This is a genomic window from Streptomyces sp. NPDC008121, from assembly GCF_042957155.1.
In the GTDB taxonomy this organism is placed as follows: Bacteria; Actinomycetota; Actinomycetes; order Streptomycetales; family Streptomycetaceae; genus Streptomyces.
The window spans coordinates 682,192-738,535 of sequence record NZ_JBIBHT010000003.1 but is presented as its reverse complement, the minus strand read 5'-3'; the positions used below and the strand labels follow the sequence as shown (position 1 = coordinate 738,535).

General features: G+C 72.2%; 52 protein-coding genes (2 of these 52 running past the window's edge). 31 read left to right on the top strand and 21 right to left on the bottom strand.

Going from position 1 to position 56,344, the window contains the following annotated elements; all coding sequences use genetic code 11:
- Positions 1-1,295, bottom strand: the 5' portion of a protein-coding gene (locus ACFZBD_RS13370) for a M14 family zinc carboxypeptidase (RefSeq protein WP_391139473.1). 43 nt of this gene lie to the left of the window's left edge; 1,295 of the gene's 1,338 nt are visible here — the first part of the coding sequence; it begins with the start codon at positions 1,293-1,295; its stop codon lies beyond the left edge, outside the window.
- Between the two features lie 174 nt (positions 1,296-1,469).
- On the opposite strand from ACFZBD_RS13370, the gene ACFZBD_RS13365 reads away from it, so the two are divergent.
- Entirely contained in the window at positions 1,470-2,777 is a 1,308-nt protein-coding gene (locus ACFZBD_RS13365; protein WP_391139681.1) for a protein kinase, read from the top strand.
- Between the two features lie 72 nt (positions 2,778-2,849).
- Here the strand turns inward: ACFZBD_RS13365 and ACFZBD_RS13360 are convergent, their stop codons facing one another.
- Entirely contained in the window at positions 2,850-4,559 is a 1,710-nt protein-coding gene (locus ACFZBD_RS13360; protein ID WP_391139472.1) for a carbohydrate binding domain-containing protein, read from the bottom strand.
- 405 nt (positions 4,560-4,964) lie between these two features.
- Here ACFZBD_RS13360 and ACFZBD_RS13355 point away from each other — a divergent pair, with 405 nt between their 5' ends.
- The 14 genes from ACFZBD_RS13355 to ACFZBD_RS13290 all read left to right on the top strand — a co-directional run bounded on the left by ACFZBD_RS13355 (position 4,965) and on the right by ACFZBD_RS13290 (position 16,465).
- A complete protein-coding gene (locus tag ACFZBD_RS13355) occupies positions 4,965-5,903 on the top strand; it encodes a hypothetical protein (protein WP_391139471.1) in 939 nt (312 codons plus the stop codon).
- A 154-nt stretch (positions 5,904-6,057) separates the two neighbouring features.
- Positions 6,058-6,765, top strand: a complete 708-nt coding sequence (gene cpaB, locus ACFZBD_RS13350) for a Flp pilus assembly protein CpaB (protein ID WP_391139470.1) — start codon at positions 6,058-6,060, stop codon at positions 6,763-6,765.
- A gap of 7 nt (positions 6,766-6,772) precedes the next feature.
- A complete protein-coding gene (locus ACFZBD_RS13345; protein ID WP_391139469.1) occupies positions 6,773-8,062 on the top strand; it encodes an AAA family ATPase in 1,290 nt (429 codons plus the stop codon).
- A 3-nt stretch (positions 8,063-8,065) separates the two neighbouring features.
- Positions 8,066-8,443, top strand: a complete 378-nt coding sequence (locus tag ACFZBD_RS13340; protein WP_391139468.1) for a TadE/TadG family type IV pilus assembly protein — start codon at positions 8,066-8,068, stop codon at positions 8,441-8,443.
- Positions 8,440-8,952, top strand: a complete 513-nt coding sequence (locus ACFZBD_RS13335) for a TadE/TadG family type IV pilus assembly protein (protein WP_391139467.1) — start codon at positions 8,440-8,442, stop codon at positions 8,950-8,952. Before ACFZBD_RS13340 ends, ACFZBD_RS13335 begins: the two co-directional genes overlap by 4 nt.
- Positions 8,949-10,289, top strand: a complete 1,341-nt coding sequence (locus tag ACFZBD_RS13330; RefSeq protein ID WP_391139466.1) for an ATPase, T2SS/T4P/T4SS family — start codon at positions 8,949-8,951, stop codon at positions 10,287-10,289. Before ACFZBD_RS13335 ends, ACFZBD_RS13330 begins: the two co-directional genes overlap by 4 nt.
- Before the next feature lie 15 nt (positions 10,290-10,304).
- The gene (locus tag ACFZBD_RS13325; RefSeq protein ID WP_391139465.1) at positions 10,305-11,243 is read left to right on the top strand and encodes a type II secretion system F family protein; all 939 of its coding nucleotides are present in this window, start codon (positions 10,305-10,307) and stop codon (positions 11,241-11,243) included.
- Between the two features lie 18 nt (positions 11,244-11,261).
- Positions 11,262-12,149 carry a DUF5936 domain-containing protein gene (locus ACFZBD_RS13320; protein ID WP_391139464.1) on the top strand — a complete coding sequence of 296 codons (888 nt, stop codon included), beginning with the start codon at positions 11,262-11,264 and terminating at the stop codon, positions 12,147-12,149.
- Between the two features lie 5 nt (positions 12,150-12,154).
- Positions 12,155-13,525, top strand: a complete 1,371-nt coding sequence (locus tag ACFZBD_RS13315) for a histidine kinase (RefSeq protein WP_391139463.1) — start codon at positions 12,155-12,157, stop codon at positions 13,523-13,525.
- The gene (locus tag ACFZBD_RS13310; protein WP_391139462.1) at positions 13,522-14,232 is read left to right on the top strand and encodes a response regulator; all 711 of its coding nucleotides are present in this window, start codon (positions 13,522-13,524) and stop codon (positions 14,230-14,232) included. Before ACFZBD_RS13315 ends, ACFZBD_RS13310 begins: the two co-directional genes overlap by 4 nt.
- 108 nt (positions 14,233-14,340) lie before the next feature.
- Positions 14,341-14,568, top strand: a complete 228-nt coding sequence (locus tag ACFZBD_RS13305; protein ID WP_391139461.1) for a Flp family type IVb pilin — start codon at positions 14,341-14,343, stop codon at positions 14,566-14,568.
- Entirely contained in the window at positions 14,565-15,242 is a 678-nt protein-coding gene (locus tag ACFZBD_RS13300; RefSeq protein ID WP_391139460.1) for a pilus assembly protein TadG-related protein, read from the top strand. The genes ACFZBD_RS13305 and ACFZBD_RS13300 overlap by 4 nt, the downstream gene beginning before the upstream one ends.
- A gap of 21 nt (positions 15,243-15,263) precedes the next feature.
- Entirely contained in the window at positions 15,264-15,842 is a 579-nt protein-coding gene (locus tag ACFZBD_RS13295; protein WP_391139459.1) for a hypothetical protein, read from the top strand.
- Between the two features lie 14 nt (positions 15,843-15,856).
- Entirely contained in the window at positions 15,857-16,465 is a 609-nt protein-coding gene (locus ACFZBD_RS13290) for an OmpA family protein (protein WP_391139458.1), read from the top strand.
- A 23-nt stretch (positions 16,466-16,488) separates the two neighbouring features.
- Here the strand turns inward: ACFZBD_RS13290 and ACFZBD_RS13285 are convergent, their stop codons facing one another.
- Positions 16,489-17,412, bottom strand: a complete 924-nt coding sequence (locus ACFZBD_RS13285; RefSeq protein WP_391139457.1) for a hypothetical protein — start codon at positions 17,410-17,412, stop codon at positions 16,489-16,491.
- 184 nt (positions 17,413-17,596) lie between these two features.
- On the opposite strand from ACFZBD_RS13285, the gene ACFZBD_RS13280 reads away from it, so the two are divergent.
- Positions 17,597-17,992, top strand: a complete 396-nt coding sequence (locus ACFZBD_RS13280) for a hypothetical protein (protein ID WP_391139456.1) — start codon at positions 17,597-17,599, stop codon at positions 17,990-17,992.
- A 59-nt stretch (positions 17,993-18,051) separates the two neighbouring features.
- A complete protein-coding gene (locus ACFZBD_RS13275; RefSeq protein ID WP_391139455.1) occupies positions 18,052-19,188 on the top strand; it encodes a hypothetical protein in 1,137 nt (378 codons plus the stop codon).
- Here the strand turns inward: ACFZBD_RS13275 and ACFZBD_RS13270 are convergent.
- Positions 19,160-19,552: a DUF192 domain-containing protein gene (locus tag ACFZBD_RS13270; RefSeq protein ID WP_391139454.1), complete on the bottom strand. Its 393-nt coding sequence runs from the start codon at positions 19,550-19,552 to the stop codon at positions 19,160-19,162. The two genes, ACFZBD_RS13275 and ACFZBD_RS13270, sit on opposite strands and share 29 nt — an antisense overlap.
- Positions 19,553-19,593: 41 nt before the next feature.
- Here ACFZBD_RS13270 and ACFZBD_RS13265 point away from each other — a divergent pair, with 41 nt between their 5' ends.
- Together ACFZBD_RS13265 and ACFZBD_RS13260 are read left to right on the top strand one after the other, a co-directional pair.
- On the top strand, positions 19,594-20,370 hold the full coding sequence (locus tag ACFZBD_RS13265) for a prepilin peptidase (RefSeq protein WP_391139453.1): 777 nt from the start codon (positions 19,594-19,596) through the stop codon (positions 20,368-20,370).
- Positions 20,371-20,395: 25 nt separating this feature from the next.
- Positions 20,396-21,955, top strand: coding sequence for a DUF2079 domain-containing protein (locus ACFZBD_RS13260; RefSeq protein ID WP_391139452.1), 1,560 nt, complete (start codon positions 20,396-20,398; stop codon positions 21,953-21,955).
- Between the two features lie 44 nt (positions 21,956-21,999).
- On the opposite strand, the gene ACFZBD_RS13255 is transcribed toward ACFZBD_RS13260, so the two are convergent.
- Entirely contained in the window at positions 22,000-23,169 is a 1,170-nt protein-coding gene (locus tag ACFZBD_RS13255) for a DNA glycosylase AlkZ-like family protein (protein ID WP_391139451.1), read from the bottom strand.
- 448 nt (positions 23,170-23,617) lie between these two features.
- Positions 23,618-24,703 (bottom strand): L-glyceraldehyde 3-phosphate reductase, encoded by a 1,086-nt coding sequence (gene mgrA / locus ACFZBD_RS13250; protein ID WP_391139450.1) that lies wholly within the window; start codon positions 24,701-24,703, stop codon positions 23,618-23,620.
- 62 nt (positions 24,704-24,765) lie between these two features.
- Here mgrA and ACFZBD_RS13245 point away from each other — a divergent pair, with 62 nt between their 5' ends.
- The 5 genes from ACFZBD_RS13245 (at position 24,766) to ACFZBD_RS13225 (ending at position 30,558) form a co-directional block, all read left to right on the top strand.
- Positions 24,766-25,527, top strand: a complete 762-nt coding sequence (locus ACFZBD_RS13245) for an isoprenyl transferase (protein WP_391139449.1) — start codon at positions 24,766-24,768, stop codon at positions 25,525-25,527.
- Positions 25,528-25,834: 307 nt separating this feature from the next.
- Positions 25,835-27,157: a PhoH family protein gene (locus tag ACFZBD_RS13240; protein WP_391139448.1), complete on the top strand. Its 1,323-nt coding sequence runs from the start codon at positions 25,835-25,837 to the stop codon at positions 27,155-27,157.
- Between the two features lie 374 nt (positions 27,158-27,531).
- Positions 27,532-28,221 carry a transglycosylase SLT domain-containing protein gene (locus tag ACFZBD_RS13235; RefSeq protein ID WP_391139447.1) on the top strand — a complete coding sequence of 230 codons (690 nt, stop codon included), beginning with the start codon at positions 27,532-27,534 and terminating at the stop codon, positions 28,219-28,221.
- Between the two features lie 124 nt (positions 28,222-28,345).
- Complete coding sequence (locus tag ACFZBD_RS13230; RefSeq protein WP_391139446.1) at positions 28,346-29,863, top strand: AI-2E family transporter; 1,518 nt, start codon at positions 28,346-28,348, stop codon at positions 29,861-29,863.
- Positions 29,860-30,558 (top strand): hypothetical protein, encoded by a 699-nt coding sequence (locus ACFZBD_RS13225; RefSeq protein ID WP_391139445.1) that lies wholly within the window; start codon positions 29,860-29,862, stop codon positions 30,556-30,558. Before ACFZBD_RS13230 ends, ACFZBD_RS13225 begins: the two co-directional genes overlap by 4 nt.
- Before the next feature lie 142 nt (positions 30,559-30,700).
- On the opposite strand, the gene ACFZBD_RS13220 is transcribed toward ACFZBD_RS13225, so the two are convergent.
- Together ACFZBD_RS13220 and ACFZBD_RS13215 are read right to left on the bottom strand one after the other, a co-directional pair.
- Positions 30,701-31,234, bottom strand: a complete 534-nt coding sequence (locus ACFZBD_RS13220) for an alkyl hydroperoxide reductase (RefSeq protein ID WP_365714361.1) — start codon at positions 31,232-31,234, stop codon at positions 30,701-30,703.
- A 16-nt stretch (positions 31,235-31,250) separates the two neighbouring features.
- Positions 31,251-31,805, bottom strand: coding sequence for a peroxiredoxin (locus ACFZBD_RS13215; RefSeq protein WP_365714362.1), 555 nt, complete (start codon positions 31,803-31,805; stop codon positions 31,251-31,253).
- Positions 31,806-31,939: 134 nt separating this feature from the next.
- On the opposite strand from ACFZBD_RS13215, the gene ACFZBD_RS13210 reads away from it, so the two are divergent.
- On the top strand, positions 31,940-32,902 hold the full coding sequence (locus ACFZBD_RS13210; RefSeq protein WP_391139444.1) for a LysR substrate-binding domain-containing protein: 963 nt from the start codon (positions 31,940-31,942) through the stop codon (positions 32,900-32,902).
- 158 nt (positions 32,903-33,060) lie between these two features.
- On the opposite strand, the gene ACFZBD_RS13205 is transcribed toward ACFZBD_RS13210, so the two are convergent.
- Genes ACFZBD_RS13205 through ACFZBD_RS13195 form a run of 3 tightly spaced genes read right to left on the bottom strand, consistent with a single transcriptional unit; the run spans position 33,061 to position 36,622 of the window.
- Positions 33,061-35,412 (bottom strand): FtsX-like permease family protein, encoded by a 2,352-nt coding sequence (locus ACFZBD_RS13205; RefSeq protein WP_391139443.1) that lies wholly within the window; start codon positions 35,410-35,412, stop codon positions 33,061-33,063.
- Positions 35,409-36,101: an ATP-binding cassette domain-containing protein gene (locus tag ACFZBD_RS13200; RefSeq protein ID WP_391139442.1), complete on the bottom strand. Its 693-nt coding sequence runs from the start codon at positions 36,099-36,101 to the stop codon at positions 35,409-35,411. Before ACFZBD_RS13200 ends, ACFZBD_RS13205 begins: the two co-directional genes overlap by 4 nt.
- Complete coding sequence (locus ACFZBD_RS13195) at positions 36,098-36,622, bottom strand: helix-turn-helix transcriptional regulator (protein ID WP_391139441.1); 525 nt, start codon at positions 36,620-36,622, stop codon at positions 36,098-36,100. Before ACFZBD_RS13195 ends, ACFZBD_RS13200 begins: the two co-directional genes overlap by 4 nt.
- A 258-nt stretch (positions 36,623-36,880) precedes the next feature.
- Here ACFZBD_RS13195 and ACFZBD_RS13190 point away from each other — a divergent pair, with 258 nt between their 5' ends.
- Positions 36,881-39,070, top strand: a complete 2,190-nt coding sequence (locus ACFZBD_RS13190) for a transglycosylase domain-containing protein (RefSeq protein ID WP_391139440.1) — start codon at positions 36,881-36,883, stop codon at positions 39,068-39,070.
- A gap of 161 nt (positions 39,071-39,231) precedes the next feature.
- On the opposite strand, the gene ACFZBD_RS13185 is transcribed toward ACFZBD_RS13190, so the two are convergent.
- The 3 genes from ACFZBD_RS13185 to ACFZBD_RS13175 form a co-directional block, all read right to left on the bottom strand.
- On the bottom strand, positions 39,232-41,082 hold the full coding sequence (locus ACFZBD_RS13185) for a SpoIIE family protein phosphatase (RefSeq protein ID WP_391139439.1): 1,851 nt from the start codon (positions 41,080-41,082) through the stop codon (positions 39,232-39,234).
- Between the two features lie 290 nt (positions 41,083-41,372).
- Positions 41,373-42,038 (bottom strand): DUF402 domain-containing protein, encoded by a 666-nt coding sequence (locus tag ACFZBD_RS13180; protein WP_391139438.1) that lies wholly within the window; start codon positions 42,036-42,038, stop codon positions 41,373-41,375.
- A 95-nt stretch (positions 42,039-42,133) separates the two neighbouring features.
- Positions 42,134-43,543: an aspartate ammonia-lyase gene (locus ACFZBD_RS13175; protein ID WP_391139437.1), complete on the bottom strand. Its 1,410-nt coding sequence runs from the start codon at positions 43,541-43,543 to the stop codon at positions 42,134-42,136.
- Positions 43,544-43,649: 106 nt separating this feature from the next.
- Between ACFZBD_RS13175 and ACFZBD_RS13170 the strand changes: the two genes are divergently transcribed.
- On the top strand, positions 43,650-45,203 hold the full coding sequence (locus tag ACFZBD_RS13170) for a ricin-type beta-trefoil lectin domain protein (RefSeq protein WP_391139436.1): 1,554 nt from the start codon (positions 43,650-43,652) through the stop codon (positions 45,201-45,203).
- Positions 45,204-45,294: 91 nt separating this feature from the next.
- Here ACFZBD_RS13170 and ACFZBD_RS13165 read toward each other — a convergent pair whose 3' ends face one another.
- Complete coding sequence (locus ACFZBD_RS13165; protein WP_391139435.1) at positions 45,295-45,933, bottom strand: lipoprotein; 639 nt, start codon at positions 45,931-45,933, stop codon at positions 45,295-45,297.
- 90 nt (positions 45,934-46,023) lie between these two features.
- Positions 46,024-47,691: a FumA C-terminus/TtdB family hydratase beta subunit gene (locus ACFZBD_RS13160; RefSeq protein ID WP_391139434.1), complete on the bottom strand. Its 1,668-nt coding sequence runs from the start codon at positions 47,689-47,691 to the stop codon at positions 46,024-46,026.
- 266 nt (positions 47,692-47,957) lie between these two features.
- Between ACFZBD_RS13160 and ACFZBD_RS13155 the strand changes: the two genes are divergently transcribed.
- The 3 genes from ACFZBD_RS13155 (at position 47,958) to ACFZBD_RS13145 (ending at position 51,152) form a co-directional block, all read left to right on the top strand.
- Entirely contained in the window at positions 47,958-49,679 is a 1,722-nt protein-coding gene (locus ACFZBD_RS13155; protein ID WP_391139433.1) for a hypothetical protein, read from the top strand.
- Between the two features lie 166 nt (positions 49,680-49,845).
- On the top strand, positions 49,846-50,535 hold the full coding sequence (locus tag ACFZBD_RS13150) for a DUF1707 domain-containing protein (protein ID WP_391139432.1): 690 nt from the start codon (positions 49,846-49,848) through the stop codon (positions 50,533-50,535).
- A gap of 248 nt (positions 50,536-50,783) precedes the next feature.
- Positions 50,784-51,152, top strand: a complete 369-nt coding sequence (locus ACFZBD_RS13145) for a WhiB family transcriptional regulator (RefSeq protein WP_391139431.1) — start codon at positions 50,784-50,786, stop codon at positions 51,150-51,152.
- Between the two features lie 142 nt (positions 51,153-51,294).
- Here ACFZBD_RS13145 and glpX read toward each other — a convergent pair whose 3' ends face one another.
- On the bottom strand, positions 51,295-52,326 hold the full coding sequence (glpX, locus tag ACFZBD_RS13140) for a class II fructose-bisphosphatase (RefSeq protein ID WP_391139430.1): 1,032 nt from the start codon (positions 52,324-52,326) through the stop codon (positions 51,295-51,297).
- A 123-nt stretch (positions 52,327-52,449) separates the two neighbouring features.
- Between glpX and ACFZBD_RS13135 the strand changes: the two genes are divergently transcribed.
- Positions 52,450-52,992: a DUF4245 family protein gene (locus ACFZBD_RS13135; protein WP_391139429.1), complete on the top strand. Its 543-nt coding sequence runs from the start codon at positions 52,450-52,452 to the stop codon at positions 52,990-52,992.
- A 139-nt stretch (positions 52,993-53,131) separates the two neighbouring features.
- Here the strand turns inward: ACFZBD_RS13135 and ACFZBD_RS13130 are convergent, their stop codons facing one another.
- From ACFZBD_RS13130 to ACFZBD_RS13115, 4 genes are all read right to left on the bottom strand, one after another.
- Complete coding sequence (locus ACFZBD_RS13130; protein ID WP_391139428.1) at positions 53,132-53,722, bottom strand: malonic semialdehyde reductase; 591 nt, start codon at positions 53,720-53,722, stop codon at positions 53,132-53,134.
- A 142-nt stretch (positions 53,723-53,864) separates the two neighbouring features.
- Positions 53,865-54,092, bottom strand: a complete 228-nt coding sequence (locus ACFZBD_RS13125; protein ID WP_391139427.1) for an exodeoxyribonuclease VII small subunit — start codon at positions 54,090-54,092, stop codon at positions 53,865-53,867.
- Positions 54,093-54,126: 34 nt separating this feature from the next.
- A complete protein-coding gene (gene xseA / locus ACFZBD_RS13120; RefSeq protein WP_391139426.1) occupies positions 54,127-55,491 on the bottom strand; it encodes an exodeoxyribonuclease VII large subunit in 1,365 nt (454 codons plus the stop codon).
- Between the two features lie 200 nt (positions 55,492-55,691).
- Positions 55,692-56,344: the 3' portion of an amino acid permease gene (locus ACFZBD_RS13115; RefSeq protein WP_391139680.1), read on the bottom strand. 703 nt of this gene lie beyond the right edge of the window; 653 of the gene's 1,356 nt are visible here — the last part of the coding sequence; its start codon lies off the right edge, out of view; it ends in the stop codon at positions 55,692-55,694.

Below are 56,344 nucleotides of genomic sequence, written 5' to 3'. Positions count from 1 at the left end.
ATGCAGTCGGAGTTCTCCAGGAGCTGCAGGACTGCGTCCCGGTTGCGGCTCGTCTCGCGCTCGATCACCTCGTCGGGCGGGTAGAAACCGCCGTTCCAGGAGGAGGCCGGGTACATCTCGAAGGTGTACCCGAAGATCTTCTGCGACCCCCACAGATAGTCGTCGATCGACCCGTCCGTGATGTAGAGGTCGCTCGACTGCTCCGCGGTGTAGCCGTTGCTGGCGGCCATCTTCTGTCCGACGGCGGCGAAGGCGTTCCGGTCGTCCTGGGTCATCCCCGGGGCGGTGTCGGCGTTGGTCCAGCCGAACGGCCAGAGCACCAGCTCGCTGTACGTGTGGAAGTCGATGCCGGCCTTGATCTGCTGCTTCCCGCCCACCACGCGGGAGCGGACGAAGTCGGCGACGACCTTCACCTCGGGGGCCGACTCGGGGGCGGTGCCCCGGTAGGTCTCGGAGCTCTTGGAGCCCGATGAGCCGCCACAGCAGCCCCACTTGTAGTCCCAGTTGCGGTTCAGGTCGGTGCCGACGTAGCTGGAGCCGCTGTTGGGCTGCCGGTTCTTGCGCCAGCTGCGGTAGGAGCCGGAGGCGATGTCGTACTCGCCGCCGTCCGGGTTGAGGTCCGGCACGATCCAGATCTCGCGGCCGTTGACCGCGTTGGTGATCCGGGAGTCCGTGCCGTAGCCGGCGCCGAGCTCGCGCAGGAGGTAGAGCGCCATCTCGACGGTCAGGTGCTCGCGGGCGTGCTGGTGGTGGGTGAAGAGGACCTCGGGTTCGGCCTCGTCCGTGCCCACGTTGTCGCTGATCTTGACGGCGATGATGTCCCGGCCCTGGTACGTCTTGCCGATGACCCGCTTGTTCATGATGCCCGGGTACTGGGCCAGGCGCTGGTCGATCTCCGCGTTCATCTCGGCGTAGTTGTGGTACTTCGAGTCGGCGGAGGGGAAGTCCAGCGGCCGGACGCCGAGCCCCTCGATGGACCGGTCGGGCGGTCCGGGCAGGGGCGTCACCCGGTAGCCGAGGGCCTTGACCTTCCTCAGCTGCTCGGCGGTGGCGCTGACCACGACCGAGCGGGCGTCGACCTCGTCCACCGAGACTCCGGTGGCGGCGAGGGCGGTCCTGGCGACGGGGGTGGCGGGTCCGGTGACCTCGTACTGACGGATCACTTCCTCGGTGGCGGCGGTCGGCGCCGGGCCGGCCCCGGCGGGGGTCGCGCTGACGGAGAGCGGCGCCGCCACGGCGAACGCCAGCAGGGCCGCGAGTGTGGCGGACCTTCCTCCGCGGATGCGAAGTCGCATGCTGTCTCCTGGGTGGGGAGTGTGGGGGTGTGCGACAGAACTCGGTGCGGGTGTCCGGGCCACATCGTGAAGCCCTGGCATGCACAGGTCAAGGTGTCGGGTTCGGCCATACTGTCCCGCGTGGGGACGCTGATCGGTACGTACGAGGTCGAGCACAAGCTAGGCGAAGGCGGCATGGGCACCGTGTATTTGGCGCGCTCGCGCGGCGGACGCGCGGTCGCCGTCAAGGTCGCCCGGCCGGAACTCGCCGCGGATCCGGGCTTCCGGGCCCGCTTCCGCGCCGAGGTCGCCGCCGCCCGGAGGGTCGGCGGCTTCCACACCGCGCAGGTGGTGGACGCCGACCCGGACGCGGAAGCGCCCTGGCTGGCCACGGCGTACATCCCCGGGCCGACCCTCGCCGGGCTCGTCGCCGCCGAGGGCCCGCTGCCCGAAGCGCGGCTGCGCGCGCTCGGGGCCGCGCTCGCCGAGGCGCTGGAGGCCATCCACGGCTGCGGGCTCGTCCACCGCGACCTCAAGCCCGGCAACATCGTGATGGCCTCGGACGGGCCCCGGGTCCTCGACTTCGGGATCGCCCGCGCCGTCGAGTCGACCCGGCTCACCGCCACCGGGACGGCCTTCGGGACGCCGGGGTACCTCGCCCCCGAGCAGGCCCTCGGCGAGGAGGTGACCGGCGCCGCCGACGTCTTCGCGCTGGGCGCGGTCCTGGTGGCGGCGGCCGGCGGCCGGGCCTTCGGCGACGGGACCCCGATGGGCCTGATGTACCGCTCCGTCCACGAGCCCGCCGACCTCTCCGCGGTCCCGGCCGCGCTGCGGGGGCTGGTGGCGGCATGCCTGGCCAAGGACCCGGCCGCCCGGCCGGCACCGGGCGGGATCCTCGACGTCCTCACCGCCCCGGCGGCGCCCGCCCCGGGCCCCGCCCCGACGCCGACGGTGGTCGCGGCGCCGCACGTGCCCGCCGACGTGCGGGACGCGGTCCCTCCGCACGCGCTGCCCACCCAGGACGTGGGGGAGGCGCGGCGCGGGCCGGGCGTACGGGTCGGGCCACCGGCCGCCGCCCCTGCGCCGGCCCCCGTACGGGACCGCGCGCCCGGTTCCGTAGCGCCGCCGGAGCAGCCCGCCGGGCCTCCGCCGCCTCCGGTAGCGCCGCCGGCCGCCGCCTCGCCCTCCTCCCCGGCACCGATGCCGCCAATGCCGTCGGCCCCGCCGTCCGGGCCCGCGCTCATCGCCGCCGACGGCGAGTGCGGGATCATCGCCGACGCCGACGGGATCGCCTTCGAGCTGTTCGGCGAGCAGGCGGAGTTCGGCTGGGACGAGATCGGAGCCGTCGCCCAGGAGACCCCGTGGCGCGGACGGCAGTTCCGCGTCGTCGTCACGCTCCGGGACGGCAGCACGTACGAGTGCGAGGTGAACGGCCGCGCCGCCCGCGTACGGGAGTGGGCCGCCCAGCTCGACCTCGTCCTCGACCGCCATCTGGAGGGGTGAACGCGCGCAGCGCCGCCGGGGAAACGGCGGCGCTGCGGGGGAGGTTCCTAAGACGTGCCTTGCCGGCGGGCGTTACGGCAGGTTGTGGACGTGCGGGCCGACCGCGTTCGACCAGGCGTTCCCGGCCGTCGCGTCCCAGTTGGTCGACCAGGTCATCGCGCCGCGAAGGCTCGGCCAGGTCTGCGACGGCTTGAACGTGCCGCAGCCGGTGCCGCGGGTCAGGCAGTCCAGCGCGTTGCGCACGACGGACGGGTCGACGTAGCCGCTGCCGGCGCCCCGGGTCGAGGCGGGCACCCCGAGGCCGACCTGGGAGGCGTCCAGACCGCCCTGGAGCTGGATGCAGGCGAGCGCGGTGAGGAAGTCCACCGAGCCCTGGCTGTACACCTTGCCGTCGCAGCCGAGCATGGAACCGCTGTTGTAGTACTGCATGTTGACCACCGTGAGGATGTCCTTCACGGCGAGCGCTGTCTTGAAGTACTCGGTCCCGGTGTTCTGCATGTCGATGGTCTGCGGGGCCATCGTCAGGACCATCGACGAACCGGCCTTGGCGGACAGCTGGCGCAGCGCCTTGGTGAGGTACGTGGAGTTGATGCCGTGCTCGAGGTCGATGTCGACGCCGTTGAAGCCGTACTCCTGCATCAGGGCGTACGCGCTGTTCGCGAAGGCGGTCGCGGAGGCGTCACTGTTGATCGTGACGTTGCCCTTCTCGCCGCCGACCGAGATGATCACGGACTTGCCGGCCGCCTTCTTGGCCGCGATGTCGGCCTTGAAGTCGGCGACCGAGGCGTAGCCCACGGCCGGGTCGAGGTTGAAGACGATCTGACCGGGCGTGGCCGTGGAGTCGGCGAAGGAGACGGCGATGATGTCGTACTGCGACTGCACGTCCCGCAGCTTCTGGACCGTGGCGCCGTTGTCGAAGTTCTGCCAGTAGCCGGTCAGCGCGTGCTTGGGCACGGCCGGCCCGGGGCCGGGGTCGGTGGTCTTGCTCGTCCTCGCGGTCACGGCGGCCGACTTCGCGGACTCGCCGGCGGCGTTCGTCGCGGAGACCTGGAACTGGTACGAGGTGTCGGCGGCGAGCCCGGTGACGGTGGCCGACGTCCCGCTCACGGACTGCACCTTGGTGGTGCCGCGGTAGACGTTGTAGCCGGTCGCGCCGGAGACCGCGTTCCAGTTCAGGGCGACGGAGGACGTGGTGACCGCACCGGCGGCGAGGCCCGCGGGGGTGGCCGGGACGACGGGGTCGGGGTCGGTGCCGCCGCCTCCGTCGGGGCCGAAGACGCTGACGTCGTCGACCTGGTAGGCGGCCGTGCCGTACCAGCCGTGGGTGTAGATCTGCACGGAGGTGGTGCTCGCGCCGGTGGTGAAGGTGGTCGTCAGCTGCTTCCAGGACGGGCTGTCGGGCGTCCAGGTGGAGACGTCGGTCGTTCCGGTGCCGGCCGCGCCGAGGTAGGCGTAGCCGCCCCGCACCCAGGCGCTCAGCGTGTAGCGCGCGTTGGGCTTCACGGTCACGGTCTGGGTGCACTTGGCGTTGTCGAGGCCGGCGGGGGTGGCCTGAAGGGCCCCGGCTCCGGTGCGTACCGGCGAGGAGACGGCCGCGCCGCTGCCCGCGGAACAGGACCAGTTGGCGAGACCGGACTCGAAGCCCGCGTTCTTGGCGACGTTGACGTCGGCGGCCTGGGCGGTGCCGGCGCCGCCGACGAGGACGAGTCCGGAGCCGACGGCGAGCGCGAGCGCTCCGCCGAGTGCTCTGCGACGGTACGAGCGTGTGGTGGTGCGGTCCACTGGCTGCCTCCGGAGGGGGAGTGGGAGGTGGAGGTACGGAACGGTGGCCACCGCTGAGGGAACAAGTTGGTCCAGACCAATTCGGTTGTCAAGACCTGTGGCGCGACGGGGTGTTGGGCGGGGGGTGGAGGAACCGGGCGGCGGGGGCGGTTCCGGGTGCCCGGCGGGGCGCTCGGAGGCGGGCCCACGGCCGGGCCCAGCGGGGGCCCAGGTGCGGACCCAGGGGCGGCCCAGGGCCGGGCCTGCGCCGGGCCCACCGGGGGCCCAGCGCCGGACCCGGAAAAACCCCTGCCGCTTGGCGGATTGTGTGTTCACCAGCCCGCGAGACGTGGATAAAGTGCAGTGGCATCCGCGAGTGCAGTGACGCGGTGACCGCAGTGAGTGACGTGGACGGGGGAGCTCGACGTGCCGACAGCGATCGCGGTCACCAGCGCCGACCTGGTGCTGCCGCCCACCGACCCCCGCACCCCCGCCGCCGTCGTCCTGCCCGCGCCCGAGACCCAGCCGCTCGCCTCCGCCGTCGCCGAACTCCAGCTCCTCCTCGACCGGTACGGCTACGTCATCGTGCTCTGCCCCTCCTCCGTGCCCACCGCCACCGAGCGACGTCTGCACGCGATCCGGGCACTGCTGGAGAGCGACCGCATCGCCCTCGTCAAGACCGACCTGCCGCCCCTCGGCACCGCCGTCCTCGCCCGCCAGCTGCGGCAGCTCTCCGTCTGCGACTTCAGCCCCGGCGTCATCGCCTCGGCCGCCCGGCTCCTCGCCCACTACATCTACGCCGGGGCCGTCCTCGGCTCCGTCGCCAAGCTCGACCGGGTGCCCGTCAGCCTGAAGTCCCACGTCAAGGGCTGGCTCCCGGGCGCCCAGTTCGCCGTCCTCGCCGGGCCCGTACCCCAGCTCGACAGGATCGGCCCGGGCGTCCCGCCGCCCCCCGGACCGGAGTTCGTCACCGAACTCGTCCTCGCCCGGGGGCAGCTCCAGAGCGACTGGCCGACCGGCACCCTCGTACCGAAATGGCAGGTCAGGGGCGTGCAGGAGGCCCCGCTGCCCGCCGAGTCGCCACGATGGTGGGGCACCGGCAGGATCGTCGAGTTCGCCGCCTATCTGCCCGACCTGCCGGTCCTGCACCAACTCGTCTCCTCCGTCCGGCGCGAGACCTGTCACTGGTGCGCGATGGAACTCATCGGGGACCGCTGCGGCTTCTGCTCCGCCCCGCTGCCGACCGTCCGCCATCAGGCCCCGGCGGGTCGGCCGGAGGAGGCCGCCGCCGGAAACCGGGCGCCGGCCGCCGGGCGTCACACCCCGGCATCCGGCCGCCACGCCTCCACGGCCCGCATCCCGTAACGCCACCCGGAACCCCATCCGTGTCCCGCCCGACGCCCGCGCCCCCGCACCGCCCGATGGTTTCGTCCCGCCCGCTGGTCCCGCACCGCCCGATGGTCCCGCCCTCCGGTCCCTGTCCGCCGAGTCCCATGTCACCGATCGAGGTTGTACGGCAATGAACTCCCGCCAGCGCCGTGGCGTCATCATCCTGCTGCTGTCCGTCCTGTGTGCCCTGGGAGCGTTCGCCGGCGTCCTCTCCGTGATGAGCGACGTGAACTCCAAGGTCGGCCCCGAAGTGACGGCGTACCGCGTCAAGGGCGACGTGGCGCCGTACACCCCGCTCGGCGCCCGCCACTTCGAGAAGATCACCATGCCGAAGCGATGGCTTTCGGCCAATGCCGTCACCGATCTCTCGCGCATCGACGGGAAGATCGCCGTGACCGGCCTCAAGGCCGGTTCGCTGCTCCAGAGCGACATGATCGTCGAGCGTCCCGCGCTCCAGCCGGGCCAGCAGGAGATCGCCATCATGATCGACGCCGCCACCGGAGTGGCCGGCAAGATCACCCCCGGTGCCACGGTCAACATCTACGCCACCTTCGCCGGCGAACGCGGCGGACAGCCCGCCCAGTCCAAGGTCATCGTCAGCAACGCCCGCGTCATCGACGTCGGCGAACTCACCCCGATCGACGCCAAGCGCGACGACCGCGCCGACCGTGCCACCGAGGCCGTGCCGATCACCTTCGCCCTGAGCACCCTCGACACCCAGCGCGTCGCCTACGCCGAGTCCTTCGCCGAACACGTACGACTCGCCCTCGTGGCGCCCGGCGGCGAACCCCCCGTCAAGCCCGGCGACCGCACCTACACGCTCGACAAGGACAAGTGAGGCCGGTATGACCACCAGGATCCTGCCGGCCGTCGGCGACCCGGACGCGGCCCGGGCCGTCGTCACCCTGCTCAGCCAGCTCCCCGACGCCGAGCCGGCCGCGCCCGTGGCCGACTCCACCCACCTCGTCGACACCCTCGCCCGGCTCGCCGCCGCATCCCTCGACGAACTCCCCGAAGTCGTCCTGGTCCACGAACGCATCGGCCCCGTCCCCGCCCTGGAGCTCGTCCGCGAGGTCGCCCTCCGCTTCCCCGCCGTCGGCGTCGTCCTCATCACCGCCGACGCGAGCCCCGTCCTCTTCTCCGCCGCCATGGACTCCGGCGCCCGCGGCCTCGTCACCCTCCCCCTCGGATACGAGGAACTGGCCAGCCGCGTTCACGCCGCCGCCCAGTGGTCCGCCGGCGTCCGCCGCCACCTCGGCGCGGGACCCGACGTGCTGACCGGCCCCGGCGGCACGGTCGTCACCGTCAGCGGGGCCAAGGGCGGGGTCGGCACCACCGTCACGGCCGTCCAGCTCGCCCTCGCCTCCCAGGCCTCCGGCCGCAGCGTCGCCCTCGTCGACCTGGACCTCCAGGGCGGCGACATCGGCTCCTACCTCGACGTGCAGTTCCGCCGCTCCCTCGCCGACCTCGCGGCGGTCGACGACATCTCCCCCCGCGTCCTCCAGGACGCCGTCTACACCCACGAGACGGGCATCGCCCTGCTCCTCGCCCCCGGCGAGGGAGAACGCGGCGAGGAGGTCGCCGACCGCTCCGCCCGCCAGATCATCGGTGCGCTCCGCTCCCGCTACGACGTCGTGGTCATCGACTGCGGCACCTATCTGACCGGCGCCGGCGCGGTCGCCGTCGAGATGGCCGACGCCGCCGTCCTCGTCACCACCCCGGACGTGGTCGCCGTCCGGGCGGCGAAGCGGATCGTACGGATGTGGGACCGGCTCCAGATCCGCAAGGCGGAGGAGAGCGTCTGCCTGGTCAACCGCTACACCCGCGCCACCGAGATCCAGCCGGCCCTCATCCAGAAGATCACCGGCACCCGGATGGCCGGCGTCGTCGTCCCCGCCCACTTCAAGGAGCTCCAGGGCGTCGTCGACGCGGGCCGCCTCCACGAACTGGACGCCCGCTCGACGGTCAAGCAGGCGCTGTGGTCCCTGGCGGGCGAGCTGGGCCTGGTCGCCCCGGCCGACCAGAGCGGCGGTACGGGGCCGGGGAAGCAGCTCGCACGGGTGGCGCGCGGATCCGACCGGTCGGGCGACCGGGGGCCGACGGGCCTGCGGCGCGGACGCGGCAAGGGGCGCTGAGCCGTGCCGACGTCGTACCGGGACGACGACAAGGGACAGGTGGCCGTCGAGTTCCTCGGCATGGTCCCCCTCATCCTGCTCACGCTCGTCCTGCTCTGGCAGTGCGTCCTGGTCGGCTATACCTTCACCCTCGCGGGCAACGCGGCCGACGAGGCGGCCCGGGAGGCCGCCGTGGACGGCGACTGCGCGGGCGCCGCGAGACGACACCTGGACGGCGCATGGGCCTCCGGGGCGTCCGTCGACTGCGGACCGTCCGGAGGCGGCATGGTGCGGGCCGAGGTCGGACTCCGGGTGCCGGTGCTGTTCCCGGGGGCGATCAGCTTTCCCTTCACGGTGACCGGCGAGGCGGGAGCCGTACGGGAAGAGGGGGAGGGGCCGTGAGGAACGTACGCGGGGAGGGGCGGGGCGGGGCCTTCGGCGGGCGCGGGAAACGGCGCGGGGCCGGGTGGGACGGGGCTTTCGGCGTACGGCGGGCCGGGAGGGACGGGGCCGTCAGCGGCGGGAGCCTGGGAATCGGGGGGCGGCACCGGGACCGGGGCCAGGTCGCCGTCGAGTACCTCGGCTTCCTGCCCATCCTGCTCCTCGTCGCCCTCGCCGGCATCCAGCTCGGCATCGCCGCCTACGCCGCCCAGCAGGCCGGAACGGGGGCCCGGGCCGCCGCCCGCGCCGCCTCCCACGACGACACGACCCTCGCCCCGGAAGCGGCCGGCCGGGCGGCGATGAGCGACTGGATCGCGGAGCGCAGCACCGTGGGCGCGCCCGAGGGGGCCGAGGAGGTCACGGCGACGGTGACCGTCCGGATCCCGTCGGTCGTCCCCTTCTGGGACTTCGGGAACGTCACCAAGACCGCGACCCTGCCGATGTCCGCGTCCGAGGAGGACGACTCATGAGCCTGCGGGCCCGCATCAGCACCCCCGAGGAGAACGGCCCGGGCGGCAGGGAGGACGGCCACCTCGTCGCCTCCTTCCGCGCCAAGCTCCTGGAGGAGATCGACCTCACCGAGATGTCCGCGCTCGCCGCCGCCGAGCGCCGGGCCCGCCTGGAGCGCGTCCTCGGACACATCATCAGCCGCGAGGGCCCTGTCCTCTCCACCGCCGAACGCGCCCAGCTCATCCGCCGCGTCGTCGACGAAGCGCTCGGCCTCGGCGTCCTCGAACCCCTCCTCGAAGACGCGTCCATCACCGAGATCATGGTCAACGGCCCCGACCAGATCTTCATCGAACGCGCCGGACGGGTCGAACTCCTCCCGCTCCGCTTCGCCTCCCACGAACAGCTGATGCAGACCATCGAGCGGATCGTCTCCACCGTCAACCGGCGGGTCGACGAGTCGAACCCCATGGTCGACGCCCGCCTGCCGTCCGGCGAGCGCGTCAACGTCGTCATCCCCCCGCTGTCCCTGACCGGGGCCACCCTGACGATCCGCCGATTCCCCCGCGCGTACACCCTCACCGAGATGATCGGCCTCGGCTCGCTCGACGAGCACATGCTGCTGCTGCTCGCCGGCCTGGTCCAGGCGAAGTTCAACATCATCGTCTCCGGCGCCACCGGCACCGGCAAGACCACCCTCCTCAACGCCCTCTCGGGGCTGATCCCCGACGGCGAACGCGTCATCACCATCGAGGACTCGGCCGAACTCCAGCTCCAGCAGTCCCACGTCATCCGCCTCGAAAGCCGCCCCCCGAACATCGAAGGCCGCGGCCAGGTCACCATCCGCGACCTCGTCCGCAACTCCCTGCGCATGCGCCCCGACCGCATCATCGTCGGCGAGGTCCGCGGCGGCGAGACGCTCGACATGCTCCAGGCGATGTCCACCGGCCACGACGGCTCCCTCGCCACCGTCCACGCGAACTCCGCCGAGGACGCCCTCATGCGGCTCCAGACCCTCGCCTCCATGTCCGAGGTCAAGGTCCCCTTCGAGGCGCTCCGGGACCAGATCAACAGCGCCGTCGACGTCCTGGTCCAGCTCACCCGGCACGCCGACGGCACCCGCAGGATCACCGAGATCGCCGTCCTGGCCTCGGACGGACGCGAAAGGTTCACCCTCGCCACCGTCTGCCGCTTCCGCGCCCGGCCGCTCGCCGCCGACGGGCGCGTGCACGGCGAGTTCACGTACCACCCGCTGCCGCGCCGGGTCGCCGAACGGCTCTACCTCGCCGGCCAGCCCATCCCCCAGGCCTACGGCGTGGCCGCGTCGGACGGGCAGCTCGCGACCCGGGAAGCGAAGTAGGAGAGGCCACGAACGATGAATCCGACCCTGCTGACGATCGGCGTCGCGCTCCTCTGCTGCGTCCTCGGCGTGATCGGCGTCCAGCTGTACGCCGCCGGGGCGGCCCAGCGCGCCGCCCTGGTCGCCCGGCTCACCCACACCGGCGAACCGGAACGGACCGGCCGCCGACGGCGCCGCTTCCGAGCCCTCGACCGGCGCCTGCGGAGGACCCGCTTCGGACGCGGCCTCGACCTGCGGATCTCGGCCACCGGACTCGACCTGACCCCCGGCGAGTTCGTCGCCGCCATGGCGGCGACCGTGACCGCGCTGTGGATCGCAGGGCAGGCGCTGCTCTCCCCGTTCTTCGGCCCCCTCTGCGGCTTCCTCGGCGTCTGGGTCGCGCTCGGCTTCCTCAACTGGCAGCGGCAGAAGCGGATCGAGAGGTTCATCAACCAGCTCCCCGAGCTCTCCCGCATCCTCGCCAACGCCACCGAGGCCGGACTCGCCCTGCGGATGGCGCTCAGCATGGCCGCCGACGAGATGGAGGCGCCCGCCGGTGACGAACTGGAGAAGGTCGCCCAGCAGCTCGCCGTCGGCACCTCCATCGACGACGCCCTCGGCGAACTCGCCGAACGCCTGCCCTCCCGCGAGCTCGTCGTCCTCGTCACCACCCTCGTCCTCGCCAACAAGGCCGGTGGCACCGTCGTCGCCTCGCTGCGCAACCTCACCGAGACCCTCGAGGAACGCAAGGAGACCCGGCGGGAGGTCCGCACCCAGCTCTCCCAGGTGAGCATGACCGCCTACGCCGTACCCGTCATCGGCATCGGCTCCCTGTTCCTGATCGACAACATGCAGCCGGGCGCCCTCGACCGGATGACCGGATCCGGCCTCGGCCAGGCCGCGGTCGTCCTCGCCTTCGGCCTGTACGTCCTCGGCTTCGCCGTCATCCGCCGCTTCTCGAAGATCGACGTCTGAGGGGCCGGGAGACACACCATGGACCTGCTGCTCGCGCTCGCCGCCGCCCTCTCCGTCACCGGAATCCTCTACGGCATCCGCCTCTACCGCGCCGACGCCCGGCTCCCCGACGACCTCCGGCTCGCCCTGGAGGTCGGCTCCACCCGCACCGGAGCCGTGGACTCCGTCGTGGACCGCCTCGGCATGCGCTACTCCCCGGCCGTCCTGCGCGCGATGGGCCCCACCCGCGTCAACCAGGTCAGGCGCCGCATCGACCTCGCGGGCAACCCCGGCGGCCTGACCATCGACCGGTACGGGGCCCGGCGCGCCGTCTACGGCTTCCTCGGCGGTCTCGGCGGCCTGGTCATGCTCTCCAACGGAGACGTCCTCGTCGCCCTCCTCCTCTTCGCGTTCGGCGTCTTCTGGACCGAGGTCGGCATCTGGTCGGCCATCCGCATCCGCAAGGACCAGATCGAACGCACCCTGCCCGACTTCCTCGACGTCCTCGCCGTCGTCGTCAGCGCCGGACTCGCCTTCCGCCAGGCCCTCGACCGGGTGGCGGACAAGTACGAAGGCCCCTGGGCCGACGAACTCCGCATCACCCTGCGCCAGATGGACATGGGCGTCAGCCGCCGCCAGGCCTTCGACGAGCTGCGCCGCCGCAACGACTCCGAACAGGTCGCCCAGTTCGTCACCGCGCTCCAGCAGGGCGAGGAGCTGGGCGCGCCGATCGTCGACACCCTCATCCAGATCGCCAACGACATGCGCAGGACCGACGCCCAGAACGCCCGCAGGAAGGCGGCCAAGGCGGTCCCGAAGGCGACCATGGTGATCACGACGCTGATGGTCCCGGCGACGATGATCCTGCTCGGAGCGGGCCTGTTCCTGGGCACGGGGACCGACTTCGGCTCGGTCACGGGGGAGTGAGCCGGATGGGGTGGGGCTGGACGAGGAGCGGGGGCGGGGGCGGTGCCGAGGATGCTGGCGCTGCCTCCGCCGGCACCTCGGCTTCGGGTCCGGGGGCGGTGGACGCGGCGGCGGATCCAGGGGTGGGGCCGGGGGTGGATCCAGGGGTGGGGCCGGGCGCTCACCTGGGGGTGGACCTCCAGGTGAACGCCCTCCAGGCCCTGTGCCGCCAGGTCTTCGGCTTCCGCCTCGCGATGATCGCCCTGGCGACTCCGGCCGCGCTCCTGAACGCCGCCCCCGGTCTCGCCCAGCGGCTCGTCGGCGCGGCCGTCCTGGTCACCTTCATGGTGTCGTACGTCCTGTTCCGGGACTGGGAACGGTTCGGCCCGCTGCTCCTGAAGCACCCCGCCCTGCTGGCCGCCGACACCCTCTTCGGCGCGCTGTTGCTTGTCACGGCCGGCCCGCAGAGCACTCTCGGCTACGTCAGCGTCTGCACGCCGCTGCTCGCCGGACTCGTCTACGGCTGGCGGGGCGCCGCCTTCTTCGCCTGCCTCCAGGCCCTGATCCTGCTGGCGATCTACGCCGCCGACCCGCGCCACCTGGACGTCTCACCGGGCGAGGCGACGCTCCTCCCGGGCCTCTGCGTCATCACCGGAGCCTGGGGCGTGACACACCGGAACCTCCTGCTCCGATTCGGTACGGCGACCCACTCCCTCACCCGGGTCAGGGCCCGCTTCGCGGCGGCCCAGGCAGTGGAGGAGGAACGCGCCCGCCTCGCCCGCGAGATGCACGACTCCGTCGCCAAGACCCTGCACGGCCTGGCGCTCGCCGCCGACGCCCTGGCCGCGACGGAGGACCCACGGACCGTCCGCCACCAGGCCGAACTCGTCGCGCGCGCGGCCCGCCGGGCGGTCGGCGAATCCCGCGAACTCCTCGCCGACCTGCGCAGACAGTCGTACGGAGGCGGGGAGGGCGTCGATGTCACGGCCGAACTCCACGATCGCGTACGCGACTTCAGCCGGCGCTCGGGCATCGACGCGGCCTACCGGGGCGTCGGCGAGGGCGCCGTACCGCCCGTGCCGTACGCCGTGGCCCGGCAGCTGCTCACGATCGCGTCGGAGGCGATGGAGAACGCGGAACGCCACGCCCGGCCGACCCGGGTCGACGTCTCGGCCGGAGTGGTCGCGGGCCTGCTCCGCATCAGCGTCCGGGACGACGGCCCGGGCCTCCCCCCGGGCACGACCCTGGACGGCCTGCGCCGGACCGGCCACTTCGGCCTGGTGGGCATGGTCGAACGGGCGGCGGGCGTCGGCGCGCGGCTCAGGATCGGAAGGGGCGAGTCGGTGCAGGGCACGGAGGTACGCCTGGAGCTCCCGGTGGGAGGTGGCGCGCGATGACGCTGACCGTCCTGGTCGCCGACGACAACCCGGTCGTCCGCGCGGGCCTGACGTCCCTGCTGTCCCACCACCCCGACCTCCAGGTGGTGGCGGAGGCCGGCGACGGCCGCACGGCGATCGAGGCAACGGAACGCCACCGCCCGGACGTGATCCTCCTCGACGTCCGCATGCCCCTGATGGACGGCCTCACCGCCCTTCCCTCCCTGACCCGCCTGGCCCCGGTCCTGATGCTGACGTACAGCGGCGAGACGGCGGTGGTCCGCGAGGCGCTGCGCCTGGGCGCGGGGGGCTACCTGGTCCACGGCGAGTTCACGGTGGAGGAACTGGTGACGGCGGTACGGGACGTCCGATCCGGCCGCCCCCACTTCACGCCGACGGCGGCGAAGGCGGTACTGGGGGTGGTGCGCGGAATGGATCCGGGTGCGACTGCACACGTGAGTGAGTGGGTAAGAACCCCCGAGCGATCGCAGTTTGGCGATTTTACTTCGCACGTGCAACGAGATGTGTCATGCTTCGGACTGAGCCGGAGGGAGGGGGAGGTGATGGACTTGATCGCATCGGGCCTGAACAACCGCCAGATCGCGGACACGTGCTTCATCAGCGAGAAGACGGTGAAGAACCACATCAACCGCATCTTCGCCAAACTCCACAGCACCACCCGCAGCGAGGCCATAGCCGCCTGGCTCGGCACCAGGACCACCTCATGACCAGACCCCGCCTTTGGGCCCACGGACCCTGTCGCGGTGACGGCCCGGACGCGTACGGTGAGCGGGGCGGAATCGGCGCCGTGATGTACGTATCCGGAGGGGACCACCATGAGCGACGTCATGCTGAAGGCCGTGACGAGGGCCAAGGTGCACATGACTGCCTGGACGCGAGAGGCGTCGAAGGACCGGGGGCAGACGGCGGTGGAGTACCTGGGGATCATCGTGGTGGTGGTCGCGATCGTGATCGCGATCTCGGGTACAAGCATCGGCCAGGACATCAAGAATGCGATCAGCACCAAGATCGCCAGCTTGACCGGCGGTGGCGGAGGCGAGTGACCGGACGTCGCCACGGCGACTCGGGGCAGGCCTTTCCCATCTACATCACGGTGGTGGCGGGCCTGCTCTTTCTCGCGTTCGCGTACTTCGCCGTAGGGCAGGCCGCCGCCACGCGCAATGGAGCCCAGACAGCGGCCGATGCCGCCGCGTTGGCCGCGGCTCAGGATGCGAGGGACCAGCTGAGGGACGGCTGGCTCGAGGTGATTCTCGACCCTGCCGAGTGGCTTGAGTACTTGGAAGGCGGCCGCTTCGGAACGGGGCCGGCCTGCCAGCGCGCGGACACCTTCGCGGCGAGGAACGACGCCGAGTTCTGGGGTGACGGATGCGTGCGTCTCAACGGCTTAGAAGACGGCTTCCGCGTCACCGTGCGCACCCAGGGGACCGTGGGCGAATCGGTCATCCCGGGTACGGAGGACCAGCACGCGACAGCCACTGCCACAGCGGTAATCGAGCCCCTCTGCACCTTTGATGCGCCGGAACCGGAACCGGAACCGGAACCGGAACCGGAACCGGAACCGGAACCCGATCCCGATCCGGACCCGACCGAGCCGCCGGAGCCGGACGATCCCCCGATCCTGGGCCTCTCGTGCGACGGTGTCGCGTGGGAGATCGATCCCGAGCACCCGAGGCTTCCCAGTGTTACGGACCTCTTCCGTGTTCGATTGGCCGACTGACAAGCGAAGGAACCCCGTCTCATGAGTGTTCGGTACGCGACGAAGGCCCGCAGAGGGTTGGCCGCGGCCACCATCGCGACTGGTCTGATCCTCGGTGCTGCCGGCTGCGGCAGCGGGGAAGAGCCCCAGCAGAAGAAGCCCTCGGCTGGTTCATCGACCCCGAAGGCCAGCGATGCCAAGGGGCCGCAGACCGAGGAGCCCAGCGAGACTCTTGCCGTGCTCAGAGGGCAGGAAGGGCTCGAAATCACTGTTCAGTCGGCGAAGCGCGATGGTGGGGGCTTTCTTACGGTCAGTGGCAAACTGACGAACACCGCTGACGCGACCCGCATTATCCCGGCCCAGCTTGCGGGCGATGAAACCGAGATCGTCAAGCATGGGAGTTCACTGGGAGGTGCGACCCTCGTGGATTCTGTCGGGAAGAAGCGCTACTACGTCCTGCGTGATACAGACGGACGGCCGCTCACCACCTCGGGTTTGTCCAATCTGGCGCCAGGGCGCTCCACCCAGATCTTCATGCAGTTCCCCGCCCCGCCCGCCAGCACCGCCGAGGTGACGTTCCAGCTGCCCACCTTCCGCCCCGGCACCATCAAACTCTCCTGACGGACGCCGCTGCCATGACGAATCCCCGCCGCCTCGCCCCCCTCGCCGCCGCCACCCTCCTCCTCGTCCTTCTCCCCGCCACCCCCGCCCTCGCCGACGACCCGCCCAACTCCACCTCCAGCGCCTCCCCGCCGCCCCCCATCGACTCCAACTCGCCCGAGCTCATGCTCCCCGACGGGGCCACCCTCGCGCCCGCCAAGGTGCTCGACATCAAGCAGATCGTCGAGGAGGAGGGCGGCGAGCAGCGGCGGGAGGACACCAATGTGGACGTCACCTTCGCGCTTCAGGCGGAGGTGCTGTTTCCGAAGGACAGTGCCAAGCTCAGCGGCGCCGCCAGTGCCCGCATCGCCGCCATCGCCGTCGAGATCAACAAGCAGGACTCGCGCAAGGTCCGCGTCTTCGGATTCACGGACAATCTCGGTACGTACGAACACGGTGTGAAGCTCTCCAAGGAGCGCGCCAACGCCGTCCAGCAGGAGTTGGCCAAGACCCTCGACCCGGGGACGACGTTCGACATCCGCGGTTACAGCGAGGACTACCCCATCGCCGACAACCGCACCGAGGAAGGCCGCACGAAGAACCGCCGCGTCGAGATCTCCTTCCCCCGTACGACGGGCGGCTGACGTCCAGGCGGTTACCGCCCCCCTCACCCCGGCCCCACCACCCCCCTGATCGTCGCGATCATCCGGGTCGGGTGGTGGAAGACCTCCGTCGCCGTGAAGCGCAGGATGCGGCGGACCTCGGGGCATTCCGTCAGGGCGTTGAAGCGGGCGATGTCGCGGGCGTGGGCGTGGGGGGTGCCGTGGAAGGCGTAGCCCTCGATCTCGATGACCAGGCCCGCCTCGCGGAAGAGGAAGTCGGGGCGTAGCGGGCGGCCCGACGGGGTGTGGAGCAGGGGCTGGGACTCCGGGTGGAGGCCCGCGTCGTGCATGTGGAGGCGGGCGATCGTCTCCGCGGGGGAGCCGGTCGCCGGGTCGGTCAGAGGCAGGCACCGTCGGGCCCGGGCCGCGCCCGGGAGGCGGGCGGTGAGGTGCGCGGCCAGGTCGTCGGGGCGGACCAGGGGGTCGCGGCGGACGCCGCGGATCGTGCGGCGGGACAGCGCCGAGTCCGCCGCCACCACGGCCTCCTCGCGGCTGCCGCACCGCATCAGGTCCCCGACCGTCCGCGCAGGGGTCGTCACCCGCAGCCCCGACCGTATGCACACGTCCCGGTCGGCGATCACGGCCGTGGCGTGGACGCGCAGCCCCGCCCGGCGGGAGCCGCCGCTACCGTCCCGCCGGTCCACGGTGAAGTGCAGCACCTCCCCTCCGCCCCCGTCCGCCGGCCCGTGCAGGGTCTCGACGCGGTGCAGCGCCGCCGCCGTCGCGTGGCTGCACACCCACCCCGGCCGCAGCAACTGCACCGCTCTCGCCCTGACCCGCCAGTCCACCTCCTTTCCCGGGACGGCCCACGCCCCCCGGCAGATCCGCTGCCACCCCTCGCCGCGCAGCCGCCCCCGCAGGCGTCCCCGCGACCAGCCCGCCGCATACGCCCACTCGGTCAGGAGCACCCCGCCCCGAGCCGTCCGCACCAAGTCCTCCACGACCGCGCCCCCCACGCTCCCCGCGCCGCACACCCTCCACCCCCGTCACCACCTCACGCCTCACCTCTTACGCCTCACGCCTCTCGACCTCACGCCCCCAACGATCCACGGATGAGGGATTGTTCGCATCCCCTGTGGATAACTCCCCGTCACGTGCCCCATCCTGTACGTGATGACGACGACAACGCCGCCGAGCGTGCAACTGGTCAGTGACCTCGTCGCCCGGATCCCCGAATTCCGGGCCGCGTTCGAGACCCATGTCTTCCACCAGGGTGTCGTCCGTCCGCACGTGTTCTTCTGGGACGTCGTGCAGGACACCGTTCGGTCCTTCCTCGGCCCCGGGCCGGACACGGGACCGACCCCCGCCCCCGCCCCGCCGCCCCCCTGGCGCCGCACCCTCGACTTCCTGGAGGAGCAGAGCGGCCGCGGGGTTCTCGGGATCGACGAGGTCATCGTCACGTCGTTCCTCAACGACCTCCCGTACCCGCACGAACCCGGCCACGGCATCGTCCGCGAGCTGGGGCCCGTGCTGGCGGCGAGGTTCGGCAGGATACGGCCCGGTGGCTGACATCCCCTGACGCGGACGCCACGTCGGAGCCCTCGCGCGCCCCGGACATAATCGACCGCATGTCCCCAGCTCAGCCCACCGCCCCGCGGCGGCCCGACCTCGCGCGTGTCCTCGCGGCCGTCCCGTGGCCCGCTCTCGGCGGCTACGCCGCCACCCGCCTCCTCGGCCTCGCGGTCCTCGCGATCGCGGCCGCCGTCACCGGCAAGGACGGGCTGCACCGGCTGAACGGACGCTGGGACTCCGTCTGGTACGTCCGGATCGCCGAGCAGGGTTACGGCTACCAGGTCACGCTCCCCGACGGCAGCGTCCACGCGGACCTGGCGTTCTTCCCGCTGTTCCCCCTCCTCGAACGGGCCCTGTCCACCGTCCTGCCCGTCGACGCCGCCACCGTCGGGCTGCTCGTCTCCTGGGCCGCCTCCCTCGCCGCCGCCTGGGGCATCTACGCCGTCGGCACGCACGTCGCGGGCCGGCCCGCCGGGACCGCCCTCGCCGTGTTGTGGGGCGTCTACCCGACCGCCTTCGTCCAGTCGATGGCGTACACCGAGACGCTCTTCACCGCCCTCGCCGCCTGGTCGGTCCTCGCCGTCCTGCGCGGGCGCTGGATCCTGGCCGGTGCCCTCTGCGTGCTCGCCGGGCTCACCCGCCCGACCGCCGCCGCGCTCGTCGCCGCCATCGGGATCACCGCACTGGTCACCGTCGTACGCGACCGCCGCCTCCACGCGCGCGTGGCGGCCGGTGCGCTGCTCGCGCCGCTGGGCTGGCTCGCGTACGTCGTCTACGTCGGCGTACGGGAAGGCAGTGCCACCGCCTACTTCGACGTCCAGGCCGCCTGGGGGAACTCGATCGACGGCGGGGTCGCCCTCGCCCGTTTCATCTGGGGCCTGCCGCCCCTGGCCGCCCTCGGTCTCTGCGCGGCCCTCGGCCTGCTCGCGTGGCTGGTGGCCCTGTGCGTTCGGCAGGGCCAGCCGTTGCCGCTGCTCGTGTACACGATCGCCGTCGTCGTGATCTCCCTCGTCGGCGCGGCGTACTTCGGCTCCCGGCCGCGCCTGATGATGCCCGCGTTCGGTCTGCTGCTTCCGGCGGCGGTGGCGCTGGTACGGCTCCGGGTGCGCAACCGGATCCTCGTCCTGGCCGGCCTCGCGTCGGCCTCCGCCGTCTACGGCGCGTTCACGCTTCTCGGCTCGGGGCCACCGTGACGCGTACGCCCGGCCGTAGCCCCCAGGCCGCCATCGCGCCGGCCTCCGCCTCCAGGACGTGCCGGCCCCGCAGCCGGATCATGCCGATCCGGCCCGGCTTCATCGTCACGACGTCGAGCACCCGGAACGAACGGTCCAGGTAGGCCACGTCGATGCCGAAGCGCATCCGGAAGGTGTGGACGCTGTTCGTCGGGGTGATGAGGAGGGCGCCCGCGATCCCGTCCCGGCCGAGCAGCCCGCGCCGCCGGGCCCGGGAGGAGGCCGCGATCTCCAGTGGTATCCCCGCACCCGGGCCCCCGCCCCGCTCGCCCCCGCCCGCGTCCAGGACCGTCAACGTCCCCGTACCGTCACGCCACTTCCCCATAGGGGAGACGGTAGCGGTGCCCCGACCCTAGGGTCAGGACCGTGTTCGCCGCTCTGATCGTCGTCGCCGCCCTGTGGGGAGCCGCCACGGGGCTGCTGGTGCCCCGGGCCGCGTACCGCCTCTCGGTCGAGCCGGGGGAGGCGTGGCGGAACGACTGTCCGGCCGGGCACCCCCTCACCGGCCCGGTGGGCGCCTGGCTCGGCCGCCCCGCCTGCGGCACCTGCACCACCACGGACACCCCACCCCCCGGGGCCCCCACCCGCACCACCACCCCCACCAACCCCACCAACCCCGTCCTCCTCACGGCCCTCCTCTGTGCCGCCCTCGCCGCGGCCGCCGGCCCCCGTCCCGAGCTCGCCGTCTGGCTGCTGTACGCGCCGTTCGGCGTGCTCCTGGCGACCGTCGACGTCCGCGTGCACCGGCTCCCGGACGGGCTCACGCTCCCCCTCGCCGTCGCCACGCCGCTGCTCCTCGGCGGCGCCGCGCTCCTCCCGGACGACGCCGGATCCTGGCCCCACGCCCTGCTCGGCGCGCTCGCCCTGGGCGGCGGCTATCTCGTCCTGTTCCTGATCAACCCGAAGGGCATGGGCTTCGGCGACGTCAAGCTCGCGCTCTCGCTCGGCGCCGCTCTCGGCTGGTACGGCTGGGCCGTCCTCTTCGCCGGGGCGTTCGCCGGCTTCCTCCTCGGCGCGGTGTACGGGCTCGGTCTGCTCCTGCGCCGGCGCGGCGGCCGGGGGACCGCGATCCCGTTCGGCCCCTTCATGCTCGCCGGGGCCCTGCTCGGTCTCCTCCTCGGCGCGCTCTCCGCCACCCCCTGACCCTCGCGCCCTAGCATCCCGTCATATGCGGGCATCTACCGACAAAAACATTCAGGTGGTACCAGCGGTCCTACGGCTGCCGCGGCGGGCGTCCGCCCTCCTCCCCCCGAACCCCTCCGCCCTCCTGCCCTGGGCGTGGGCCGCGGGACTCACGCTGCTCTACGCCACCGTCGCCGTGCGCCGGCACGTCCTGCTCCGTACGACCGGCTACGACCTCGGCATCTTCGAGCAGGCCGTCCGCGCCTACGCCGACCTCCGCGCCCCCGTCGTCCCCCTGCGCGGCGAGGGCTTCAACCTCCTCGGCGACCACTTCCACCCCCTGCTCGCCGTCCTCGCCCCCCTCTACCGCCTCTGGCCCTCGCCCGTCTGTCTGCTGGTCGCCCAGTCCGCCCTGCTCGCCCTCGCCGTCGTCCCCCTCGCCCGCTGGGCCGTGCGCGCGCTCGGCCGCCGGTCCGCCCATGTCGTCGCCGCCGGCTACGGCCTGAGCTGGGGCATCGCCTCAGCCGCCGCCTTCGACTTCCACGAGATCGCCCTCGCCGTACCGCTGCTCGCGTTCTCCCTGGAGGCGCTCGGCCGACGGCGCTGGGGCGCCGCCGTCGCCTGGGCCGCGCCCCTGCTGCTCGTCAAGGAGGATCTCGGCCTCACCCTCGCCGCGATCGGCCTCTACATCGCCCTCAAGGGCCCGCGCCGGCTGGGCGCCCTGGTCGCCGTCGGCGGTCTGCTCGGCTCGCTGATCGAGATCAAGCTCCTGCTGCCCGCCGTCAACCCCGGCGGCGGCTACGCCCACGGCGACAACCTCTCCGACGGGTACGGCTCGCTGCTCTCCACCCTCGCCCACGCCCCGCTCGACGCGCTGCGCCCCGACATCAAGGCGATGACCCTCGTCCTGGTCTTCGCCCCGTCCGCGCTGCTCGCCCTCCGTTCGCCGCTCTCCCTGATCGCCGTCCCGACGCTCGCCTGGCGGATGGTCTCCGACAACGGCTTCCACTGGGGCACGGCCTTCCACTACAGCGCGATCCTCATGCCGGTCGTCTTCGCCGGACTGATCGACGCCCTCGCCGGGTGGCGGCGCGACGGCCACCCGCTCGCCGCCCGCCACGTCCGGGCCTCGCTCGCCACCGTGCTCGCCGTGACCGTGGTGATGCTCCCGTCCTTCCCGCTGGCGCAGCTCGCCCAACGGGCCACCTGGCGCACCACCCCGCACATCGAGGCCGCCCGCGCGCTCCTCGCGAGGATCCCGGACGGTGCGACCGTCGCCGCCTCGAACCGGCTGGTCCCGCAGCTCACCTCGCGGTGCACGGTCGTCGTCTTCCCGACCTTCCCGGTGGACAGCAAGCTCTACGCGTACGACCGGACGAGCTTCCCGGCGCCCACCGCCGAGTGGATCGTCCACGACGCGCAGGCGCCGGAGGCCTGGCCGTACAAGGTCGGGCACTGGCCCTACCCGATCGAGCGGCAGCTGGCGGAGCTGGCCGCGGCGCGGGAGAAGTACGGCTACCGGCTGGTGGCCGCCCGCGACGGCCTCACCCTGCTGCGCCGTACGACGGCCACCCCCGCGCCCGCCCCCGCCACCACCGTGCGCTGACCGCCCCCTCCACCGCCCTTCGCTGGCCGGGCCCCCGACGGGGGTCACGCGTGCGGGCCCACCGTCACCGTCCCCACGGTCAGTTCCGCCGTCCCCTCCAGGATCGCCGCCACCCGTTCGGCCTCGGCCTCGAGTTGCCGCGTCCGCGCCGCGTTCAGCCGGGTCGCGGGTGTCGGCGGGGTCAGCGGCTCGACCGTGATCGCGATCCGTCGCCCGGAGCGCCGCTGATGCCACACCCCCGCGACCGTTCCGTCGACGAGCAGCACCGGATAGTTCCCGGCCTGCCCGCGGGAGAGCGCCCGACCCCAGGCGGCGCCCGGGAAGAGCCGTTCGCGTGGCTGGGAGGCGATGGTGAAGGCGTCGAAGTACGGCAGCAGCCGCACCCCCCGGGCCGGGCCGGCCGGGAACTCCGTGTCCCCGGCGACCACCCAGGCCCTCGTGTCCTCGAAGGCGACCTCCTCGATCCGCCCCTCCCCGGCCAGCGTCGTGAAGAGCGTGCCGGCCCACCCGGCCGGGGCCGCCAGCCACTTCGCGAAGTGCTGCGGAGTCGCCGGCCCGTACGCGTACAGATACCGCTCGACCAGCGCGGCGAGCGCCCGCGTGCCCTCGTCGGGCCGCACGCCGGGGCTGGTGTACGTGACGTTCCGGCCCCGGTTCGGGCCGAAGCACAGGACCCCGCGGTGGGCGGCCGTGTGGGTCATCTGGCGCCAACGCGGCCACTTGTCCTGGAAGGCGTCCATCACCCGCTCGCCCGCCCACGGCCCGGTCCGCGCCACGATCGCGTCCGTCAGTTCGTCGACGGTCAGCTCCGCGCCCGCGAGGGCGTCCCCGATCGCCGCCACGACCTCGTCCGTCTGCGCCGTCGACATCCGCACGTCCGGGGGCAGCGGCTGGGGCCCGGCCGGGAGCGCGGAGAGCGCCCCCGTCCACAGCGGCAGGTCGGCGGCGGGCAGCAGATGGACCGTGCCGCGCGGTCCGTACGTCTTGACCAGCGAGCGGTCCTCCCACAGCGCCGCCCGCACGTCCGCGCGGGTCGCGTCGGCGGTCCGCAGCGCCACCGACAGCTCGGCGGCCGACAGGACCTGGGCGTGCGCGCCGAGCATGGCGGCGGTCGCGGCCGCGGGGGTGGGACCGGTCGGCCCGGCGAGGAACTGACGGCTCATCCGGCGGGTGGCGGCCTGGGCCCAGGTGACGGGGGAGGGGATCGAGGTCATGCGGCCGACGGTAGGCGCGAAAGAGGTCAGGGGCTGTCCGCCTTGACCGAACAGGGGCGACGAATCAAGGAGTTGGCGCGGGCCGAGGGGAGAGGGGTACGACTGAGGAGTCGACGCGGCGACCGGCGTCGTGCCGCCCCTCCCCGTCCGCCGTCGCGTCAACCCCGCGCCCGCCCGCGGGGGTCCCTCTTGGGAGGTACCGAAACCGCCGCCACGCCGGGGCGTAAACCCGCCACCGAGCCCTACGACCCGTGCCGCGCCTGGCCTCCGGCGGCTCCGGGCTCGTTCGCCGGCTCCCGGTGGCACCCATCACGACGGACGAAGGGTTATGGTGGAAACCCCCCCCTCGGGCCGGTCCGTAACCCCCCCCCACGGACCGGCCCGTTTTTTCTCGGCCGTACGGCGAGGCCGGCACCCCGCCGCACCGGTTCACGAGAGCGGCGGCGACTCAGCCCCGTCCGGCCCAGATGTTCGTGCCGACGGTGTCCACCGCGAACGTGTCGATCTCCTCGAGCTCCTCCGCCGTCAGCGGCGGACCTGCCAGCGCGGCCACGTTCTCCTCCAGCTGTCCGACGCTGGACGCGCCGATCAGCGCCGAGGTCATCCGCTCGTCGCGCAGCACCCACGACAGCGCCAGCTGCGCCAGGGACTGGCCCCGGCGCTCCGCGATGTCCGCCAGGCCGCGCAGGCGCCGCAGCACCTCGTCGGAGAGCAGGCCCGGGTCGAGGGACTTGCCCTGGGTGGCCCGCGAACCCTCCGGCACGCCCTTCAGGTACTTGTTCGTGAGCAGGCCCTGCGCCAGTGGCACGAAGGAGATGCAGCCCATGCCGGCCGCCTCCAGCGTGTCGAGGAGACCGTCGTCCTCGGTCCAGCGGTTGATCATCGAGTACGACGGCTGGTGGATGAGGGCGGGAACGCCCATCTCCTTGAGGATCCCGGCGGCCTCGGCGGTCTGCTCGCTGGTGTACGACGACACGCCGACGTACAGCGCCTTGCCCTGCCGGACGGCGGAGGCCAGGGCCCCCATCGTCTCCTCCAGCGGGGTGTGCGGGTCGAAGCGGTGGGAGTAGAAGATGTCGACGTAGTCCAGGCCCATCCGCTTCAGGGAGGCGTCGAGCGACGACATCAAATACTTGCGGGAGCCCCACTCGCCGTAGGGGCCGGGGTGCATCAGATAGCCGGCCTTCGTCGAGACGATCAGCTCGTCGCGGTAGGCCGCGAAGTCCTGGGCGAAGATCGTGCCGAAGTTCAGCTCGGCGGAGCCGGGCGGCGGTCCGTAGTTGTTCGCCAGGTCGAAATGGGTGACGCCGAGGTCGAAGGCGCGGCGCAGGATCGCCCGCTGCGAGTCGAGCGAGCGGTCGTCGCCGAAGTTGTGCCACAGGCCTAGCGAGACGGCCGGGAGCCTGAGGCCGCTGCGGCCGGTGCGGCGGTATTCCATGTGGTCGTAGCGGTCGGCCGAGGCGCGGTACAAGGGGGTGTCAGTCACGTATCTCTGCTTATCACGGACTTGTGACAGTCCCGGGCTGGGTGCCATTGACCCGTGCGCAGTAATGTGGCGGCTTCGGGGACCGACGCGGCATGGAGGGGTTAAGAACAGTGAACCTGCGCGACCTGGTGTACGGGCTCTACGCACGCCGGGTGGAAGGCCGCCTCGACCACGACCAGGTGCCCAAGCACATCGGTGTCATCCTCGACGGCAACCGTCGCTGGGCCAAGGCGTCCGGCGGGACTCCCGAGCAGGGGCACAAGGCGGGCGCGGACAAGATCCAGGAGCTGCTCGGCTGGTGTGCCGAGACCGACGTCGAGGTCGTGACGCTCTGGATGCTCTCCACCGACAACCTGAACCGGCCCGAGGAGCAGCTCGTCCCGCTGCTCGGCATCATCGAGAACGCCGTGCGCTCCCTCGCCGCCGACGGCCGCTGGCGGGTCCACCACGTGGGCACGCTGGACCTGCTGCCGGCCCGCACCCAGTCCGTACTGAAGGAAGCCGAGCAGTCCACCCGCGGCAACACGGGGATACTCGTGAACGTGGCCGTGGGCTACGGCGGCCGCCAGGAGATCGCCGACGCGGTCCGCTCCCTCCTCCTCGAACACGCGTCCAAGGGGACGAGCTTCGAGGAGCTCGCCGAGATCCTCGACGTCGAGCACATCTCCGAGCACCTCTACACGCGCGGCCAGCCCGACCCGGACCTGGTCATCCGCACGAGCGGCGAGCAGCGCCTGTCCGGTTTCATGCTGTGGCAGAGCGCCCACTCGGAGTACTACTTCTGCGAGGTCCACTGGCCGGCCTTCCGCAAGGTCGACTTCCTCCGGGCACTGCGCGACTACGCCGCCCGGCACCGGCGCTACGGCACCTGACACCCTCCCGTCACGGAACCGGCACCACCCCGGCGGGAGAGGTCATCCCGCGTTCATGAACGCGTCGTCATATGCCATGGCATGGCGTGGCTCGTTCGAGGGCATATCCCTTGCAGAGTGAGCGGCACGGAGACCGCCACCCGGGAGGCCCGTTGCACCAGGACGACCGTGCAGGACATGTACGGACGAAGCGGAGGGCCGGCGCTCGGCCCGCGTTTCGCGGCCACAGCCCGGTCCCATCCCGCAGCGACACAGGTTCCGTCGCGCCCCGACCTCACAGGGGTCGTCAAAGGGGGTCTGTCCTTCCGTGGTGACCAGCACTAAGCGCCGCTTGTCCGACAGGCGCACCTACGTTCTCGACACCAGCGTCCTGCTGGCCGACCCCAACGCCGTGTCCCGCTTCGACGAGCACGAGGTCGTGCTCCCGATCGTCGTGGTCACCGAGTTGGAGGCCAAGCGCCACCACCCCGAACTGGGCTACTTCGCCCGGGCGGCCCTGCGCCTCCTGGACGACTTCCGGGTCCGGTACGGGCGCCTGGACGCCCCGCTCCCCATCGGGGACCTGGGCGGCACGCTGCGTGTCGAACTCAACCATTCCGACCCCGGCGTGCTTCCGGCCGGCTACCGGCTGGGGGACAACGACACACGGATCCTGGCGGTCGCGCGCAATCTCCAGGCGGAGGGGTACGACGTCACGGTCGTCTCCAAGGACCTGCCGCTGCGCATCAAGGCGTCCTCGGTCGGCCTCCTCGCGGAGGAGTACCGCGCCGAGCTCGCCGTCACGGACTCCGGCTGGACCGGCATGTCCGAGCTGGCCCTCGCGGCCGATCAGGTGGACATCCTCTTCGACCAGGAGACCCTGTACGTCCCGGAGGCGGCCGAGCTTCCGGTCCACACGGGCCTGGTGCTGCAGTCCGAGCGGGGCAAGGCGCTCGGCCGGGTCACGCCCGACGGCAACGTCCGGCTGGTCCGCGGCGAGCGGGAGGTCTTCGGGATCAGGGGGCGCAGCGCCGAGCAGCGGATCGCGCTCGACCTGCTCCTCGACCCGGACGTCGGCATCATCTCCATGGGCGGCCGGGCCGGCACCGGCAAGTCCGCGCTGGCGCTCTGCGCGGGCCTGGAGGCGGTCCTGGAGCGCCGTCAGCACCAGAAGGTGATGGTCTTCCGTCCGCTGTACGCGGTCGGCGGACAGGAGCTCGGCTATCTGCCCGGCAGCGAGGCCGAGAAGATGAGCCCCTGGGCGCAGGCGGTCTTCGACACGCTCTCGGCCGTGGCGAGCCGTGAGGTCATCGAGGAGGTGCTCGGGCGCGGCATGCTGGAGGTCCTGCCGCTCACCCACATCCGGGGCCGCTCCCTCCACGACGCCTTCGTGATCGTCGACGAGGCCCAGTCCCTGGAGCGGAACGTCCTGTTGACCGTTCTGTCCCGGATCGGCGCGAATTCCCGGGTCGTGCTGACCCACGACGTGGCCCAGCGCGACAACCTCCGGGTCGGCCGGTACGACGGAGTCGTCGCCGTGGTCGAGAAGCTGAAGGGGCATCCGCTCTTCGCGCACGTCACGCTCACCCGCTCCGAGCGCTCGCAGATCGCCGCGCTCGTGACCGAAATGCTGGAGGACGGCCAGATCTGACCCTGTTCGTACCGCCCCGTAGGGATACGGGAGTTGGCGCCGCCCGGCAAAGCGCACGAGCTTAGCCGGGCGGCGCCGCGCTGTCCCCCGTATGGCCAAAACCCCTGGGGCGAAGGGGTGTGAGCTTTCACACGCAACGAATAATTGCCTTGCGGCGTTGCCGTCCGGCAGAGTCTTGCTTCCGTCAGGCCCCGCATACGGCACACGTGCACCCTCAGGGGTGCGGCACCACACAACTCAACAATTGTTCGCCGTATGCCGCCCACAGCACCACGGGCCCGTGTCTTCAGTGACCCAGTAGTTCGGAGACCAGCGCCAGGGGCACGATTTCGCCCACGTGGTCACCTGTGCGGGCGATGCTGGAAGGAAACCGTGTGAGCCGGATCTCGGTCCGGGGATTCGCGGTGGCTTCGGCCACTGCGGTCACCACCGTCGGCGCCGTCGTCGGCGTTGCGTCGGGCAGCACCCAGCCCGCGGACGACAACTTCGAGGCCACCGCCGCCGACACCACGCTGCTCGCGGACATCCCCGCGGGCGAGCAGGCGCAGGTGCAGGTCTCCTCGCTCTCGCAGCAGGCCGACGCCCAGGCCGCCGCTGCCGACTCGGCCGCGAGGAAGTCCGCGGAGGAGACGGCCCGCTACCAGGCCGCCAAGGACGCGGAGGCGAAGAAGAAGGCCGCCGACAAGGCGGAGAAGGCGCGCAAGGAAGCCGAGGAGCGCGCCAACCGCTCCTCCGTGCGCGACGCGTCGAGCTTCGCCGCCCAGGGGTCGTACTCCATCTCCGACGTCAAGGCGATGGCCCGGCAGATGATCCCGGGCGACCAGTTCCAGTGCTTCAGCAACATCGTGGACCACGAGTCCGGCTGGAACTACCGCGCGGTCAACCCCTCCTCGGGTGCGTACGGTCTCGTCCAGGCCCTCCCGGGTTCAAAGATGTCGTCGGCCGGCGCCGACTGGCAGACCAACCCGGCCACCCAGATCAAGTGGGGCCTGAACTACATGAACAACCGCTACGACAGCCCCTGTGGCGCGTGGTCGTTCTGGCAGGCCAACCGCTGGTACTAGACCGGCGTCCCGACCTCGTGGAGCCCCTCACCGCCGTACGGTGAGGGGCTCCGTGCGTGTAGGTTCGGGGATCGTCGGGCTCCCGGGGCGAGTGGGGGAGTGAGCGGGGGGAAGAGGGAAGGTCATGTCGAGACTGCCAGGATGGCTGGGCCGGCTGGGCGACAGCCTGAGCCGCATGGGTGAACGCCTTGACGAGCGCCGCGCGCGTGCGGAAGCCGACGACGACGACTTGGGCGAACGGCCGTACGGCCCCGGCGCTTCCGGCACCTCCCGCGTCCCGGGCGCGGCCGACACGTCCGGCGAACCCGGCTCCTCCGACGCCCCCGGCGCTGCCGACGGCGAAGACGACGGGCCGGAGGGCGAGGCCCCGACGGGCAAGGACACCGGTGGACGGGAGTCCGGCCGCGCCGGCTCCGGCCGGTGGCCTGGCCGCCGCGGGCCCGCCCCGGCGGCCGTCCCCGCGCCCCCCGCCTACGCCCCCGCCGTCGCCGCGCGGCCCGACCCCGTCGACGCCATTCCGTGGGGCATCCGGGTCGCCGCCGAGGCCGGCTGGCGGCTGCTCGTCCTCGCCGGGACCCTCTGGGTGCTGATGAAGGTGATCAGCTCCGTCAGGCTCGTCGTCCTCGCCTTCGTGGCCGCGCTCCTCATCACCGCCCTGCTCCAGCCCACCGTGGCCCGGCTGCGCAAGGCGGGACTGCCGCGCGGGCTGGCCACCGCCGTCACCGCCGTCTCCGGCTTCGTGATCATGGGCCTGGTCGGCTGGTTCGTGGTCTGGCAGGTCATGGACAACATCGACAACCTGTCCGACCGGGTCAGGGACGGCATCGAGGAGCTGAAGCGCTGGCTGCTCGATTCCCCGTTCCACGTGACCGAGCAGCAGATCAACGAGATCGCGAAGAACCTCAGCGACACCATCGGCGCCAACACCGAGCAGATCACCTCCGCCGGCCTCCAGGGCGTGACCGTGGTGGTCGAGGCGATGACCGGGATACTGCTCGCCATGTTCTCGACGCTCTTCCTCCTCTACGACGGGAAGAAGGTCTGGAACTGGACACTGCGGCTGGTACCCGCCCAGGCCCGGCCCGGCGTCGCGGGCGCGGGCCCCCGCGCCTGGCGCACGCTGACCGCCTACGTCCGGGGCACGGTCCTCGTCGCCCTGATCGACGCGGTCTTCATCGGCCTCGGGCTGTACTTCCTCGACGTCCCGATGGCCGTGCCGCTCGCCGTCTTCATCTTCCTCTTCGCCTTCATCCCGCTCGTCGGCGCCGTCATCTCCGGAGCCCTCGCGGTCGTGGTCGCCCTCGTCACCAACGGCGTGTTCACCGCCCTGATGGTGCTGGTCGTCGTCCTCGCCGTGCAGCAGATCGAGGGCCACGTCCTGCAGCCCTTCATCCTGGGCCGGGCCGTGCGGGTCCACCCGCTCGGCGTCGTCCTCGCGGTCGCGGCCGGCGGCCTGACCGCGGGCATCGGCGGCGCGGTGGTGGCGGTCCCGCTGGTCGCCGTCACCAACACGGTGGTCGGCTACCTCCGCGCGTACACCACCGAAGTAGCCCTGCTCAGCACCCCCGAACCGCGCGGCGCGACCGCCCACGCGGTCGCCCCCACCCCCGCCCCGGGCGCACGAGACAGGGACGGCGAGTGATCTCCGAACCCGAACTGATGGGCGGGCCGGCCGCGCCGGCCCCCGAGCCGCTCCGCCTCGGACCGGACCCCGTGCCGCCGAGCCCGCCCCGGCCGCGCCGGCCCTGGCCGTGGGCGCTCGGCGGCGCGCTGACCGCCTCGGCGGTCTGGGCCGGCGGCCTCGTCGTGTGGGACGGGGTCCAGAACGCGGGGCCCGACCTCGGGGGCTACCGCACGGTCGAGTCCCTCTGCCAGAAGGCCGAGCTCAAGGCGCTCTCGACGGAGCTGGGCAAGCGGGCGGAGGATCCCGCGGCGAACGAGCCGACGGCGCGTCACCCCGCCCTCGACAGGGCGCGATGCTCGGTCACGCTGGGGTCGCCCGACAGTGGCTACACCGTCGACGTGCGGTACGACCTGCACAAGAAGACCGACCCGGGGCCGGAGTTCGTGCCCGATCTCGGCGACATGACGAAGCAGGCCGAGCCCGTCGAGGGGCTCGGGGAAGCGGCGTACGTCTCGACCGATGCGGATTCCTCCGGTCCCTGGATCGCCGTCCTTGACGGTCAGGCACAGCTGGACATCTGGGTCAGCAGGCAGCAGACCTGGGACGTCGAGAAGGGCGAGGCGGTCGAGGGCGCAGGGAAGTCCGACCTGTCGGGTGTCGAGACCCTGCTCGTCCAGGACATGAGAGCGCTGATGGCCGCCCTCAAGGCGTGAACGCCCGGGTCCGGGCAAGCGGGACGCGACGCGCGGCCGCTCGGCGGGGAAAACGGCCGGGAGATCGGCGGCGAAACGACGGAAGGGCCCCGGGGCGATGTGCCCCGGGGCCCTTCCGACGTACGTACGGAGGGTGACGGCCTTACTCGGCCAGCACCGCTTCCGCCTCCAGCGTCACGCCGACCGCCTGGATCACCGAAGCGATCTTGACGGCCTCCTGGATCGTCTCGCGGTCGACACCGGCCTTGCGCAGGACCTGCTCGTGCGAGTCCAGGCACTGGCCGCAGCCGTTGATCGCGGACACGGCCAGCGACCAGAGCTCGAAGTCGACCTTCTCGACGCCCGGGTTGCCGATGACGTTCATCCGCAGACCGGCGCGCAGCGTCCCGTACTCGGGGTCCGACAGCAGGTGCCGGGTCCGGTAGAAGACGTTGTTCATCGCCATGATCGCGGCGGCGGACTTGGCGGCCTGGTACGCCTCGGGCTTGAGGTTGGCCTTGGCCTCCGGCTCCAGCTCGGTCAGCACCTTCGGCGAGCGCGAGGCGATCGCGCAGGCCAGGACGGTGCCCCAGAGCTGCTGCTGCGGCAGCTCGCTGTTGCCGATCACCGAACCGAGGTTCAGCTTCAGGTCCTTGGCGAAGTCCGGTATGGCGGACTTGAGTTCGTCGAGAGCCATGTCAGTTCAGCCGTCCTTACTCGCCGGAGAGGAGCGCGACCGGGTCAAGGGTGGTCTCGCCCTTGGTCCAGTTGCAGGGGCACAGCTCGTCGGTCTGCAGGGCGTCGAGGACCCGCAGGACCTCCTTGGGGTTACGGCCGACGGAGCCGGCGGTCACCATCGTGAACTGGATCTCGTTGTTCTGGTCCACGATGAAGACGGCGCGCTGCGCGAAGCCGTCCTCGCCCTCGACGCCGCAGTCGCGCATCAGCTCGTGCTTGGAGTCGGCGAGCATCGGGAAGGGCAGGTCACGCAGGTCGTCGTGGTCCTTGCGCCAGGCGTGGTGCACGAACTCGGAGTCACCGGAGACGCCGAGGATCTGGGCGTCGCGGTCGGCGAACTCCTCGTTCAGCTTGCCGAACGCGGCGATCTCGGTGGGGCAGACGAAGGTGAAGTCCTTCGGCCAGAAGAACACCACACGCCACTTGCCCTCGTAGGTCTTGTGGTCGATCTGAGCGAACTCCTTGCCGCTCTCCAGCGACACGCAGGCGGTCAGGTCGTAGGTGGGGAACTGGTCACCGACAGTGAGCACGCGCTCTCCTCGTAGAGGGTGTGGAAGTCCCTTTTGAGGTCTTCCGTGGGGGTTGGACGATCAACAGCATGGCACGCAGTGCATTGATCAGTGAAATAGCTAGACTGCGGCGTGTTGATTGAAGGTGGTTATCAGTGGGATCCCCGTACAACCCTCACCGAGGCAAGCAGCCCAGCCTTTCCCAGCTCAGGGCGTTCTCGGCGGTCGCCGAGCATCTGCACTTCCGCGATGCGGCGGCCGCCATCGGCATGAGCCAGCCCGCGCTTTCGGGCGCGGTTTCGGCTCTCGAAGAGGCACTCGGTGTCCAGCTCCTCGAGCGTACGACGCGGAAGGTACTGCTCTCGCCCGCCGGGGAGCGCCTCGCCGTCCGCGCCCGCGCCGTCCTGGACGCCGTGGCGGAGCTGATGGAGGAGGCGGAGGCGGCGCAGGCGCCCTTCACCGGGGTGCTGCGGCTCGGCGTGATCCCGACGGTCGCGCCGTACCTCCTGCCCACCGTCCTGCGCCTGGTCCACGAGCGCTATCCCGAACTCGACCTCCAGGTGCACGAGGAGCAGACGTCCTCGCTCCTGGAGGGCCTGGCCGCCGGGCGGCTGGACCTGCTGCTGCTCGCTGTGCCGCTCGGCGTGCCCGGTGTCACCGAACTCCCGCTCTTCGACGAGGACTTCGTGCTGGTCACCCCCCAGGGGCACCCCCTGGCCGGCCGGGACGACATCCCGCGCGAAGCCCTCAAGGAGCTGAACCTGCTGCTCCTCGACGAAGGCCACTGCCTGCGCGACCAGGCCCTCGACATCTGCCGCGAGGCCGGGCGTACGGAGGGGGCCCCGGTGACCACCACGGCGGCCGGGCTCTCCACCCTGGTCCAGCTGGTGGCGGGCGGCCTCGGCGTGACCCTGCTCCCGCGCACCGCCGTGAAGGTCGAGACCGCCCGCGACACCGCCCTGCTCACCGGGCGCTTCACCGACCCGGCGCCCTCGCGACGGGTCGCCCTCGCGATGCGCGCCGGGGCGGCCCGGCACGAGGAGTTCGAGGAGCTGGCCCGCTCGCTGCGGGGCGCGATGCGGCGGCTCCCGGTGCGGGTGGTGGGCGACAGCGCCTGAACCGGCCCGGGCACCCCGCCCGTCGGCGGTGCCTGAACCGGCCCGGGCGCCCCGCCCGTCGGCGGTGCCTGAACCGGCCCGGGCGCCCAGCCGGGCGGCGGTACCTGAACCGGCCCGGGCGCCCCGCCCCTCTCGTACCCCTGCCGCCGCCCGCGTGGCTATTCGGTCCGCAGGCCGTCGGCGCGCATCAGGCGCCACAGCGGCGGCAGGCTCAGCAGGGTCACGCCCAGGACGATCGCCGCGCCGACGCCGGTCACCGGCAGGAAGACCCACCAGTCCTCGACCCGCTTGCCGATCATGTTCAGGAGCGCGACGCCGAGCCCCAGGCCGCCCGCGACGGCGAGCGCCAGGCCCAGCCCGATCGGGACCGCGGTCTGCCACAGGACCGACCAGGCCAGCGTCGAGCGCCGGGTGCCGAAGGCGACCAGCGAGGACAGCAGCCTCTTGCGGTCCCGTAGCTGCTCCAGCGTCGTGACCAGCAGCGAGGCGGCGACCAGCATCATCGTCGCGGTGGCGCCGGCGAGGATCCCGGTGCGGACGCTGCTGTACTGCGCGTCCCGTTCGGTGTTCTGCAGGGTGCGGACCCAGGCCAGGGGGTCGATCGCCGCCGCTGTGTTCCGCACGTGCTCGGCGGCGTCCGCCGCCTTCGGGTCGACGCGCACCATCGCCGTCGCCCGCGCCTCGTCGAGACGGGCCGCATCGATCGCCGACGGGGTGGCGAAGATCCCGAACCGAATCTCCCCGACCGGGTCGGGCCGTGCGTCGACCGTGCGGGCCGAGTCCGGGATCCGCCAGGTCGGCATGGGCCCGCCCCGGTGCTCCAGCGGGTCCCGCAGGGCGACCACGGCGCCCGCCCTGGCCGTCTCCTGGACCCAGTCGTCCGGTGCGCCGCCCTCCCGGCCGTGGGCGAGGGCGACGAAGACGTCGCCGTCCGCGCACGAAGGGAGCCGCGCCAGCTCCTTCAGGGAGGGACAGTCGGCGACCACCAGCGAGGTGATCGGACCGAAGTCCTCGCCCTTCCGCAGCGGTCCGGGCCGCCAGGCGTGCGACTCGATCGTGCCGACGACACCCGCGACGCCCTCGGTCCGCGAGAACCCCTCGATCATCTCGCGGGCCTCGCCCCCGTCCCTCGCGTCGATCGTCGACTGCATCTGCGCCCGCGCGGTGTCGATGCCGGTCGGCCTCATGAAGTCGCTCTGCATCGCGTGGAACATCATCTGGAGCGCGATCGCCCCGGCCGCGGCGACGACGATGCCGCTGACCGCCCGGGCGGCCGTACCGCTGCTCAGCTGGAGCCTGCGGGTCGCCAGCTGCCAGGCGACCGGACCGCCGCGCAGCCGTCCGACGCACGCCTCCACCAGCCAGGGCAGCAGGGTGGTGAGACCGATCAGGGCGAGGGTGGCGCCCACCGCCACCCCGGAGGTGTCGATCGCGGTGTCCCGCAGGTCGATGTCGCCGGCCATCGGGACCAGCAGCGCGGTCCCGGCCGCGACGAGCGCCAGCCGCCACCAGAGCCGGCGGGGCCGGGGCGTGGCGGTGCGGACGACCCCCAGCGGTTCGATCGCGACCCCGCGCAGCGCGAAGAGCGTGACCACGACCGCCGAGACCGGCACCACGGTAAGGACGAGGGCGGCGAGCGGGGCCAGCGGCACCACGTCGGAGGGGAAGGCGTTGACGTCCCACACCCGCACCAGGCCGGCGAGCCGCCGGCCCAGGGCGAAGAAGACGCCGCCGACCGCCAGCCCGAGGAGGGCGCCCGCCAGGGATTCGCCGGCCGCGATCCGCCGGACCATGGCCGTGTCCGCGCCGACCAGCCGCAGCGCGGCCAGCCGCCGGTCGCGCTGCTCGCCGCCGAAGCGGACGGCGGTGGCGATGAAGACGAGGACCGGCAGGAGCAGCACGACGCAGGCGATGACGACGAGCAGGAGCAGGAAGGCGTTCAGCGGTTCCTCCGGCACGGACCAGCCGTAAGCGCGGCCCCGGCCGTCGAAGGCGTCCACGGAGAGGGTCGCGTCACCGGCGACGTACCGCAGCTCGGCCGGGCCGATGAGCCCGGCGTCCCCGATCGTCCCGGCGATCCGGTACGGCAGCCGTTCCCGGAGCAGTTCGCCCGAGGGGGAGCCGAGCAGACTCCCGAGCGCGGGGGAGACCCACATCTCGCCCGGCGCGGGGATCTTCGGCATCCCGGGCGGGGCGGGGGCGCGGGCGCCTTCGGGGCGCAGCACGAGGCCGGTGACGGCCTCGCCGCGGTAGACGGTGGCCGGGTCGGCGTAGAGGAACGAGTCGGCGGTGGGGCTCTTCACCTCCGTGCTCGCGTCGACGCTGCGCTGCGACTCGCGCACCTCGCGGGCGAACGACATGTGCGGGACGGCGGCGGCGACGAGCAGCATGGCCACGCCGAGGCCGACGCCGACGGCCGTCAGTGCCGTACGGATCCAGCCGCGGCGGCCTCCGGTGACCGCGAACCGCGCGCCCAGGGCGAGGTCTCGGGACCAGGTGCGGAGCCTCATACCGCCCACTCCGTGTCGCGCACCGAGCCGTCACGGACGACGACCTCGCGGTCCGAGTAGGCGGCGACGCGGGCCTCGTGGGTGACGAGGACGACGGCGGCGCCGGTGTCCCGGGCGGCGTCGGTGAGCAGGTGCATCACGCGCTCGCCGTTGAGGGAGTCGAGCGCGCCGGTCGGTTCGTCGGCGAAGAGCACCCGGGGCGCGGTGACGAGCGAGCGGGCGACCGCGACCCGCTGGCCCTGTCCGCCGGATATCTCGCCGGGCCGCTTGCCGGCGACGTCGTCGACCTCCAGGCGGGCCAGCCACTCCCGCGCCCGCGCCTCGGCGGCCTTGCGCCGCTCGCCGCCCAGGCGCAGCGGGAGGGCGACGTTCTCGACGCAGGTCAACTCCGGCACCAGCTGCCCGAACTGGAAGACGAAGCCGAAGTCGGTGCGGCGCAGGGCGCTGCGCGCGCCGTCCGAGAGGGCGGTGAGGTCGCGTCCGTCGTAGGTGATGGTGCCGGCGTCGGGCCGGACGATCCCGGCCAGGCAGTGCAGGAGCGTGGACTTGCCCGATCCGGAGGGCCCCATCACGGCGACGACCTCGCCGGCCCGGACGGCGAAGTCCGCGCCGGAGAGCGCGGGGGTGGGTCCGTACGCCTTGACGAGGCCGCTCGCGCGGAGGAGGGGAGGGCGGGGCGCGCCGGTCATCGGCGGATCTCCTCGGCGAGGCGGTCCAGGCGGGCGGCGGTCAGCTCCAGCCAGCGCAGGTCGGCCTCCAGGTGGAACAGCGCGTGGTCGCAGATCAGCTGGTCGGCGAGGTCGCCGTCCTTCTTCCTGCGGGTGAGGTCGCGCATCAGCCGCAGGTGCTCGGCCCGCTGCACGTCCAGCAGCTCGGCCGCCCCGCGCCCGGTCAGCAGGGCCAGGACGACCTTGGTGTAGAGGGTGGACTGGAGGTACGGCTCGGGCTTCTCGGGCTGGGCCAGCCACCGTTCGACATCGGTGATGCCGGCCTCGGTGATGGCGTACCGCTTCCGCTCGGGGCCGCCGCCCGCCTCCGTCCCGTCCACCACGACCAGGCCGTTCTTCAGCAGCCGGGACATGGTCGAGTAGACCTGCCCGTAGTGGAGGGGCCGGTCGTGGCCGAATCGCTCGTCGAAGGCGCGCTTGAGGTCGTAGCCGTGGCGCGGTCCGGACTCCAGGAGCCCGAGAAGGGTGTGACCGATGGACATGGCGGCACTCTACACCCGGTGTATACGCGCGATGTATACGCCTGTTCGGGCAGCCTGTGACCGGTATCGCACAACCATCGCCGCCCCGGACGCGTCGGTTCCCGTGGAGACAGGTGCTGATTGTCACGTCCGGAAAGACCGGATCGATCGCCCTTTGTCTGCATGAGCGGTGTTAGCTTGCTGAGCTGATTCGGCGCGGGCACCGAGCCGGACGGCGGACACCGAGCCGGAACGACGACGAGCGGAGCGACGAGGCACATGGGCCGAGCGGACAAGGGCCAGGGAGGAAAAGGCGGGCGGATACGCCGCCTCTTCACCTGGAGGAAACTCCTGGGCACGTTCTTCGTCGGCTGCCTCCTCGTCATGGGGGCCTTCTACGCCGTCTATCTGCTGGTCCCGGTGCCCACCGCCAACGCCCAGGCGACCATGCAGAGCAACGTCTACAAGTACGCCAACGGCAAGGTCCTCGCCCGCACCGGCGAGATCAACCGCGAGATCGTGGGCCTGGAGAAGATCCCCGAGGGCGTCCAGAAGACCTTCGTCGCCGCCGAGAACAAGACCTTCTACAAGGACCACGGCGTCGACATCAAGGGCACCGCGCGCGGCGCGCTGAACACCATCACCGGCAAGGGCAAGCAGGGTGGCTCGACCATCACCCAGCAGTACGTCAAGAACTACTACCTGGACCAGGACCAGACGGTCACCCGCAAGCTCAAGGAGATGGTGATCGCCCTCAAGGTCGACCAGCGCTCCTCGAAGAGCGAGATCCTCGCCGGCTACATGAACACCAGCTACTACGGACGCAGCGCCTACGGCATCCAGGCCGCCGCCCAGTCCTACTACGGTGTCGACGCCTCCAAGCTGACGGTCGCCCAGGGCGCCTACCTCGCCTCCCTGCTCCAGGCCCCGAACCAGTACGACTGGACCTCCGCAAGCCCCACCGGCCGCAAGCTCGTCGAGGAGCGCTGGAACTACACCCTCAACAACATGGTCGAGGAAGGCTGGCTGCCGCAGAGCGAGCGGGCCGGCCTGACGTTCCCCGTCCCGCAGAAGCCCAAGCCCGCCCCCGGCATGAGCGGCCAGACCGGCTACCTCGTCGAGGCCGCCAACCAGGAGCTGATGCGCCAGGGCATCAGCGAGGGCGACATCAGGGCCGGCGGCTGGACGATCACCCTCAACATCGACGAGAAGAAGCAGAAGTCGCTGATCAAGGCGGTCGAGCGGCAGCTGGAGGACAAGCTCGACCGCGAGGGCGACAAGAAGGACGCCACCGTCCAGGCCGGCGCCACCTCGGTCGACCCGAAGACCGGCAAGGTCCTCGCCCTCTACGGCGGCGTCGGCGCCACCGAACACTGGCTGTCCAACGCCACCCGGCGCGACTACCAGCCCGCCTCCACCTTCAAGCCGATCGTGCTCGCCTCCGCCCTGGAGAACGGCGCCGAGACCCAGGACGGCCGGAAGATCGGCCTCGGCACCGTCTACGACGGCACCAGCAAGCGCCCGGTCGAGGGCAGCGACGTCGCCTTCCGGCCGGAGAACGAGGACAACAGGAGCTACGGCCCCGTCACCGTCCAGAAAGCCACCAACAGCTCGATCAACTCGGTGTACGCCCAGATGATCGTCGACGTCGGCCCGGGCAATGTGAAGAAGACCGCGCTCGACCTCGGCCTGCGCGACGGCGCCGACTTCGGCGAGAGCCCCGCGATGTCGCTCGGCACCATGGGCGCCTCCACCTGGGACATGGCCGCCGCCTACGCGACCCTGGACAACCACGGTGTGAAGGTCACCCCGACCATCGTGAAGTCCGCCGAGCACAAGGACCGCACGGCCGAACCGGTCAAGGGGATCGGCGAGCGGGTCCTCGGCCGCGAGGCCGCCGACACCGTCACCAAGGCGATGACCGGCGTCGTCTCCAGCGGCTCCGGCTTCCGCGCTGCCGGTGACTACGCGGCGGCCGGCAAGACCGGCACCTCGGAGAACAACCGCTCCGCCTGGTTCGTCGGCTACACCCCCGAACTGGTCACCGCCGTCGGCCTCTTCGGCGAGGACCCCAAGGGCAACCAGGTCACCCTGACCGACACGATCAACGCCGGCCGCGCCAACGGTGGCCGCACCCCGGCCCAGATCTGGGGCGCCTACACCACCAGCGCGCTCGGCGGCGGCTCGGACGCCCGCTTCGACCTGGAGACCGGCGACTCGGGCGTCGTCGATCCGGAGCCGACGCCGTCCCGGACCGAGGAGTCCCCGTCGTCGAGCCCGCCGCCCACCTCCGACACCCCGGACCCGACGCCGCCGCCGAAGCCGACCGGCTCGACGCCGCCGCAGCCCACCCGGACGATCACCATCCCGCCGCCGCCGAAGCCGAAGCCGACACCGACGGAGACGACGGACCCGACGATCGAACCCCCGGTCAACGGCGGCGACGAGGGCGCACGCTCCTTCCCGTGACCGGGTGACTTGGTGACCTGGTGACCCGGGCCCGGGCGCCCGTGAGCCGGAGCCGTATCCGGTGAGCCGGGTCCGTGCCCGGCGACCGGCCGGCTCCCGCGAGTATGACGATGGCCGGGCCCTTGAAGGGCCCGGCCATCGTCATACTCGGTGCTCGCGCCCTACGTCCGCGTGGACAGCTCGAACCACACGACCTTGCCGCCCGACAGCCGGGTCGCCCCCCACCGCCGCGCCAGCCGGTTCACCAGGAAGAGCCCCCGGCCCCCCTCGTCGGTGTCCCGCGCCCGCCGCTGCCGGGGCAGCTGCGGCGAGTCGTCGCCGACCTCGCAGCGCAGCACATCGGTCCGCAGCAGGCGCAGCGTCACCGGCCGCTCCGCGTACCGCACCGCGTTCGTCACGACCTCGCTGATCAGCAACTCGACCGAGTCCGACAGCTCCTCCAGACCCCAGCGGGTCAGCGCCCGCCGCGCGAGCCGCCTGGCCCGCCCCGGAGCCGCGTCCTCCGGCTCCAGGAACCAGTACGCCACGTCACTGGGCGCGATCCCGTCGAACCGGGCCGCCAGCAGCGCGATGTCGTCGTCGCGGTCACCCGGGCCGAGCATGTCGAGGACGTCGTCGCAGAGCGCCTCCAGCGGAGGCGAATGGTCCGGGCCGGTCAACTGCGCCGTCGCCGCCAGCCGCTCCCGCAACTGCTCGATCCCGGTCCACACGTCCCGCAGCCGCGACTCCACCAGACCGTCCGTGTACAGCAGCAGGGTCGCGCCCGCCGGAGCGTCCAGCTCCACCGCCTCGAAGTCCACCCCGCCCACGCCGATCGGGGCGCCCGGCGGCACGCGGAGCACCTCCGCCCGGCCGCCGAGGTGCAGCAGTATCGGCGGCGGATGACCCGCGTTCGCGATCGTGATCCGGTGCGAGACCGGGTCGTACACCGCGTACAGACAGGTCGCCATCCGGTCCTGCCCCAGCCGCTGCGCCTGCTCGTCGAGGTGGTGCAACACCTCCTGGGGCGGCAGGTCGAGACCGGCCAGCGTCTGCGCGGTGGTCCGCAGCTGGCCCATGATCGCGGCGGACGTCATGGAGTGGCCCATCACGTCGCCGACGACCAGCGCCACCCGGCTGCCCGGCAGCGGAATCGCGTCGTACCAGTCACCGCCCACCCGGGCCGTCTCGGCCGCCGGGAGATAGCGGGAGGCGAGCTTCACACCGGTCGGCTGCGGCAGCGAGTCCGGCAGCATCGTGCGCTGCAGCTCGTCCGCGATGTACGCCTCACGGCCGTACAGCACCGCCTTGTCGATGCCGAGCGCCGTGTGCGTCGCCAACTGGGCCGCGACCAGCAGATCGTTCGGCTCGAAGCCGGGACGCTCGGGGCGGCGCAGGAAGACCGCGGCGCCGATGACCCGGCGCCGGCCGCGCAGCGGCGCGAGGATCGCCCGGTGCCCGCCCGGCACCGGATGGTCGGAGCCGAGCAGTTCGGGCAGCGCGGCCCGCGCGGCCGCCGAGTCGCCGAAGACCGGCCGGACCCCGCGCAGCACCTCGGCGAGGGCTCCGCCGGAACGGACCTCGCAGAGCTCGGCCGCCGGCGTCGGATCCGGATCGGGGACGAGGACGAGCTCCTCGCCCTCCAGGTCCGTTAAGCGCAGCCGGTCGGTGCGGCGCAGCCGCAGCACGAACGGCGCCACCGGCCGCTCGTCGCCCACCGGCAGCGGATCGCGCAGATAGACCAGGATCACGTCGGAGAAGGTCGGCACGGTGGCCCGGCACAGGCCGAGCACGATCTCGTCCAGGTCTATGCCGCGGGCGATCCGCCGGGTCGCCGCGCCCACGAACCGCAGCCGGTCACCCTCCCGCCGCGAGGCGGCGGCGTCCTGCGCCACCCCGCCGCCGGGCGCGGGCACCGCGACGGCCGCGGCCGTCGTGGCGGCCGGGGCCGCCTCCTGCCGGGGGCGGGTGCGCTCCTGCGACCGGGCAGCCAGCGGCTGGCGGCCTTCGTGGGAGGTGGGATGCTCCGTCACGCGTGGGGTTCCGTCCGTCCGGGCCGGTGGTGCGATGCACTCGCTCTTCTCGCCGATGCCGTTCCTTCACCGGGGATAAACCCCTGGCGGGCGCCGGATCCGAAGACCCCGCGGGCGGCGACGGCGGCAGGGGTCGGAACACCCGGGCACACGTCCGGCACGGCTCTCCCCCTCTTGGATGACTTACGGTCAGGTCCTGCGCTGTGCTCAGTGGTTGACACGGCGTTCGGTTGATCAGGGTCTTGCGGAGGACGATCCTACGTTTGCACCCCGGGGGCGCATCAAGGGTCTCATGGTGCGGTGTGCGCCGGAGTGCGATCCCAGTCCGACGGAAGCTCGGGAACGCCCCAGCGCGGATCCGGACGCCAGTCCTCCCAGCCGTCCGAGAACGGCGCGCCCCACGACCGGATCACCTCGACGGCGGCCCGGCCGGCCTCCCGCACCCGCGCGGCCTGCGCCGCGTCCATCAGACCGGCCCGCTGGGCCTGCGCGAACTCGTCCTCGTCCCGCCACAGCCAGCTGCGGTCGGGGTGGACGGAGATGTCGAGGAAATGGTCCTCGGAGTCGATGCCGCCGTCCCAGCGGGTCCGCGGCTCCTCCAGGTTCACGTACCAGCTGCGGAAGCGCCAGCCGCGGTCCCAGAACAGCCACACCGACCAGGGGTCCCCGGGTCTCGCGAGCTTCAGCACGCCCGTGCCGAACCAGCGCGAGCGGGTGGTGGTGCGCGGCGCGGTGTAGCGGGTGGCCAGCGGCTCCTCGTGTACGGGAGTGCCGTCGGCGATCACGGGCTTGACGCACTCGGTGTTCGGCGCCATCCAGACGGCGAGCAGCTCGGAGGTGTCCTGGACGACGGTCACCGGCCGGCAGATGTGCACAGCGCCGGAGCCGTTGCCGCGGTAGCGCCAGAGGATGTGCTCCCCCGGCGCCCAGTGCTGGGGGCCGCCCGATCCTGTCATGCGCAGATCTTAGGGGCGTGCCCCCCCGCACCGCTGCGGCACAGGTCACGGATGAGTCAGATACGTCCGAGCCGGTTTCGGGCGCCCACGGGCGCCTACGGACGCGTCATGCGCAGCACGTCCAGGGCCTCGTCCAACTGCTCCACGGTCAGGTCGCCGCGCTCGACGTACCCGGCCTCCAGGACGACCTCGCGGATCGTCTTCCGCTCCGCCAGGGACTTCTTGGCGACCTTGGCGGCCTCCTCGTAGCCGATGTACTTGTTCAGCGGCGTGACGACGGACGGGGAGGACTCGGCGTACTCCCTGGCCCGCTCCACGTTGGCGGTGATGCCGTCGACCGTACGGTCCGCCAGCAGGCGGGCCGCGTTGGCGAGGAGCCGGACCGACTCCAGGAGGTTCTTCGCGATCACCGGCAGCATCACGTTGAGCTCGAAGTTCCCGGCCGCGCCCGCCACCGCCACCGTGGTGTCGTTTCCGGTCACCTGCGCGGCGACCATCAGGACCGCCTCGGGAATGACCGGATTCACCTTGCCCGGCATGATCGAGGAGCCCGGTTGGAGATCGGGCAGATTGATCTCGGCCAGGCCGGTGCGCGGTCCCGACGCCATCCAGCGCAGGTCGTTGGAGATCTTCGTCAGGGAGACGGCGATGGTCCTGAGCTGGCCGGACGTCTCCACCAGACCGTCCCGGGCGCCCTGCGCCTCGAAGTGGTCACGGGCCTCGGTCAGGGGCAGACCGGTCGCGCGGGCGACCTCGGCGATGACGGCGGCCGAGAAGCCGGGTGGCGTGTTGATGCCGGTGCCCACCGCCGTACCGCCGAGGGGCAGTTCGGCGAGCCGGGGGAGAGCGGACTCCAGCCGTTCGATCCCGTACCTGACCTGGGCGGCGTACCCCCCGAACTCCTGGCCCAGGGTCACCGGAGTGGCGTCCATCAGATGCGTACGGCCGGACTTCACCACCTCCGAGAATTCGGCCGATTTCCGCTCCAGGGAGTCGGCCAGACGGGCCAGGGCTGGGATCAGATCACGGGTGACGGCGGCCGTCGCGGCGATGTGGATCGAGGACGGGAAGACGTCGTTGGACGACTGGGAGGCGTTCACATGGTCGTTGGGGTGGACGCCCCGGCCTTCCGGCAGGCGCTCACCGGCCAGGGTGGCCAGCACCTCGTTGGTGTTCATGTTGGACGAGGTGCCCGAGCCGGTCTGGAAGACGTCGACCGGGAAGTGCTCGTCCCAGCGTCCCTCGGCGACCTCGGCGGCGGCCTCCTCGATGGCGGCCGCGATGTCTTCGTCGATCACGCCGAGTTCGGCGTTGACCTTGGCGGCGGCCGCCTTGATGCGGGCGAGGGCCTCGATGTGGGTGCGTTCGAGGCGCTGCCCGGAGACCGGGAAGTTCTCCACCGCGCGCTGGGTCTGGGCGCGCCACTTGGCGTGGGCGGGGACCCGCACCTCGCCCATGGAGTCGTGCTCGATCCGGAACTCCCGGTTGTCACTCGTGTCACTCATGGTTCGCAACCTCCTGTAAAAGTTGAGCAGTTGTCTTGTTCCGCCTATTCCCAAGGCGCGTACCGACCAGTAGAAACCGTGGGTAACCCCACCTCCAGGAGGCGCGATGAGGCGCACCAGGCGCAGACTCCGCTGGACGATCGCGGCCACGGCCGCTGCCGTGACGGCCCTCGGAACCATGGCAGCCGCGGCACCCGCCGGCGCGGCCGACACGACCGACGGCACGACCGGCGTCACCGACCGCGTCACCCGCAGCGCATCCGTACCGCTCCCGCCCGAACTGGAGGCCGTCCGCGCAGCCGAGGCGACCAGGATCTACGGCGACCCCGCCGAGCGCCCGTTCGCCGAACGCAAGACCGGGCTGATCTCCCTCGGCGACAGCGAGATCTCCGGAGAGGGCGTCGGCAGCTACGAACCGCCGACCAACGGCCCCACCAACTGGTGCCACCGCTCGCCCGACGCCGCCATCCACCGCACCGGAATCCCCGCGGACCTCACCTTCAACGTGTCCTGCTCCGGCGCCTACAGCGGCAACATCAGGATCGGCGGCTCGAAGCAGTACGCCGACGAACTCGTCCAGAGCGACAACCTCGCCGTCAAGGCCCGCAACACCCGCCTCAAGATGGTGCTCCTGGTCGCCGGCGCCAACGACGACCTCCAGTTCGGCCCGGTGATGACGGACTGCGTCACGCGCTACCTCACCCTCCAGGGCGCCTGCGAACCGAAGTACGCCCCCGGCTGGCAGGCCCGCGTCGACGCGCTCGTCCCCAAGGTCGAGCAGACCGTACGCGACCTGCGGACCGTCATGCGCGACGCCGGCTACGCCGACGGCGACTACCGGCTCGTCGTCATGGGCTACCCCAGCCCCATCGGCCCCGACTTCCGCGACAACCCGAACTTCCCCGGCAAGCTCGCCTGCGGCGGCCTCGGCTACGACTCCGACACCGTCTGGGGCCGCAACACCGCCGTCCCCGCCTTCGAACGCGGCATGCGCAGGGCCGCCGCGAACACCGGAGCCACCTACCTCGACAACTCCCGCCTCTTCCAGGGCCACGAGGTCTGCATGGAGGACCCCTGGGCCCGGGGCCTCTCCATCGACCTCTCCAAGCCCGGCACCCCGGACGAGAACTCCGTCCGGCAGTCCTTCCACCCCAACGCCCGCGGTCACGCCGCCTTCGCCTCCTGCCTCACCCAGCTGTACGCCACCGGCCTGCGCGAAGCCGGCTGCGCGGACGTGAACTCCACGGGCAGACCGCTCCTCGTCCCGTACGCCTGGGACGACGCGTACAAGCCGCTGCGGAACGCCGCCACCGGCGACTGCGCCGACGTAAACGCCTCCGCCAGCGCCAACGGCACCGCCGTGCTCGGCTGGGACTGCCACGGCGGCCGCAACCAGGGCTGGTGGTACGACCCCGCCCGCTCCACCTTCCACACGGAGCTGACCCAGGACCGCTGCCTGGACGTACCGGGCGCGCGGTACCAGGCCGGCACGGCGGTGGTCCTCTGGAACTGCTCGGGCGCGGCGAACCAGAGGTTCGTACGCGACGGGGCCACGGTCCGGCCGGCGGCCGCGACGGGGCTCTGCCTGACCCAGGCGGCGGCGAAGGAGCCGCTGCGGCTGCAGAACTGCTCCGGCTCGGTGAACCAGCGGTTCGTGTAGGTCGAACGGGGCGCGCGCGAGGCGACGGCGCGCAGTCCCGTGCGCCGAGGCCCCCGTCCGGTGCGGGACGGGGGCCTCGGCGGGCGCTCGGTCAGAGGGCCTTGACGCTCGAACGGGCCAGCTCGTACGCGGGGAGCATCTCGCGGTGCTCCTCGCTGTCGAGCCCGCCGAGGTGCACGATGACCGTGCCCTTCGGGGTGGAGACCGCGAAGGCGCTCTCCTCCTTGGACTCCTCCATGATCTTGTTGTAGACGGTGTACGTGACCTCGACGACCGGGAGCGCGCCCGCCTTGGTCTCCTCGTACGCGACCTTGGAGCTGTTCTTCTCCGCCTTCACGAACCCTTCGAGCGCCGTACGGGCCGAGTCCCCCGGGGCCGTCCAGACGCGCAGATAGCCGATGTTCCCGGCGGGCTTCGCGTCGATCTCGCAGACCATCGTCGCGGGCCCCTGCTTGCCGAGGGCGGCGGACAGCTCGTCGCCGGCGTCGACGGTGACGGCCTTGGGCTTCCAGTCCGCGGCGAGACCGAAGGAGACCGGCAGCACGCACGCGGTACCGGGCTCGCCGAGCGACGCGGCGGCCTTAGCCCCGGCGGCGGCCGGCGCGTCCTTGGCGGCCTCGGGCGAGGCCGTCGACGCCTTCTCGGTCCCGCATCCGGCCAGCACGCCGACGGAGGCGACGGCGAGGAGGGCGGGAGCCAGGGCGGCTCGCACCCGTATGTGATGTCTCATGGGCGCCAGCCTAATGAGGGTCGATCAGGGACGGGGGAGGCAGGGCGGCCGGCCACCCGCCGCCCCACCGGAAACCCCGCCCCGGACCGGCTACAGGCCGGGCCCGCGCACCGGGATGTGGGTGAACGTCGGCTCCGGAGCCGGATTCTGGAAGAAGTCGTTGCCCTTGTCGTCCACCACGATGAACGCCGGGAAGTCCTCGACCTCGATCTTCCAGACCGCCTCCATGCCGAGCTCCTCGTACTCGACGACCTCGACCTTCTTGATGCAGTCCTGCGCGAGACGCGCCGCCGGGCCGCCGATCGAGCCGAGGTAGAAGCCGCCGTGGCTGCCGCACGCGTCCGTGACCTGCTTGCTGCGGTTGCCCTTGGCCAGCATGACCTTCGAGCCGCCCGCCGCCTGGAACTGCTCGACGTAGGAGTCCATCCGGCCAGCCGTCGTCGGGCCGAAGGAGCCGGAGGCGTAGCCCTCGGGGGTCTTAGCCGGGCCGGCGTAGTAGACCGGGTGGTCCTTCAGGTACTGCGGCATGTCCTCGCCCGCGTCCAGCCGCTCCTTGATCTTGGCGTGCGCGATGTCGCGCGCCACGACCAGCGGGCCGGTCAGCGAGAGGCGGGTCTTGACCGGGTACTTCGTCAGCTCGGCCAGGATCTCGTCCATCGGCTGGTTCAGGTCGATCTTCACCACGTCGCCGTCGGCGGCGAGGTGCTCCTCCGTCGTCTCCGGCAGGAAGCGCGCCGGGTCGGTCTCCAGCTGCTCCAGGAAGACGCCCTCTGCGGTGATCTTCGCGACGGCCTGGCGGTCGGCCGAGCAGGAGACGGCGATCGCGACGGGCAGCGAGGCGCCGTGGCGCGGCAGCCGGACGACGCGGACGTCGTGGCAGAAGTACTTTCCGCCGAACTGCGCGCCGATGCCGATCTTCTGCGTGAGCTCGAAGACCTTCTCCTCCAGCTCCTTGTCCCGGAAGCCGTGGCCGGTCTCGGCCGAGCCCTCGGTGGGCAGCTCGTCCAGGTAGTGCGCGGAGGCGTACTTCGCGGTCTTCAGCGCGAACTCGGCGGACGTGCCGCCGACGACGATCGCCAGGTGGTACGGCGGGCAGGCGGCCGTGCCGAGCGAGCGGATCTTCTCCTCCAGGAACTTCATCATGCTCGCCTCGTTGAGCACGGCCTTCGTCTCCTGGTAGAGGAAGGACTTGTTGGCGGAGCCGCCGCCCTTGGCCATGAAGAGGAACTTGTACGCGCCGCCGTCGGTCGCGTACAGCTCGATCTGCGCGGGCAGGTTCGAGCCGGTGTTCTTCTCCTCCCACATGGTGACGGGGGCCATCTGCGAGTACCGCAGGTTGAGCTTGGTGTACGCGTCGTAGACGCCCTTGGACAGGGCCTCCTCGTCGCGGCCGGAGGTCAGCACGTTCTGGCCGCGCTTGCCCATGACGATCGCGGTGCCGGTGTCCTGGCACATGGGCAGGACACCGGCGGCGGCGATGTTCGCGTTCTTGAGGAGGTCGAGCGCGACGAACTTGTCGTTGCCCGAGGCTTCCGGGTCGTCGATGATCCGCCGCAGCTGGGCCAGGTGGGCCGGGCGGAGGTAGTGCTGGATGTCGTGGATGGCCTCGGCGGCCAGCCGGCGCAGGGCCTCCGGCTCGACCGTGAGGAACGTACGGCCGTCGGCCTCGAAGGTGGAGACACCTTCGGCGGTCACCAGGCGGTAGGGCGTGGTGTCCTCTCCCAGGGGGAGCAGATCGGAGTACGAAAACTCTGGCATGACGGCGGCCATTCCTCACTCGGCAGACAGCTGCGCCGCCTCCATTGGCGGCGCGTCCTCCAGCGTAGAGCGCGGCTCTCGGGCCGGGTCTGTGAGGTAAGGCTCAGTTCCGGGCGGGTGATGTCCGTATCGGCCAAGTGACACTCACGCTGCGTGTCTGCCCCTTCGCCCCGGGCGAGAGGTCCAGATTGTGCTCGTACGTGCCCTGCGCGCCGGCCGCCTGCTTCCGCGCCGCCGGGGCCTCGAACGTGTTCGGAGGACGAGCCATGGAACGTGCGGTACGGGAACGCCGGCCCCTGAGGCGGGCCGCGGCCCTCGGGCTGACCGCCCTGCTGTGGGCGGGTCTCACCCCCGCGCAGGCCGCGGCGGGCGGGGCGGATCCGGTCGGCAGGGCGTATTCCGGGGCCGCGCCGCCGCGTACCGCCCGGGTCCTGGCGCCCGATCCGGGCCAGGTGGTGGCCTGGGGGTCGAACGAGTACGGGCAGGTGGGCGACGCCTCGACCGTCGGCGCGACCCAGGGGCCGGTCGCGGTCTGCGGCGCCGCCCCCTGCCCCAAGGCGCTCGGCCAGGTGATCGCCGTGGAGGCGGGCTACCACCACAGCGTGGCCCTCGCCGCCGACGGCACGGTCTGGGCCTGGGGCAGCAACGCGACCGGGCAGTTGGGCGACGGCACCTACGTCAGCCGCCGGGCGCCCGTCCGGGTGGGCTCGCTGACGGGGGTGACCGCCCTCTCCGCCGGGCGGCTGCACACCCTGGCGCTGCGTTCGGACGGCACAGTCTGGGCCTGGGGGTACAACGGTCAGGGCCAGCTCGGCAACGGCACCACCACCGGCAGCAACGTCCCCGTCCAGGTCTGCGCCGAGAACACGGAGGCGGGGTGCACCAGCTTCCTCACCGGCGTCACCTCCCTCTCGGCCGGCTACGCCCACAGCCTCGCCGTCGGGACGCGCGGCGGGGTGCGCGCCTGGGGCGACAACCGCCACGGAGCCCTCGGCGACGGCACCACCGCACAGCGGCTCGTGCCCGTGCCCAGCCTGCTGACCAGCGGGGTACGCGGCGTCGCCGCGGGCCTCTTCTTCAGCCTCGGCGCGATGACGGACGGCACGGCCCGCGGCTGGGGCCAGAACTTCCACGGCCACCTCGGCGACGGCACCACCACCGACCGGACCGCGCCCGTGCGGGTCTGCGCGGTGGGGACGACGGCCGGCTGCACCGCCTTCCTCGGCGGTGTGGCGTCGGTGGCCGCGGGCGAGGACCACGGCCTGGCGGTGCTGTCGGACGGTGGCGTACGGGCCTGGGGCCGCAATAGCCAGGGCCAGCTGGGCGACGGTACGACGACGGACCGGTACACGCCGGTGCGCGTCTGCGGTACGGGGACCGGCGCCGGGTGCACCACGTTCCTCGGCGGGGCGACGGCCGTCGACGCCGGGTTCCGGTCCAGCCTGACCCGGCACTCCGACGGCACCGCCCGCCTCTGGGGGACCGGCAGGACCACCCCGAACCGCCTCTGCGCGGCCGCCCAGACGGCCGACTGCGCCCGGCCGCTGGAGGGCGTGGGCTCGGTCACCGCGGGCTTCGCGCACAGTCTGGCCGTCGTCCTGCCCCGCGCCGATCTGCGGGTCACGATCGCCCCGGACGCGTCCGTGGCGAGCGGCGACGGCCTGACGTACACGATCACGGTCCGCAACGACGGGCCGGCCGCCGCCGACGACGTGGTGCTCGACGGCAACCTGCCCGGCGAGGGACGGTTCGTCAGCGCGTCGCCCAGCCAGGGGAGTTGCACGGCCCTGCCGCGCGGCGGGTCGTCCGACACCGTGAGCTGCGCGCTCGGCCGCGTCGCCGCCCACGCGCAGGCGACCGTGACCGTCAGGGTCGCGGTCCGGGCCCCGTCGGGGTCGACGGTCACCCACACGGCGACGGTGGGCGCGGCCACGCCCGACCCGGATCCGAGCGACAACACCGCGTCCCTCCGGACGACGGTGGGCTGAAACCCGGTCAGGGCCGCCCGGGCGTCTGGCGGGTCCGGAGCGGGTCCGGAGCGGGTGCGGAACCGGCGGGGAGCCGGGTGCCGGCGCGGGTGGCGACTCGGCCGTTGTCCACACCGCCCGCGCGGTGGGCTAGTCGCGATCTATCGCGTTTCGCTAAGGTGGTGACGTGGACCTCGATAAGCAGCCTCAGAAGCCGGTCGCCCCCGCCGAGCCCGCCCCGGCGCCCGCCGCCGTCGGCGACTCCCTGAGGGCCTCGGACGCCGACCGGGACCGGATCGCGGACATCCTCCGGGACGCCCTGGCCGAGGGGCGGCTCGACGCCGAGGAGCATTCCGAGCGGATCGACGCCGTCTACCGCGCGAAGACCGTGGGCGAGCTGGAGCCCATCGTCCGCGACCTGCCCGCCGGCACCCATCCCCGCCCCACGCCCGAATCGGCGTACGCCTACGGCCCCGACGACGCCTCGGGCCCCGCGGACAATCTGGTGGCCGTCTTCTCCAGCACCACACGCAAGGGCCGTTGGCGCGTGGGCCGGCGGACCAACGCCTTCTCCCTCTTCGGCAACATCGAGATCGACCTGACCGAAGCCCTCTTCGCCCAGCGCCTCACCACCATCAACGCCACCTCCATCTTCGGCAACGTCGAGGTCCGGGTCCCGGAGAACATCACCCTGCGCGGCAACGGCACGGGCATCTTCGGCAACTTCGAGGTGGTGAACCTGGAGGGTGCCGACCCGCAGGCCCCCGTGGTCGTCATCAACGGCTATTCGGTGTTCGGCAACGTCGAGGCCAAGCCCAAGCGCGGCAAGTGGATCACCGACCTGCAGAACCAGGTGCGCAAGCACCTCGGCCACTGACCGGACGCACGCAGGGCGGCCCGGACGGTACGGAGGTGTCCGGGCGGTCGGGACGTGCCGGTGGTACGGACGTGCCCAGGCGGTCCGGCCGGCGCGGGGGCCGGTGTCGGCGCGGATCCGGGTGACCGGATTCCGCCCCTCGGATTCCGCACTCCGGAACTCCACGGCACGCGGTGCATAGGCGTACGCACAGCGGGTAAGGCTGCTGCATCGTCTCTCGCTCGCGAAGCCGTCGTCAGGAGTAGACCGTGCTGCATCCGCCGCATCAGCCCCTCCAGGTCGCTGCCGTCCCCCCTCAGCGTGCCCCCGCACGGGAGGACGAGGCAGGCCCCTGGCACACGGAGGCGGTGTGCCGCCGGGACGAGGCGGGGCTGTTCTTCGCCCCCTCGAAGGAGCCGACCGCCGCCCGGCTCTCCAGAGAGGAGGCCGCCAAGAGGGTCTGCGCCCGCTGCCCCGTGATGGTCGAGTGCCGGGAGCACGCGCTGCTCCAGCCGGAGCCGTACGGCGTGTGGGGCGGGTTGACCGCGGCCGAGCGCCGCGTGGTGCTCGCCCGGCGCCGGCGGCGCGAGGTGGAGCTGCGGAAGGCGGCGACGGACCGGATCGCCGCGGCCGGCTGACCTTCGGCCGACGGCCCCGGAGGCCATGCCCGTACGAGAAGGGGCGCCCCCACCGCACATGGGGGCGCCCCTCTTCGTACCTCGTACCTCTTCGTGACCGCCGGTGGGCCTCCGGCCTCCGGCAGGAGGCCGGGGCGGGGTGCTACTTCGCGCGGTCGAAGTCGATCTTGCTGTAGGCGCGCAGCTTCGCGAGCCGGTGCGTCGAGTCGATCTGGCGGATCGTGCCGGACTTCGAGCGCATCACCAGCGACGACGTGGTGGCCGTCTCCGAGCGGTAGCGCACGCCGCGCAGCAGCTCGCCGTCCGTGATGCCGGTCGCGACGAAGAACACGTTCTCGCCACTGACCAGGTCGTCCGTGGAGAGCACCCGGTCCAGGTCGTGGCCCGCGTCGATCGCCTTCTGGCGCTCGGCCTCGTCCTTCGGCCACAGCTTGCCCTGGATCACGCCGCCCAGGCACTTGATGGCGCAGGCCGAGATGATGCCTTCGGGCGTGCCGCCGATGCCGAGCAGCAGGTCGACGCCGGTGCCCTCGCGGACCGCCATGATCGAGCCGGCGACGTCGCCGTCGGAGATGAACTTGATCCGGGCGCCGGTCTCGCGGATCTCCTTGACGATGCCCTCGTGGCGGGGGCGGTCCAGGATGACGACCGTGACGTCCTCGGGGGCCATGTTCTTGGCCCGGGCGACCCGGCGGATGTTGACCGAGACCGGGGCGTTGATGTCGACGAAGTCGGCGGCCTCGGGGCCGGTGACCAGCTTGTCCATGTAGAAGACCGCGGACGGGTCGAACATGGTGCCGCGGTCGGCGGCGGCCAGGACGGCGATGGCGTTCGGCATGCCCTTGGCGTTGAGGGTGGTGCCGTCGATCGGGTCGACGGCGATGTCCACCTCGGCGCCGGTGCCGTCGCCGATGCGCTCCCCGTTGTAGAGCATGGGGGCTTCGTCCTTCTCGCCCTCGCCGATGACGACGACGCCGTTCATCGAGACGGTGGAGACGAGGGTCCGCATGGCGTTGACCGCGGCGCCGTCGGCGCCGATCTTGTCCCCGCGGCCGACCCAGCGGCCGGCGGCCATGGCGGCGGCCTCGGTGACACGTACCAGTTCGAGGGCGAGGTTGCGGTCGGGGGCCTCGGGCGAGACCTCGAGCTCGGACGGCAGATGATGCTCGGTCATCGGAGCGCACCTTTCTGTACGGCGACGGCCGGAATGGAGGGTGCTGCGACTCTATCGGTACGTCGACAAATTGAGCAGAGGGGTCCACGTATGAGCACGGGACCATGATGCGACCATGGGGGCGTGGCAGGTATGCGAGGCAGGCAGACGGTACGCGGGATGATCCAGTCCCTCGCGGTGATTTTGGTCGCCGCGGGCGTGATGTACTACTTCATCCCGCATGACGAGGACGCGAACCCGGTCCCGACCAAGGACTACCGGGTGGAGCTCCTGACGGCCCAGCGGGCGGCGCCCTATCCGGTGCTGGCTCCCGAGGGGCTCGGCGCGGACTGGAAGGCGACGGTCGTCTCGTACAAGCGCGAGCAGGGCGACACGTGGCGGCTGGGCTTCCTCGACCCGGACACGCAATACGTGGCCCTGTACCAGTCGACGTCGGAGCCGAAGAAGTTCGTCCCCGACGTGACGCAGCAGGCCGAGAACTCCGGGAAGACGCAGACGGTGGCCGGCCAGGTCTGGCAGCGCTGGGAGGGCCCGCACTACGACGCCCTGGTGCGCACGGACGGCAAGGCGACGACCGTGGTGACCGGCACGGCGTCGTTCGAGCGGCTGGCGGAGATGGCGGGCTCGCTGCGTGCGGGCAAGCCGGCCGGGCCGAGCAAGGTCTAGGTCCGGGTGTAGGTCCGGGCGAGGTGCGGGTGTCCGTCAGCCCTGCGGGGCGGACGGGAGACGGGAAAGGCCCCCGGCGCGATGCGCCGGGGGCCTTCGTCGTGCCGGATCCGGGAGGTTCCGGGTCGCGGCGCGGATGTCAGACGGTGGTGACGACCTCGTCGAAGCTCAGACGGGGGGAGCGCGGGAACCAGGCGTCCTCGCCGGGCTTGCCGATGTTGACGACCATCAGCGGGGTGTGGTCGCCGTCCAGGAACTCCTTCTGGACGCCGGCGAAGTCCAGGCCGGTCATCGGGCCGGCGGCCAGGCCGGCGGCGCGGACGCCGATGATGAAGTACGCGGCCTGGAGGGCGGCGTTGAGCAGCGCGGAGCCCTCGCGGGCCGGGCGCTCGGCGAAGAACATGTCCTTGGCCTGCGGGAAGTGCGGGAGCAGGGCCGGGAGCTCCTCGTGGAACTCGTTGTCGGCGGAGAGGATCGCCACGAGCGGGGCGGCGGCGGTCTTCGGCTGGTTGCCCTCGGCCATGTGCTTGACCAGACGCTCGCGGGCCTCGGGGGAGCGGACCAGGGTGATGCGCAGCGGGGTCTGGTTGAAGGCGGTCGGGCCGTACTTCACCAGGTCGTAGATCGCCTGCACCTGCTCGTCCGTCACCGGCTCGTCGGTGAAGGTGTTGGCGGTGCGGGCCTCGCGGAAGAGGAGGTCCTGGGCGGCGGGGTCAAGGGCGAGAGACATCTGCGTACCTTCCGGACAAGCAAGGGGTTCGAGCGATGTCCCGACCGTACGACGGCGATTGGTTAATTTTCAACTAAACAATGCGGATAGTGATCCGGTTCACAGGTAATCGGCGGAGCGCAGGGGCAGCCCAGGCCCCTGATCAGCCCCGTTCGTCGTCCGCCGCCTCCGCCGCGAGGGAGGCGTCGAGCCGCGCCCTGGCCCCTTCGAGCCAGCGCCGGCACACCTTCGCCAGCTCCTCGCCGCGCTCCCAGAGGGCGAGGGACTCCTCCAGGGTCGTGCCGCCCGCCTCCAAGCGCCGGACGACCTCGATCAGCTCGTCCCGCGCCTGCTCGTAGCCGAGCGCTGCCTCTTCCACCGTGCCTGCCATGCGCACCACCCTATGCGTGGGGTCGGACAAGGGATCACGATCCGTCCGCGTCGACCGGGCTCGTGGCGACCCGGTGCGCGGCGGCCTGGTGCGCCGCGACCGGGCCCGTGCCGTCCTCGCCCGTCTCGCTCGCGTCGGGGCGGTTCGCGTCGGCCTCGTTCGCGTCGGGGCGGTGCGGGGTGGGCGCCTCACCGTCGACGCGGCGGACCGCGAACTCGCCGGCCGCCACCCTGGCCCGCAGCTCCTCCGCCGCCCCCACCTCCTCCGGGCTGCGCACCACGGTTCCGTCCCCGCGCTGGAGCACCGCGTAGCCGCGCTCCATCGTCGCGGCCGGCGACAGGGCCCGTACCCGCGCGCGGGTGTGGGACAGCTCGGAGTCGGCCCGGTCGAGGAGGTGCCCGAGCGTCCGCCGGCTGCGCGCGAGGAGCGCGTCCAGCTCGTCCTCGCGCAGCTCCACCATCCGCTGCGGATGCTCCATGACCGGCCGCCCCAGGGCGTGCGCCAGCCCGCGCTCCTCGCGCTCCAGCAGCCCCCGTACGGTCCGCAGCGCCCGGTCCCGCAGTCCCTGCACCCGGTCCAGCTCCTCCCCGACGTCCGGCACGACCTTCTTGGCCGCGTCCGTCGGCGTGGAGGCCCGCAGGTCGGCGACCAGGTCGAGCAGCGGCGAGTCGGGTTCGTGGCCGATCGCGGAGACCACCGGCGTACGGCAGGCGGCGACGGCCCGGATCAACTGCTCGTCCGAGAACGGCAGCAGGTCCTCCACGCTGCCGCCGCCCCGCGCCACGATGATCACGTCCACCCCCTCGTGCGCGTCGAGCTCCTTGACGGCCTGGACCACCTGCGGCACGGCCTTCACACCCTGCACGGCGACGTTGCGGACCTCGAAGCGGACGGCCGGCCAGCGCCGCCGGGCGTTCTCCAGGACGTCCCGCTCGGCGGCGGAGGCACGGCCCGAGACCAGGCCGATGAGCTGGGGCAGGAACGGCAGGGGCTTCTTGCGGTCGAGCGCGAACAGCCCCTCGGCGCCGAGGCTCCGCTTCAGCTGTTCGAGGCGGGCCAGCAGCTCCCCGATGCCGACCGGCTTGATCTCCACGGCCCGCAGCGAGAGCTGTCCGCGCGGGGCGTACCACTCGGGCTTGGCGTGCACGACGACCCGCGCGCCCTCGGAGACGATGTCGGCGACGGCGTCGAAGACCTGGCGGTAGCAGGTGACGCCGATGGAGATGTCGTGCGACGGATCCCGCAGGGTCAGGAACACGACACCGGCGCCGGGGCGCCGCGACAGCTGCGTGATCTGCCCCTCGACCCACACGGCCCCGAGCCGGTCGATCCACCCCCCGATGAGCCGGGAGACCTCCCCGACGGGAATCGGAGCTTCGGCGGACGTGTTCAGAGCCATGCGCCGAGACTAGTGCCCCGCTCGGACATCGGAGGGACCCGCCGGGGGAGGCGCAGTACGGGCCCGACCCATCCCCCGTACGGGCCCGGCAGGCCCGGCTCCATCCCCAGTACGAGCGCGACAGGCCCGACCCATCCCCGGTACAGGCCCGGCCCCGCCCCCCGGGACGCCCGTGCCGAAGCCCACCCCGCCGGTGGAGGTCACCCCCGCCTTGTCGTCCCCTGCAACGCGAGGATCACCAGCCCCACGCCCAGCCAGATCACGCCCACCAGCTGCGCGGAGGTCGCCGCCTCCGCGATCACGGCCACGAGGATCGCCGCGCCCAGCACCGGCGCCACGATGTGCTTGAGCACGTGCGGCGGACCCTCCGCCCGCCGTACGGCGAACCAGCCCACCACGCTCGCGTGGAGCAGGACGAACGCCGTGAGCGCCCCGATGTCGACCACCGACACCAGGTGGTCGAGCCCGTCGTCCTGCCGCGCGGCCCACACCGCGGCGACCATCGTCACGGTCGCCGCGACCAGGAGGGCCACCCGCGGCACACCCGAATCCGTCCGGGCGAGGGCGCGCGGAAGCCGCCGGTCGCGGCCCATCGCGAAGAGGAGCCTGCCTCCCGCCGCCTGCCCCGCCAGCGCCGCGAACGCCGCGCCGATCGCCTTGGAGGCCGCCACCAGGTCGTGCAGCCAGCCGCCGACGGACGCGTCGACGGCGTCGTAGAAGGCCGAGCCCTGCTTCACGGGTTCGGCCGCCAGCTCCGCCGACGACACCGGTTCGAGGAGCGCCACCAGATACGTCTGGGCGATGAAGAGCACACCGGCGAGGGCGAGGCAGAACAGCACCGCCCGCGCGACCT

Coding starts and splice junctions, on each gene's coding strand:
- ACFZBD_RS13260 (WP_391139452.1), top strand. CDS start 20,396: ATGCGGGCATCTACCGACAAAAACATTCAGGTGGTACCAGCGGTCCTA.
- ACFZBD_RS13230 (WP_391139446.1), top strand. CDS start 28,346: ATGTCGAGACTGCCAGGATGGCTGGGCCGGCTGGGCGACAGCCTGAGC.
- cpaB (WP_391139470.1), top strand. CDS start 6,058: ATGAACTCCCGCCAGCGCCGTGGCGTCATCATCCTGCTGCTGTCCGTC.
- ACFZBD_RS13180 (WP_391139438.1), bottom strand. CDS start 42,038: ATGACAGGATCGGGCGGCCCCCAGCACTGGGCGCCGGGGGAGCACATC.
- ACFZBD_RS13205 (WP_391139443.1), bottom strand. CDS start 35,412: ATGAGGCTCCGCACCTGGTCCCGAGACCTCGCCCTGGGCGCGCGGTTC.
- ACFZBD_RS13155 (WP_391139433.1), top strand. CDS start 47,958: ATGGAACGTGCGGTACGGGAACGCCGGCCCCTGAGGCGGGCCGCGGCC.
- xseA (WP_391139426.1), bottom strand. CDS start 55,491: ATGGCTCTGAACACGTCCGCCGAAGCTCCGATTCCCGTCGGGGAGGTC.
- ACFZBD_RS13190 (WP_391139440.1), top strand. CDS start 36,881: ATGGGCCGAGCGGACAAGGGCCAGGGAGGAAAAGGCGGGCGGATACGC.
- ACFZBD_RS13275 (WP_391139455.1), top strand. CDS start 18,052: ATGTCCCCAGCTCAGCCCACCGCCCCGCGGCGGCCCGACCTCGCGCGT.
- ACFZBD_RS13165 (WP_391139435.1), bottom strand. CDS start 45,933: ATGAGACATCACATACGGGTGCGAGCCGCCCTGGCTCCCGCCCTCCTC.
- ACFZBD_RS13125 (WP_391139427.1), bottom strand. CDS start 54,092: ATGGCAGGCACGGTGGAAGAGGCAGCGCTCGGCTACGAGCAGGCGCGG.
- ACFZBD_RS13305 (WP_391139461.1), top strand. CDS start 14,341: ATGAGCGACGTCATGCTGAAGGCCGTGACGAGGGCCAAGGTGCACATG.
- ACFZBD_RS13270 (WP_391139454.1), bottom strand. CDS start 19,552: ATGGGGAAGTGGCGTGACGGTACGGGGACGTTGACGGTCCTGGACGCG.
- glpX (WP_391139430.1), bottom strand. CDS start 52,326: ATGACCGAGCATCATCTGCCGTCCGAGCTCGAGGTCTCGCCCGAGGCC.
- ACFZBD_RS13255 (WP_391139451.1), bottom strand. CDS start 23,169: ATGACCTCGATCCCCTCCCCCGTCACCTGGGCCCAGGCCGCCACCCGC.
- ACFZBD_RS13160 (WP_391139434.1), bottom strand. CDS start 47,691: ATGCCAGAGTTTTCGTACTCCGATCTGCTCCCCCTGGGAGAGGACACC.
- ACFZBD_RS13195 (WP_391139441.1), bottom strand. CDS start 36,622: ATGTCCATCGGTCACACCCTTCTCGGGCTCCTGGAGTCCGGACCGCGC.
- ACFZBD_RS13295 (WP_391139459.1), top strand. CDS start 15,264: ATGAGTGTTCGGTACGCGACGAAGGCCCGCAGAGGGTTGGCCGCGGCC.
- ACFZBD_RS13320 (WP_391139464.1), top strand. CDS start 11,262: ATGGACCTGCTGCTCGCGCTCGCCGCCGCCCTCTCCGTCACCGGAATC.
- mgrA (WP_391139450.1), bottom strand. CDS start 24,703: ATGGCACCCAGCCCGGGACTGTCACAAGTCCGTGATAAGCAGAGATAC.
- ACFZBD_RS13170 (WP_391139436.1), top strand. CDS start 43,650: ATGAGGCGCACCAGGCGCAGACTCCGCTGGACGATCGCGGCCACGGCC.
- ACFZBD_RS13330 (WP_391139466.1), top strand. CDS start 8,949: ATGAGCCTGCGGGCCCGCATCAGCACCCCCGAGGAGAACGGCCCGGGC.
- ACFZBD_RS13290 (WP_391139458.1), top strand. CDS start 15,857: ATGACGAATCCCCGCCGCCTCGCCCCCCTCGCCGCCGCCACCCTCCTC.
- ACFZBD_RS13315 (WP_391139463.1), top strand. CDS start 12,155: ATGGGGTGGGGCTGGACGAGGAGCGGGGGCGGGGGCGGTGCCGAGGAT.
- ACFZBD_RS13365 (WP_391139681.1), top strand. CDS start 1,470: ATGGGCACCGTGTATTTGGCGCGCTCGCGCGGCGGACGCGCGGTCGCC.
- ACFZBD_RS13220 (WP_365714361.1), bottom strand. CDS start 31,234: ATGGCTCTCGACGAACTCAAGTCCGCCATACCGGACTTCGCCAAGGAC.
- ACFZBD_RS13345 (WP_391139469.1), top strand. CDS start 6,773: ATGACCACCAGGATCCTGCCGGCCGTCGGCGACCCGGACGCGGCCCGG.
- ACFZBD_RS13175 (WP_391139437.1), bottom strand. CDS start 43,543: ATGAGTGACACGAGTGACAACCGGGAGTTCCGGATCGAGCACGACTCC.
- ACFZBD_RS13310 (WP_391139462.1), top strand. CDS start 13,522: ATGACGCTGACCGTCCTGGTCGCCGACGACAACCCGGTCGTCCGCGCG.
- ACFZBD_RS13280 (WP_391139456.1), top strand. CDS start 17,597: ATGACGACGACAACGCCGCCGAGCGTGCAACTGGTCAGTGACCTCGTC.
- ACFZBD_RS13200 (WP_391139442.1), bottom strand. CDS start 36,101: ATGACCGGCGCGCCCCGCCCTCCCCTCCTCCGCGCGAGCGGCCTCGTC.
- ACFZBD_RS13130 (WP_391139428.1), bottom strand. CDS start 53,722: ATGTCTCTCGCCCTTGACCCCGCCGCCCAGGACCTCCTCTTCCGCGAG.
- ACFZBD_RS13325 (WP_391139465.1), top strand. CDS start 10,305: ATGAATCCGACCCTGCTGACGATCGGCGTCGCGCTCCTCTGCTGCGTC.